Origin of the sequence: Exiguobacterium sp. s34 (assembly GCF_018617435.1) — a bacterium.
GTDB lineage: Bacteria > Bacillota > Bacilli > Exiguobacteriales > Exiguobacteriaceae > Exiguobacterium > Exiguobacterium aestuarii.
The window spans coordinates 227,470-285,140 of sequence record NZ_JACSKE010000003.1 but is presented as its reverse complement, the minus strand read 5'-3'; the positions used below and the strand labels follow the sequence as shown (position 1 = coordinate 285,140).

At 47.2% G+C, this 57,671-nt stretch carries 57 protein-coding genes, 1 other RNA gene and 2 riboswitches (2 of these 60 only partly in view); of the genes, 18 read left to right on the top strand and 40 right to left on the bottom strand.

Features of this window, described 5'->3' with window-relative positions; all coding sequences use genetic code 11:
• The 4 genes from KNO87_RS08400 to KNO87_RS08385 form a co-directional block, all read right to left on the bottom strand.
• Positions 1-715 carry the 5' portion of a DUF58 domain-containing protein gene (locus tag KNO87_RS08400; RefSeq protein ID WP_214794982.1) on the bottom strand. It extends 314 nt beyond the left edge of the window, so only the first 715 of its 1,029 coding nucleotides appear in the window; the start codon lies at positions 713-715; its stop codon lies off the left edge, out of view.
• Between the two features lies 1 nt (position 716).
• Positions 717-1,625 carry an AAA family ATPase gene (locus KNO87_RS08395; RefSeq protein ID WP_214788060.1) on the bottom strand — a complete coding sequence of 303 codons (909 nt, stop codon included), beginning with the start codon at positions 1,623-1,625 and terminating at the stop codon, positions 717-719.
• Positions 1,626-1,758: 133 nt separating this feature from the next.
• Positions 1,759-2,457 carry an amino acid ABC transporter permease gene (locus KNO87_RS08390; RefSeq protein WP_214794980.1) on the bottom strand — a complete coding sequence of 233 codons (699 nt, stop codon included), beginning with the start codon at positions 2,455-2,457 and terminating at the stop codon, positions 1,759-1,761.
• A gap of 9 nt (positions 2,458-2,466) precedes the next feature.
• The gene (locus KNO87_RS08385) at positions 2,467-3,315 is read right to left on the bottom strand and encodes a transporter substrate-binding domain-containing protein (RefSeq protein ID WP_214794978.1); all 849 of its coding nucleotides are present in this window, start codon (positions 3,313-3,315) and stop codon (positions 2,467-2,469) included.
• 260 nt (positions 3,316-3,575) lie between these two features.
• Between KNO87_RS08385 and KNO87_RS08380 the strand changes: the two genes are divergently transcribed.
• Positions 3,576-4,109, top strand: a complete 534-nt coding sequence (locus tag KNO87_RS08380; RefSeq protein WP_214794976.1) for a GNAT family N-acetyltransferase — start codon at positions 3,576-3,578, stop codon at positions 4,107-4,109.
• 131 nt (positions 4,110-4,240) lie between these two features.
• Here KNO87_RS08380 and KNO87_RS08375 read toward each other — a convergent pair whose 3' ends face one another.
• The 3 genes from KNO87_RS08375 to KNO87_RS08365 are packed head-to-tail and all read right to left on the bottom strand — an operon-like array spanning position 4,241 to position 6,052.
• Positions 4,241-4,693, bottom strand: coding sequence for a GNAT family N-acetyltransferase (locus KNO87_RS08375; protein WP_214788048.1), 453 nt, complete (start codon positions 4,691-4,693; stop codon positions 4,241-4,243).
• Positions 4,694-4,708: 15 nt separating this feature from the next.
• Complete coding sequence (locus KNO87_RS08370) at positions 4,709-5,422, bottom strand: MBL fold metallo-hydrolase (protein ID WP_214794974.1); 714 nt, start codon at positions 5,420-5,422, stop codon at positions 4,709-4,711.
• A gap of 12 nt (positions 5,423-5,434) precedes the next feature.
• Complete coding sequence (locus KNO87_RS08365) at positions 5,435-6,052, bottom strand: NUDIX hydrolase (protein WP_214788042.1); 618 nt, start codon at positions 6,050-6,052, stop codon at positions 5,435-5,437.
• A 131-nt stretch (positions 6,053-6,183) separates the two neighbouring features.
• On the opposite strand from KNO87_RS08365, the gene KNO87_RS08360 reads away from it, so the two are divergent.
• Positions 6,184-6,690, top strand: coding sequence for a DinB family protein (locus tag KNO87_RS08360; RefSeq protein WP_214794972.1), 507 nt, complete (start codon positions 6,184-6,186; stop codon positions 6,688-6,690).
• Positions 6,691-6,722: 32 nt separating this feature from the next.
• Here the strand turns inward: KNO87_RS08360 and parC are convergent, their stop codons facing one another.
• The 3 genes from parC to KNO87_RS08345 form a co-directional block, all read right to left on the bottom strand.
• The gene (parC, locus tag KNO87_RS08355) at positions 6,723-9,128 is read right to left on the bottom strand and encodes a DNA topoisomerase IV subunit A (RefSeq protein ID WP_214794970.1); all 2,406 of its coding nucleotides are present in this window, start codon (positions 9,126-9,128) and stop codon (positions 6,723-6,725) included.
• Between the two features lie 2 nt (positions 9,129-9,130).
• Entirely contained in the window at positions 9,131-11,098 is a 1,968-nt protein-coding gene (gene parE, locus KNO87_RS08350; RefSeq protein WP_214788035.1) for a DNA topoisomerase IV subunit B, read from the bottom strand.
• A 126-nt stretch (positions 11,099-11,224) separates the two neighbouring features.
• A complete protein-coding gene (locus tag KNO87_RS08345; RefSeq protein ID WP_211782816.1) occupies positions 11,225-11,629 on the bottom strand; it encodes a CoA-binding protein in 405 nt (134 codons plus the stop codon).
• A 338-nt stretch (positions 11,630-11,967) separates the two neighbouring features.
• Between KNO87_RS08345 and KNO87_RS08340 the strand changes: the two genes are divergently transcribed.
• Together KNO87_RS08340 and KNO87_RS08335 are read left to right on the top strand one after the other, a co-directional pair.
• Complete coding sequence (locus KNO87_RS08340) at positions 11,968-13,020, top strand: GGDEF domain-containing protein (protein WP_214794968.1); 1,053 nt, start codon at positions 11,968-11,970, stop codon at positions 13,018-13,020.
• Positions 13,017-14,030, top strand: coding sequence for a tyrosine-type recombinase/integrase (locus tag KNO87_RS08335; RefSeq protein ID WP_214794966.1), 1,014 nt, complete (start codon positions 13,017-13,019; stop codon positions 14,028-14,030). Before KNO87_RS08340 ends, KNO87_RS08335 begins: the two co-directional genes overlap by 4 nt.
• Positions 14,031-14,092: 62 nt before the next feature.
• Here the strand turns inward: KNO87_RS08335 and KNO87_RS08330 are convergent, their stop codons facing one another.
• From KNO87_RS08330 to KNO87_RS08320, 3 genes are read right to left on the bottom strand one after another with little or no spacing between them, the layout of a single operon-like run.
• Complete coding sequence (locus KNO87_RS08330; protein ID WP_214794964.1) at positions 14,093-15,232, bottom strand: hypothetical protein; 1,140 nt, start codon at positions 15,230-15,232, stop codon at positions 14,093-14,095.
• Complete coding sequence (locus KNO87_RS08325; protein ID WP_214794963.1) at positions 15,229-16,440, bottom strand: hypothetical protein; 1,212 nt, start codon at positions 16,438-16,440, stop codon at positions 15,229-15,231. Before KNO87_RS08325 ends, KNO87_RS08330 begins: the two co-directional genes overlap by 4 nt.
• A 55-nt stretch (positions 16,441-16,495) precedes the next feature.
• Entirely contained in the window at positions 16,496-17,668 is a 1,173-nt protein-coding gene (locus KNO87_RS08320; RefSeq protein ID WP_214794961.1) for a MalY/PatB family protein, read from the bottom strand.
• A gap of 115 nt (positions 17,669-17,783) precedes the next feature.
• On the opposite strand from KNO87_RS08320, the gene KNO87_RS08315 reads away from it, so the two are divergent.
• On the top strand, positions 17,784-18,437 hold the full coding sequence (locus KNO87_RS08315) for a M48 family metallopeptidase (protein ID WP_214794959.1): 654 nt from the start codon (positions 17,784-17,786) through the stop codon (positions 18,435-18,437).
• A 21-nt stretch (positions 18,438-18,458) separates the two neighbouring features.
• Here KNO87_RS08315 and KNO87_RS15510 read toward each other — a convergent pair whose 3' ends face one another.
• The 4 genes from KNO87_RS15510 to KNO87_RS08295 all read right to left on the bottom strand — a co-directional run bounded on the left by KNO87_RS15510 (position 18,459) and on the right by KNO87_RS08295 (position 22,583).
• A complete protein-coding gene (locus KNO87_RS15510) occupies positions 18,459-19,364 on the bottom strand; it encodes a methyl-accepting chemotaxis protein (protein WP_214794957.1) in 906 nt (301 codons plus the stop codon).
• A gap of 157 nt (positions 19,365-19,521) precedes the next feature.
• Positions 19,522-20,808, bottom strand: a complete 1,287-nt coding sequence (locus KNO87_RS08305) for a hypothetical protein (RefSeq protein ID WP_214794955.1) — start codon at positions 20,806-20,808, stop codon at positions 19,522-19,524.
• On the bottom strand, positions 20,805-22,100 hold the full coding sequence (locus tag KNO87_RS08300) for a hypothetical protein (protein ID WP_214794953.1): 1,296 nt from the start codon (positions 22,098-22,100) through the stop codon (positions 20,805-20,807). The genes KNO87_RS08305 and KNO87_RS08300 overlap by 4 nt, the downstream gene beginning before the upstream one ends.
• Positions 22,101-22,199: 99 nt before the next feature.
• Positions 22,200-22,583, bottom strand: coding sequence for a DUF302 domain-containing protein (locus KNO87_RS08295; protein ID WP_214788001.1), 384 nt, complete (start codon positions 22,581-22,583; stop codon positions 22,200-22,202).
• Positions 22,584-22,744: 161 nt separating this feature from the next.
• Between KNO87_RS08295 and KNO87_RS08290 the strand changes: the two genes are divergently transcribed.
• Entirely contained in the window at positions 22,745-23,140 is a 396-nt protein-coding gene (locus tag KNO87_RS08290) for a Spx/MgsR family RNA polymerase-binding regulatory protein (protein ID WP_214692466.1), read from the top strand.
• Positions 23,141-23,170: 30 nt separating this feature from the next.
• Here the strand turns inward: KNO87_RS08290 and KNO87_RS08285 are convergent, their stop codons facing one another.
• From KNO87_RS08285 to KNO87_RS08265, 5 genes are all read right to left on the bottom strand, one after another.
• Complete coding sequence (locus KNO87_RS08285) at positions 23,171-23,833, bottom strand: methionine ABC transporter permease (protein WP_214794951.1); 663 nt, start codon at positions 23,831-23,833, stop codon at positions 23,171-23,173.
• A complete protein-coding gene (locus KNO87_RS08280; RefSeq protein ID WP_214794949.1) occupies positions 23,805-24,839 on the bottom strand; it encodes a methionine ABC transporter ATP-binding protein in 1,035 nt (344 codons plus the stop codon). Before KNO87_RS08280 ends, KNO87_RS08285 begins: the two co-directional genes overlap by 29 nt.
• 11 nt (positions 24,840-24,850) lie before the next feature.
• Positions 24,851-25,672, bottom strand: a complete 822-nt coding sequence (locus KNO87_RS08275; protein WP_214794947.1) for a MetQ/NlpA family ABC transporter substrate-binding protein — start codon at positions 25,670-25,672, stop codon at positions 24,851-24,853.
• 72 nt (positions 25,673-25,744) lie between these two features.
• A riboswitch (SAM riboswitch) is annotated at positions 25,745-25,848 on the bottom strand.
• Positions 25,849-25,889: 41 nt separating this feature from the next.
• Positions 25,890-26,906, bottom strand: coding sequence for an iron-containing alcohol dehydrogenase (locus tag KNO87_RS08270; RefSeq protein WP_214794945.1), 1,017 nt, complete (start codon positions 26,904-26,906; stop codon positions 25,890-25,892).
• Positions 26,903-28,078, bottom strand: coding sequence for an aminotransferase class I/II-fold pyridoxal phosphate-dependent enzyme (locus tag KNO87_RS08265; RefSeq protein ID WP_214794943.1), 1,176 nt, complete (start codon positions 28,076-28,078; stop codon positions 26,903-26,905). Before KNO87_RS08265 ends, KNO87_RS08270 begins: the two co-directional genes overlap by 4 nt.
• A 78-nt stretch (positions 28,079-28,156) precedes the next feature.
• Positions 28,157-28,256: riboswitch (SAM riboswitch) on the bottom strand.
• Positions 28,257-28,414: 158 nt separating this feature from the next.
• Here KNO87_RS08265 and KNO87_RS08260 point away from each other — a divergent pair.
• The 3 genes from KNO87_RS08260 to KNO87_RS08250 all read left to right on the top strand — a co-directional run bounded on the left by KNO87_RS08260 (position 28,415) and on the right by KNO87_RS08250 (position 32,665).
• Positions 28,415-29,515, top strand: a complete 1,101-nt coding sequence (locus tag KNO87_RS08260; RefSeq protein WP_214692476.1) for an AI-2E family transporter — start codon at positions 28,415-28,417, stop codon at positions 29,513-29,515.
• A 268-nt stretch (positions 29,516-29,783) separates the two neighbouring features.
• Positions 29,784-31,028 carry an MDR family MFS transporter gene (locus KNO87_RS08255; protein ID WP_214794942.1) on the top strand — a complete coding sequence of 415 codons (1,245 nt, stop codon included), beginning with the start codon at positions 29,784-29,786 and terminating at the stop codon, positions 31,026-31,028.
• 143 nt (positions 31,029-31,171) lie between these two features.
• Complete coding sequence (locus tag KNO87_RS08250) at positions 31,172-32,665, top strand: peptide MFS transporter (RefSeq protein WP_214794940.1); 1,494 nt, start codon at positions 31,172-31,174, stop codon at positions 32,663-32,665.
• 43 nt (positions 32,666-32,708) lie between these two features.
• On the opposite strand, the gene KNO87_RS08245 is transcribed toward KNO87_RS08250, so the two are convergent.
• Entirely contained in the window at positions 32,709-34,004 is a 1,296-nt protein-coding gene (locus tag KNO87_RS08245) for a glutamine synthetase family protein (protein ID WP_214787979.1), read from the bottom strand.
• A 189-nt stretch (positions 34,005-34,193) separates the two neighbouring features.
• Here KNO87_RS08245 and KNO87_RS08240 point away from each other — a divergent pair, with 189 nt between their 5' ends.
• Entirely contained in the window at positions 34,194-35,234 is a 1,041-nt protein-coding gene (locus tag KNO87_RS08240) for an SDR family oxidoreductase (protein ID WP_214794938.1), read from the top strand.
• Positions 35,235-35,262: 28 nt separating this feature from the next.
• Here the strand turns inward: KNO87_RS08240 and KNO87_RS08235 are convergent, their stop codons facing one another.
• On the bottom strand, positions 35,263-35,583 hold the full coding sequence (locus KNO87_RS08235) for a YflT domain-containing protein (protein ID WP_214692491.1): 321 nt from the start codon (positions 35,581-35,583) through the stop codon (positions 35,263-35,265).
• Between the two features lie 88 nt (positions 35,584-35,671).
• Entirely contained in the window at positions 35,672-35,890 is a 219-nt protein-coding gene (locus tag KNO87_RS08230; protein WP_214794936.1) for a hypothetical protein, read from the bottom strand.
• An 84-nt stretch (positions 35,891-35,974) separates the two neighbouring features.
• On the opposite strand from KNO87_RS08230, the gene KNO87_RS08225 reads away from it, so the two are divergent.
• Both KNO87_RS08225 and KNO87_RS08220 read left to right on the top strand, forming a co-directional pair.
• Complete coding sequence (locus tag KNO87_RS08225) at positions 35,975-37,033, top strand: GTP pyrophosphokinase (protein WP_224861169.1); 1,059 nt, start codon at positions 35,975-35,977, stop codon at positions 37,031-37,033.
• An 88-nt stretch (positions 37,034-37,121) separates the two neighbouring features.
• The gene (locus KNO87_RS08220; protein ID WP_074034413.1) at positions 37,122-37,559 is read left to right on the top strand and encodes a MarR family winged helix-turn-helix transcriptional regulator; all 438 of its coding nucleotides are present in this window, start codon (positions 37,122-37,124) and stop codon (positions 37,557-37,559) included.
• A gap of 91 nt (positions 37,560-37,650) precedes the next feature.
• Here the strand turns inward: KNO87_RS08220 and KNO87_RS08215 are convergent, their stop codons facing one another.
• The 5 genes from KNO87_RS08215 to KNO87_RS08195 form a co-directional block, all read right to left on the bottom strand.
• The gene (locus KNO87_RS08215; protein WP_214794934.1) at positions 37,651-38,169 is read right to left on the bottom strand and encodes a class F sortase; all 519 of its coding nucleotides are present in this window, start codon (positions 38,167-38,169) and stop codon (positions 37,651-37,653) included.
• A 73-nt stretch (positions 38,170-38,242) separates the two neighbouring features.
• On the bottom strand, positions 38,243-39,040 hold the full coding sequence (locus KNO87_RS08210) for a DUF4397 domain-containing protein (RefSeq protein WP_214794932.1): 798 nt from the start codon (positions 39,038-39,040) through the stop codon (positions 38,243-38,245).
• Positions 39,041-39,288: 248 nt separating this feature from the next.
• Complete coding sequence (locus KNO87_RS08205; RefSeq protein ID WP_251126605.1) at positions 39,289-39,969, bottom strand: glycerophosphodiester phosphodiesterase; 681 nt, start codon at positions 39,967-39,969, stop codon at positions 39,289-39,291.
• A 23-nt stretch (positions 39,970-39,992) separates the two neighbouring features.
• Positions 39,993-41,465 carry a carboxypeptidase M32 gene (locus tag KNO87_RS08200; protein ID WP_214794928.1) on the bottom strand — a complete coding sequence of 491 codons (1,473 nt, stop codon included), beginning with the start codon at positions 41,463-41,465 and terminating at the stop codon, positions 39,993-39,995.
• A gap of 74 nt (positions 41,466-41,539) precedes the next feature.
• Positions 41,540-43,072 (bottom strand): FAD-dependent oxidoreductase, encoded by a 1,533-nt coding sequence (locus tag KNO87_RS08195; RefSeq protein ID WP_214794926.1) that lies wholly within the window; start codon positions 43,070-43,072, stop codon positions 41,540-41,542.
• 195 nt (positions 43,073-43,267) lie between these two features.
• Here KNO87_RS08195 and KNO87_RS08190 point away from each other — a divergent pair, with 195 nt between their 5' ends.
• Complete coding sequence (locus KNO87_RS08190) at positions 43,268-44,239, top strand: D-alanyl-D-alanine carboxypeptidase family protein (RefSeq protein ID WP_214794924.1); 972 nt, start codon at positions 43,268-43,270, stop codon at positions 44,237-44,239.
• Positions 44,240-44,577: 338 nt separating this feature from the next.
• The gene (putP, locus tag KNO87_RS08185; protein ID WP_214787963.1) at positions 44,578-46,059 is read left to right on the top strand and encodes a sodium/proline symporter PutP; all 1,482 of its coding nucleotides are present in this window, start codon (positions 44,578-44,580) and stop codon (positions 46,057-46,059) included.
• Between the two features lie 52 nt (positions 46,060-46,111).
• On the opposite strand, the gene KNO87_RS08180 is transcribed toward putP, so the two are convergent.
• The 8 genes from KNO87_RS08180 to rnpB all read right to left on the bottom strand — a co-directional run bounded on the left by KNO87_RS08180 (position 46,112) and on the right by rnpB (position 52,392).
• On the bottom strand, positions 46,112-46,417 hold the full coding sequence (locus tag KNO87_RS08180; RefSeq protein ID WP_251126041.1) for a hypothetical protein: 306 nt from the start codon (positions 46,415-46,417) through the stop codon (positions 46,112-46,114).
• Between the two features lie 15 nt (positions 46,418-46,432).
• Positions 46,433-46,987, bottom strand: a complete 555-nt coding sequence (locus KNO87_RS08175; protein ID WP_214787960.1) for a hypothetical protein — start codon at positions 46,985-46,987, stop codon at positions 46,433-46,435.
• Positions 46,988-47,058: 71 nt separating this feature from the next.
• Complete coding sequence (locus tag KNO87_RS08170; protein WP_214794922.1) at positions 47,059-47,889, bottom strand: YihY/virulence factor BrkB family protein; 831 nt, start codon at positions 47,887-47,889, stop codon at positions 47,059-47,061.
• Between the two features lie 106 nt (positions 47,890-47,995).
• Positions 47,996-49,414, bottom strand: coding sequence for an alanine/glycine:cation symporter family protein (locus tag KNO87_RS08165; protein WP_214787954.1), 1,419 nt, complete (start codon positions 49,412-49,414; stop codon positions 47,996-47,998).
• A gap of 59 nt (positions 49,415-49,473) precedes the next feature.
• Positions 49,474-50,385: a Gfo/Idh/MocA family protein gene (locus tag KNO87_RS08160; RefSeq protein WP_353047459.1), complete on the bottom strand. Its 912-nt coding sequence runs from the start codon at positions 50,383-50,385 to the stop codon at positions 49,474-49,476.
• Between the two features lie 44 nt (positions 50,386-50,429).
• Positions 50,430-50,612 (bottom strand): hypothetical protein, encoded by a 183-nt coding sequence (locus KNO87_RS08155; protein ID WP_074034388.1) that lies wholly within the window; start codon positions 50,610-50,612, stop codon positions 50,430-50,432.
• Positions 50,613-50,735: 123 nt separating this feature from the next.
• Positions 50,736-51,899 (bottom strand): THUMP domain-containing class I SAM-dependent RNA methyltransferase, encoded by a 1,164-nt coding sequence (locus KNO87_RS08150; RefSeq protein WP_214794918.1) that lies wholly within the window; start codon positions 51,897-51,899, stop codon positions 50,736-50,738.
• Positions 51,900-52,024: 125 nt separating this feature from the next.
• Positions 52,025-52,392, bottom strand: an RNA gene (rnpB, locus tag KNO87_RS08145) — RNase P RNA component class B.
• 120 nt (positions 52,393-52,512) lie between these two features.
• Between rnpB and KNO87_RS08140 the strand changes: the two genes are divergently transcribed.
• Positions 52,513-52,917 (top strand): hypothetical protein, encoded by a 405-nt coding sequence (locus tag KNO87_RS08140; protein ID WP_214794916.1) that lies wholly within the window; start codon positions 52,513-52,515, stop codon positions 52,915-52,917.
• Between the two features lie 44 nt (positions 52,918-52,961).
• Here the strand turns inward: KNO87_RS08140 and KNO87_RS08135 are convergent, their stop codons facing one another.
• On the bottom strand, positions 52,962-54,410 hold the full coding sequence (locus KNO87_RS08135; protein WP_214794914.1) for a S8 family peptidase: 1,449 nt from the start codon (positions 54,408-54,410) through the stop codon (positions 52,962-52,964).
• A gap of 94 nt (positions 54,411-54,504) precedes the next feature.
• Positions 54,505-54,912 carry a type III PLP-dependent enzyme domain-containing protein gene (locus KNO87_RS08130; RefSeq protein WP_214787908.1) on the bottom strand — a complete coding sequence of 136 codons (408 nt, stop codon included), beginning with the start codon at positions 54,910-54,912 and terminating at the stop codon, positions 54,505-54,507.
• Positions 54,913-55,081: 169 nt separating this feature from the next.
• Here KNO87_RS08130 and KNO87_RS08125 point away from each other — a divergent pair, with 169 nt between their 5' ends.
• From KNO87_RS08125 to KNO87_RS08115, 3 genes are all read left to right on the top strand, one after another.
• Entirely contained in the window at positions 55,082-55,975 is an 894-nt protein-coding gene (locus KNO87_RS08125) for a hypothetical protein (protein WP_214794906.1), read from the top strand.
• Positions 55,976-56,046: 71 nt separating this feature from the next.
• On the top strand, positions 56,047-56,712 hold the full coding sequence (locus tag KNO87_RS08120; protein ID WP_214794905.1) for a response regulator transcription factor: 666 nt from the start codon (positions 56,047-56,049) through the stop codon (positions 56,710-56,712).
• A protein-coding gene (locus tag KNO87_RS08115; protein ID WP_214794903.1) for a sensor histidine kinase crosses the window boundary here: on the top strand, positions 56,709-57,671 show its 5' portion. Its footprint extends 384 nt past the window's final position; 963 of the gene's 1,347 nt are visible here — the first part of the coding sequence; the start codon lies at positions 56,709-56,711; its stop codon lies beyond the right edge, outside the window. The genes KNO87_RS08120 and KNO87_RS08115 overlap by 4 nt, the downstream gene beginning before the upstream one ends.

The window sequence follows — 57,671 nt, the reverse complement described above, 5'->3', positions numbered from 1 at the left end:
GGACGATGACATATTCATTCGCTTGTACAGGTTGCTCCGTACGGGCGAGCAGTTCACCTGTCTTCGCATAGGCCGACCAATACAGTTGTCGCATCGGCTGTCCGTGATAAGGTGTTACCGACTGGAACGTTTCCGGGTCACGATAGGCGCTATGGCGGACCATCTCCTCCCCAGGAAGGGTAGGCGGCCGTTTCGGGATTGGGTACGGTGAAAACTCAGGGAATACATATCCGATTCGAGGAAGCGCGTCCTCTTTGTATAAAGAGAACATCCGTAACGGGTCACGAATCTCCATCCCGATTGCCTCAAGACGGATCGGGCCGCGTTTCTTCGCATGGAGCGGGATGGTAAAGTCGACGGTTGCATTCGTCTCAACAAAATTCTCTTGTCGCCAAAACGCGTGACCTTCTGACTCTACCGTCGGATGCAGATAACCAGAGAGGCGGACGACTCCAAGTGGTACTTTTGCGGTAGATACGAGTTTTAACACATAGATGGCGTCATCGTTCGGGAACAGTTTTAGCTCCTCGGTGAGGTCGACATGCACTTGTTCTGCCAACCGAAACATGAAAGCGGGCATGACCAAGGCATAAAGACTGAACCCGATCAACAGGCTTGCAATTAAGACATTCCCATATAGCGCCGTGAAGACCCCGACGACAAACAAGAGCCACATGTATCCGGACTCGAGATAGCGTGGGCTGACTAACTGCATCTTACACCTCTGATGGGACCGGGATGGTCTCGAGTACAGATTTGATGAGTTTCGTCGGCTTCGTTTTTAAGGAAGCCTCGACCGTCAAGACGATGCGGTGTCCTAAGATAGGAAGAGCAAGTGCCCGGATGTCTTCTGGAGAAACGAAGTCCCGTCCTTCCATATAGGCATGTGCTCGAGCTGCCATCGTATAGGCAAGTGTCGCCCTTGGACTTGGACCGACCTCGATATCCCGGTGATGTCGGAGCGACTCCATCAAATCGAGGAGATAGTCCTCCATCGCCTCATGGAATCGGACATCCCGTACTTCCTGTTGCATCTTCAACAGCTCATCACGTTGCAACGAGAACGGTTCCGTCGACAGATGCTCGTTTCGAATCAAACGACGTTCTGAATCTCGTGACAGGGGAGCAAGTGTCAATTTGAACAGGAATCGATCCAACTGGGCTTGCGGAAGCGGGAATGTCCCTTGCCCGTCGAACGGGTTTTGTGTGGCAATCATAAAGAAAGGCTCTGGTAACCGAAGTGACACTTCCCCGAGCGTCACTTGCCGCTCCTGCATCGCCTCAAGCAAGGCCGATTGTGTTCGTGGCGTTGTGCGGTTAATCTCATCGACAAGAAGGATGGATGTAAAGATTGGACCCGTCCGACGTTCGAACGCCCCCGTCGTCGGGTTGAACAGTTCCATCCCTAAAATATCACTCGGCAATGTGTCCGGCGTACATTGTACGCGTTGGAACGCCGCTGAAACGGAACTCGCCAGACTACGCGCGAGAGTCGTTTTCCCTGTCCCAGGTCGATCTTCGAGCAAGACGTGCCCCCCTGACAATAATGCGATCGAAGCAAGCTTGATTGCTTTTGATTGCCCGATGACTTGATCATTTAAATGTGAAACCCATGGATGCACCATTCAAAATCCCCCTATATTTTTCTGATAATTAAGAAAATCATAGCATAATCGACGATTGAGATGTGCGGAAAATCATGAATGAGTACATAATGATGAATCGATAAAAAAAGACCAACTGGCGTCAGCCAGTCAGTCATCGTTTTGGAGAATCTAAATATCGTTCAAAATGACGTTCGAGCCATTCTTGGAAGAACGACATGAACGTACAAATCGCCCAGTAAATCAATGCTACGACAATGTAAACCGTCATATAATCAAATTCACGACCTCCGACGATTTTCGCCTTATTGAATATCTCAGGGACGGTGATCATCGCCGCAAGGGAACTTGCTTTGATCAAATCGAGAAAGACGTTCGAGAGCGGGGGGAGGGCAATCCGTGTCGCCTGTGGCAAGATGACTCCTTTGAGCGTCAACCATTTCCCCATCCCGAGCGAGCGGGCCGCCTCGACCTGACCATCATCAACCGCCCGAATCGAGGAGCGGATAATCTCGGCGATATAAGCGGCGGAGTTCAAACTGAATCCGAGAATCGCTGCTGTCAATGCGGCAAATTCGATGCCGATGAAGGGGAACCCCGAATAGAGGATGAACAAGATAATCAGAATGGGCACGCCACGCATGAACGAGATATAAAACGTCGACGGATAGCGAAGGAGGCGCGTTGGAGACAACTTCCCTAACGCTAACAGTAAACCGAGCACAAGACCGAAGAACATGCTCGTGAAAGAAATCCAAAGCGTATTCGGCAATCCTCCTAGCAAATAAGGAAGCGACTCGATAGCTAGGTCTACGTCAAAAATGGCGTCCCATTTGATGTATGAGAACGTCATAGCGACCTCTTAATTCGTTTCGACGATCGTTGCGTCCACATCAGGCTCTACCGAGACGTCTGCACCGTTATAGAATTGCTCAGATAACTCTTTGACTGTACCGTCTTCGAGCATCTCACCTAATACACGGTCGATGTTCTCTTGAAGCTCGTCATTTTCCTTATCCATCAAGAAAGCGACTTCTTGTGGATTATAGGCGATATCCGGGTGAATCGTGATATCAAACTCAGGGAAGAAGGCGAGCGCAAGTGTTTGAAGGTAGTAATCGTTCAAGATGACATCGGTACGTCCTGTCGAGACGTCACGCAAGTACTGGTCGTTCGTTGCGTTATCATAGATGACTTCTTCTGCTCCGTATTCACGTGCGACGTCCATGAAGACCGTTGTCGCTTCACCAGCGGCTTTTTTGCCTTTCAAATCTTCAAGTGATTCGATGCCAGAAAGGTCACTTTTTCGAACGATCGCTGTTCCGTACGTGTACTTATACGGTTTCGAGAAAGCAAATTTCTCTTTACGGTCTTCTGTCACCGAGATGTCATTTGCTGCGACGTCAATCTGCCCGTTTTGAACACTCGTCAACATGTTGTCAAACGCCATTTCTTTGAACTCAACTTCGAGCTCGAGACGCTTCGCAATCTCTTTCATGAGTTCTACGTCAAAACCTGTCAACGTATCACTCTCTTCTTCACGGAAAGAAGCGGGGTAGAGGGTACCGGCTGTCCCGATTGTCAACTTTCCTTCTTCTTGAATTTCTTCCCAACGTGTCGGATCTGCTTGATTCGTGCTATCATCACCACAAGCGGCAAGTGGGATTGCTAAGAATAATGTAGCTGCCAAACCTTTTGTTGTTCGTTTCACTAAAATTCCTCCTTAGATGCTTCATCTGTCTAAAAATAGCATGACTTCAGCGGTCTAGCAACTGTGAAGCATAGATTAAACAGATTCGAGATACATTTGAAACGTTTATTCATAAAGCGCTAACATTCCTTTGAAAGCAAAATTCATTTCATTGATACAGAGAAGCATAATCGATGAAACAGATTGTTATTTATCATAAGAAAAGCAATAAGTGAATTGAATAAATAGATACCACTCTATAGCGAAAAGAGGTGGAGCAGATGAGTCGGATTCAATTAAAAGAACTAGAAGCATCGCTCATCAATCAAGTAAATGACGCAAATAATCCATTTCCCATCATCGGTCGAATGATACCAAGTTATATAAATGGTGAATGGACATATATTGAAGAGCTTGATCATGACGTAAAAGAAATATCATTCCCAGACGACCAAATCAACTGGCATGGCTATATGAGTCAGGACGATCGAATCGTATATGTAGCGATGGATGCAGATGAGTGTGTCGGACAAATTCGGATTGTGAAAGATTGGAATCGATTTGCATATATCGAAAACATCGCGGTAAGAATGACGTACCGTAAGCAAGGAATCGGACGAATGTTGCTTGAGACAGCCGAACGTTGGGCCAAAGAGAAAGAACTGATTGGATTATCTCTTGAAGCGCAGAACGATAATCTCATTGCATGTCGCTTTTATGAAAAGGAAGGGTTTCAACTCGGCGGAGTCGACACCATCAAACAACATGCGAACCCACAGATTGATTTGACCTTATATTGGTACAAGATATTCTAAGAAGGGGACATCCTGATTTAGAGTATTTTTGTACTGTTTTTTTACTAGTTAACATAACATATATTATCAGTAAAAATAAATACTCATCTCATTATCTTAGTATACTTATGATAGTGAGATGAGATAAAAAATTAAGATGAATGTGTATATCGAATTAATGTGACGCCTGGTTCTGGTTCAAATTCAGTGCTCCGCACGAATCCGAGTTTCGTATACAGACGTTTGGCAGGTCCGTTGTGTTTGCCGGTGTGTACGTATACAAGTTGGCCTTTATGAATACTCAACACATGCTCGAGTAACGTCGTTGCCAGTCTCGCCCGAAAATATGTCGGGTCAATACAAAGTTTTGTGATCTCAACCGTCTTCTCGGATGCTTCAACCGTGATAAATCCGATCAACCGCTCCTCGATATACAACCCGTAGCTCGTGCCTGGCAAGTTTTGAATGACATCAATCGTCTCATATCGAGCCGGGATTTCATCAAACCCGAGCAACTCCGCTTCAACGGCATAAGCGTTCCGTTGAATCTCAAGCATCTGCTGCGCCTGTTCGAATTGATGGATCGGGATTTCGTTTAGCTGCATCGTCTCACCCCTCCATTAACGAATAAACTTTCTCGCCTGTTTTCGCTGCGCCCGCTTCAATGCCAAATAAAGTCGATGCGTACCTTTGAGCGGCGGACCATGCCCGACAAACGTCAGGAGTGGAGATAAATCGATTAGCCGCTCCGCACTCTCGACAGCAACGGATCGATTCCACGTTGCAAGACCAGGGAGCGGGAAAAGTGGACGGACGTCCCCTGCCACTGCAGCCCCGCCTTGTGACTGAAAAGCATCCCCAGCGAGTAATACTCGATTCGCTTCATCATAAAATGCGATTGAACCCGGCGTATGTCCACTTGCTGCAAGTACCTGTAACCCAAACAGCCGCTCCCCGGGATCTAATAGCGTGTCCGGAGTAGAATGGATTGTCGGCAAGGAACCACGAATCTTGTTCTGCTCGTCCTCATCTAATGAACGGTCCCCTGACAACAGACGGGCATCACGCCGGGAGATGAACAGTTCTGCGAGTGGGTGCTCGGCTTTGATTGCGTCCACCCCGCCGACATGGTCTCCATGGGCATGCGTCAACAAAATGGCAAGGAGCGGTTTATCAAGTTCTTCAATATACGCCAGGATGTCTGACGCATTCCGTTTTAGCGCTGTATCAATCAAGACGAGCCCAAGCTCATGTTCGATCAACTGGACGTTAATCGGAAGAACAGGAGCATAAAAGGATAATTGATGGATATGTCCGTATCGTCTCACTTTCATCGGTAGAACCTCCTAATCGAATAAAGTGGTCCAGTCATCTTCTTGCCAATGCGCGTCGAAGCACATATGAATCTGTTCGAGCGTATTACGGGCAAGGGAGAGTTCTGGTAAATGATCGCGTTCAAAGAAGCCGACATCACTCGTCTCCATACCGGCAGCCCCCTCCCCATCGCCGATCAAGGCACACTCGATGAAAAGTTTGTAGTAATGCTCAGAAAGTGGCGGGTGTGGATGTTCATGCATATCGAATAAGGCGAGGAGACGCAATGGGATCACGTCCAAGCTAGCCTCTTCCTCCACTTCTTTGATGATATTCGAAGCAGGAGAACGGTTCACTTCACAGAAGCCGCCTGGTAATGTCCACAATCCGTCTGACCGCTCCTTGACGAGTAAAAGCCGGTCTCCTTTGAAGACGACACCCCTTACGTCGAGCTTCGGTGTCGGATAGCCTTGGACATGGACCAATTGTGAGATTGCCTCGTTCGATAAGTCTGAATGCCGTTCAAACATCTCCTTTGCGATTTCTTGGAGCTCTTCATATCGTTCTCGGTCATATTGATCACGTGTGAACGTCAGACCGGCCTGAGACAGCGCCTGAATCCGTTTCGCCCACGTTAGCCATTGAGACATATAGATCCCCCTATCATTTGTCCTACATGTTTCTTTCGTCAAATCCATCCGTTCTTCCTTTTCGCTTTTCATATTCCCCATTGACTCGTATGAGTCACGTATACTGAAAGAAAATGGAGGGGGCATCTAGCATGAATCGTTATGAACTAGACCATTACAAGGAGACACTGGCATATTATTCAGAACCCGACTTACGGTATAAATACACCCCTACTATTTGGTCAATTGGTCAGATGTACGATCATATCATTTTGGTTGCGAATGAGTATTTAGATGAAGTCGACCGTTGTCTTCAAGAAGACGGTCAAATCGGTGGTGAGAAGACGCCATTTGGGGAGAGGTTGTTTCGAGAAGGCGGGTTTCCGCCAATCAAAATCGAGCTCCCACCTGAGATGAATCAACCACCGAATAATACGGATTCACACGACCGGTTACGAGAGCGGTTGCTCACCTTGATTTCACGGATGGAAGCGTTAGAATCTCGTCTAGACGACGCTGGAGATAACCCAAAAACACTTCATGGCGGTTTCGGCTGGTTGAACGCGAGAGAATGGTTCGAGCTTGTCGAGATGCATACACGACATCACCGTCGACAACAACACGAACTAGAAAAATGGCTACAGCAAAAAGACCTGTGATTTGGCATGTTGCCGCTCACAGGTCTTGTTTATTAATCGAGATAGACGTCCTCAATCTCACCGAACGAATCTTCGTCAAAGACGAACGACCCGTTGGCATAGCGATCGAGTAGCGTAAGAGTTTTTGTCTTCACTTGTTTCGCTTTCTCTTTCCCGACGATATGCAATGTCTCATCGCCATGAACCGGGAGCACACGACGGATTTGGTGCGGTTTAGATTTGACCTCACGAATGAGCATTGTCCCACGAAGGTTACGGTTCGTACAGTCGAACTGGTCCTCGAGCTTCATCTTCTTGACCGCTCCGCGTTGCGTCACGAGGACGAATAACGGTGGCGTGAAGAACGAGAAGGCATCGGCGACCACGTCACCATCCTTCAGGTTCATCGCTTTGACACCGGCTGCGCGTTGTCCGACGACTGGAACGTCATCTTCTTTGAACCAGAGACCGTATCCACGCTCTGAGACGAGGAACAATTGTCCTGGACCATCACTGATTCCTGCGAAGACGACCTCATCGTCACCTTTTAGCTTCAAGGCCATGAGCGGTTTTGACTTCCGCTGTGCGTCATAGTCACGTAGCGGTGTACGTTTGACCATTCCATCTTTCGTCACGAAGAGGCAATGGGCATCCGTATCAAACGTCGAGACGACGTCTGCCGAGATGACTTGTTCCCCTTCGATCGGGACGAGGTTGGCGACGTGCTGGCCGGCGTCCTTCCACTTCGATTCTGGGATCTGGTGGATTGGGATGAGGAGATAGCTACCCTTGTTCGTCCAGACGAGCAAGTGGTCCGTCGTCATTGCCTGTGTCGTGAGGAGTGGGCGGTCTTTCTCTTTCATCTCGGGTAAGACGTCACTTGACGCACCGTATGAACGCATTGAGGCACGTTTGACGTATCCGTCTCGGCTGACGAAGACCATTGTTTCCTCGACAGCAATCATGACTTCCGTCTTCAGTTTCAATTCCTCGACTTCCGACTCGATGATCGAGCGACGGTCGTCCCCGAACTCGTCACGCAATGCCGTGAGTTCTTTCACGATCAATTTCCGTTTCGTCGCGTCCACGTCGAGGATATTCGAGAGGCGGGCGATCTCTTTTTGGAGCGCCTTTGCTTCTTTTTGCAATTCGACGATGTCCGTGTTGGTGAGTCGATACAATTGGAGCATGACGACCGCTTCGGCCTGGCGTTCCGTGAACGAGAACCGCTGCATCAGTTTGTTCTTCGCGTCCGCCTTGTCTTTTGCAGAACGAATCAATTCGAGCGTCTCGTCAAGGACAGAGATAGCTTGCTCTAAGGCATCGACAATTTCGGCACGCTTTTTCGCTTGCTCGAGTTCGAACGTCGTGCGGCGTGTGACTACTTCCTCGACGTGCTTCAAATAAGCATCGATGATTGGGAGAATCCCCATCTGTTTCGGAGTCCGATTCACGATCGAAACCATATTGTAGTTATAGGCGAGCTGCAAGTCCGTATGCTTCAAGAAGAAATGGAGGACACCTTCTGCGTCCGCTTCTTTCTTCAATTCGATGACGACGCGAAGGCCGGTCCGGTCTGTCTCATCACGGACTTCCGCGACACCTTCAACCTTTTTATCAAGTCGAAGCTCTTCCATCTTTTTGACAAGGTTCGCCTTGTTCACTTCATATGGCAGTTCCGTGATGGTGATTTGTTCACGACCACCTTTTAACTGCTCGATCTCTGACTTCGCACGGATGATGACCTTCCCTTTACCGGTCTCAAACGCCTTTAAGATGCCGTCTTTCCCCATGACCGTTCCTCCGGTCGGAAAATCAGGACCTGTGACATATGCGAGGGCGTCTGTCGCCGAATCGACCTGACCTTTCAGACGCGCGATAGCCAGGTTGAGCACTTCCGTCAAGTTATGTGGCGGGATCTCCGTCGCATAACCTGCAGAGATTCCTGTCGTCCCATTCATGAGTAGGTTCGGGAGGAGTGACGGTAAGACGAGCGGTTCTTCCGTCGAATCGTCAAAGTTCGGTGTATAGTCGACCGTATTCTTCGCGATCGACGTCAGCATGACACCGGCGATCTTCGAGAGACGCGCTTCCGTATAACGCATGGCCGCTGCCGGGTCACCGTCCATCGATCCGTTGTTCCCATGCATGTCGATGAGTGGATAACGTAATTTCCAGTCTTGTGAGAGACGTACCATCGCCTCATAGACGGACGAGTCACCGTGCGGGTGATAGTTCCCGATGACGTTCCCGACCGTCTTCGCAGACTTCCTGTACGGCTTGTCGTTCGTGTTCCCTTCATGGTGCATCGCATATAGAATCCGACGCTGTACAGGCTTGAGCCCGTCTCGCGCATCCGGCAAGGCTCGGTCTTGAATGATATATTTCGAATATCGCCCGAACCGGTCACCAACGACCTGTTCGAGAGATAAGTTTAAAATGTGTTGAATCGTCGACATCGTTACATCACTTCCTCAATCGCTTTAGTCACATGTTCATTGGCGATGATCGAATCATCTTCCTGGAGTCCGAAGGCGACGTTCTCCTCGATCCACTCACGACGATGCGTGACGTTGTCGCCCATCAAGACCGAGACACGTTTGTCCGCGACAGCCGCATCATCAACCGTGACACGGATGAGCGTACGCGTATCCGGGTTCATCGTCGTCTCCCATAACTGATCCGCGTTCATCTCACCGAGACCTTTGTAACGCTGGAGGATATAGCCTTTCTTATACACCTTGACCAACTTCTCGAGTGCCTCTTCGTCCCAGGCGTAGTCGAACTGTTCGGACTTCCCTTTTCCTTTTGAGATACGGTAGAGCGGTGGCAAGGCGACGAACACGCGGCCTGCCTCGACGAGCGGACGCATATAACGGAAGAAGAATGTGAGCAGGAGCACTTGGATATGCGCACCGTCCGTGTCGGCATCCGTCATGATGATGACCTTGTCGAAGTTACAGTCGTCCAAGTCGAAATCGTGGCCGACCCCCGCGCCGATTGCATGGATGATCGTGTTGATTTCTTCGTTTTTCATGATGTCCTGGAGCTTTGATTTCTCCGAGTTGATGACCTTCCCGCGTAATGGAAGGATTGCTTGGAACGTCCGATCACGTCCTTGTTTGGCTGAACCGCCGGCCGAGTCACCCTCGACGAGGAACAGTTCGTTCTTCGCTGCATTCTTCGATGTCGCTGGCGTCAATTTCCCGTTCAAGATGCTTGAACGTTTCTTTTTCTTGCCGTTCCGCGCCTCTTCACGTGCTTTTCGTGCCGCCTCGCGTGCCTGAGCCGCGCGAATCGCTTTTTTGATGAGCATCGTGGCCATCTGTGGGTTCTCTTCTAAGAAGATCGTCAACTGTTTCGCCATGACGCTATCGGCACTCGCACGCGCCTCTGGTGAGCCGAGTTTCGACTTCGTCTGTCCTTCGAACTGAAGGAATTCCTCTGGGATCCGGACCGACACGATGAGCGTGAGTCCCTCACGGACGTCGCCACCGTCTAGGTTCTTATCCTTCTCTTTAAGCAATCCGTTCTTGCGCGCATATTCGTTCATGATGCGGGTCATTGCCGTCTTGGCACCGACCTCATGCGTCCCGCCGTCGCGCGTCCGGACGTTGTTGACGAAAGAGAGGACGTTCTCGGAATAGGCGTCCGTGAACTGGAACGCGAGTTCGATCTCAATCTCGTTCTCTGTGCCTTCGAAATAGACGATCGGATGGAGCGTTGCCTTGTCATCGTTCAAATATTGAACGAACTCGGCGATTCCTTCTTCATAATGGAACGTCTCTTGTTTATCTGTGCGCTCATCCGTGAGGGTGATCGTCAATCCTTTTAAGAGGAATGCCGATTCACGTAATCGTTCGGCGAGCGTGTCATAGTTATATGTTGTCGTCGAGAAGATGCTTGCATCCGGTTTGAAATAGACACTCGTCCCGGTCTGACGCGTCTTGCCCGTCTCGAGGAGTGTCGTCTGTGGCACACCGCCGTCCGCGAATGTCTGCTCGAACACTTTTCCGTCGCGATGGATCGTCACGACGACCTTGCTCGAGAGCGCGTTGACGACCGAGGCACCGACGCCGTGGAGACCACCCGACGTCTTGTATCCGCCTTGTCCGAACTTCCCACCTGCGTGGAGGACGGTGAAGATGACTTCAGGTGTCGGTTTTCCTGAGGCGTGCATCCCTGTCGGCATTCCGCGTCCGTGGTCACGAACCGTGATCGCATCATTTTTGTGAATCGTCACATCGATTTGACCACCGAACCCGGCGAGCGCCTCATCGATCGCATTGTCGACAATCTCATAGACGAGATGGTGAAGTCCGCGATGGTCGGTTGACCCGATGTACATCCCCGGTCGTTTTCGTACGGCCGTGAGTCCTTCGAGCACCTGGATGGCGTCTTCATTGTAATTAAATAGATCTGTTGACATAGCAGTCACCTCAATTTCGAACACACGTTCGTTTTTCTTTCCTATTGTATAGCTGTTCATCCATTCTGGCAAGCCTCCCTTGTCAGCCATTGCTGAAAAAAAGGAGACCTACCAAGGAGGTAGGTCTTATCCGAGCAGACGAGCATGCTCCACGTACAAGCAGCGGTTCTCGATGTAATCGAGTCCGGCGTCACGAACGATTTGCTCCGCCTCAGGACTTGAGAGACCGAGCTGATTGAAGACGAGCCCGACATCCCCATGTCGTACCGCATCTTCTGCGACACCTGCTAAAAATTCGCTGCGACGGAACACGTCGACGATATCGATTCTACCCGGGATGCTCTCGACGGACGGATATGCCTTGCGACCGTTCCACTCCTCGAGCATCGGGTTGACAGGGATGACGGTATACCCGACGCGTAGCAAATACTCTGCAATCTGGTTGGCCGTCTTGTTCGGGTTGTCGGATACACCGACGACCGCGATGGTCTTCGCTTCAGACAAAAGCTGCTTCAAACGCTGATCATCCATCCAAAATCCCCCTTTGGTTTACGTTTACAGTGTAACGTTACCTTAGTTGCCGTTTCAAGTCCTATTTTCATCATAAGGTATAATGGTTCAACATTACAATTTCAAGACAAACCAATATGGTTTACATAACAAATTATTGTCTACCGTTTATTTTGCGATAAAACTTATTGACCGATAACCAATCGACTCTAGAGCAATTACGTAACTCATAAACATTGCGTGAAATATCTATTTCACGCAACGATAAATACGTTTTATAAGCGTTTTTTGAATGGTTTTGATGACTTTTATATAAAAACGATTCCTTTTTCGCTATACTGAATGAGAGGAGGTGTGAGATGGGAACAACGTATGATGCCCGTCGTGGGACGTTATATAATGAGCGCATCACTTTTTTCGGAAATGTCATCGCCTGGCTTGTTCATCTTTTGTTTTGTCTATTGTTTTGGCAATTGGATGTGACCTCACTGTTCATCTCGAACGGTGTGAGCGTCTTATATTACACGATTTCGTTCTATTTTGTACATAAACAATGGTATGGGATTTTCTTCACCGGACTCTTTATCGAGGTCGTATATAACGCCATCATCTCGACGATCATTCTAGGCTGGGATGTCAACATGCATTACTTCATTCTCATGATGGCGTATGGTGTCTTTTTCATGCCGAGCGTGACAGAGAGACAACGGATTTTGACGACCACTCTCGCAATGCTGATCTACAGTATTCTCTTTATCTATGTGTCAGACGGGATTGTGGCATTGCCGCAACACATTGAACAGACGCTCGGACTTTTTTGCATCCTTTCGACGGTCATGATGATTGCCGGTCTCTCGTTTATCTTTGAGAAAGCCGTCGTCGAGGTGACGGATGAACTCGAGCTGTCAAATGAGCGATTACAACGCCTTGCTTCTACGGACGGATTGACCGGGCTATTGAATCGGAAAGCCGGGCACGAGCGCGTCTCCGAAGCGATTGAACAAGCGGGGCGTGATGGTGACCCTTACGCTTTAGTGCTCTGTGATATCGACCGATTCAAATCGTTCAACGAGACGTACGGTCATGATTGCGGAGACCGCGTCATCCAACAAGTAGCGGCTACCCTATCTTCCATCGATGGCATTGTAGTCCGCTGGGGCGGCGAAGAGTTTTTACTCTTTATCTCTGAACAATCCGAAGATGTTTACGCGTCGGTCGAACAATTACGGCGTCAAATCGATGCAACGTATCTGGAATATGAGGGTGAGCGTCTCCGTGTTACGATGACGTTCGGTCTCGCGGTCCGCATGCAAGAGGACGCGTTAGAAGAGATTGTAAAAGAGGCGGATCATTATTTACGCGAAGGAAAACGAAATGGGAAGAACCAAGTCAGAACAGGAGGGGTTCGATGAGTATTTTCCGCCAACTCGGTCATCGACCGACAACTGCGACGACAAAACGATTCGAGTTGAATGGGTTGCATCGATTACCGGAATTTATCCAACATTTTTTCCATCACTTAGCCGCCAAACACTACTCGAAGCAGACGGCTCAACGATATGTCTATGATGTGTTGGACTTCTTCCGGTGGGTCGAACATGTAAGTGGGACCGAACTCGATCCTGAAACGATTGAGTTGGTCGCATTTACAGAAATTGACCATGCGGGTGCAGAAGCGTATGCGACCTATCTTGCGCTCGAGCTCGAGAATGCGCCGAGCGTTATCAATCGAAAACTCTCGACGCTGCAGTCACTTTTCAACTACTTGATTGAGACGAATCAGGCAACGGTCAATCCGTTCCAAACCGTGGAGCGTCCGAAACGGGGAAAACGGAACCCTGTCTATTTGACAGAGTCGGAATGGCTCGATTTCTCGACGCTTGTACGAAGCAATGTCGGGATGACAAATCGTGAGGCGAGCTGGTATGAGGCAAATCGCGAACGCGACTTTCTAATCATCCAACTGCTCGGGCTAACCGGTATGCGCGTATCAGAACTCGTCGGGCTCAACTGGTCTGATATCAACTTTGAGACCGAGACAATCCGTGTCATCGGTAAAGGGAACAAAGAGCGCCTCATCCCGATTGCAGGTCCACTACAGCCCCTTCTCATCGAATATCGCCAAAAGTCGAGTGAGGGAGCATTGTTTCAGAACGAGAAAGGAAAAAGAATCGCTGTCCGCACGGTTCAACACATGTTAAAAAGTCATATCGATCGGTTGAAATCGTTTCTCCCTTTCTTGACTTATAAACAAGTGACACCACATAAGCTTCGCCATACGTTCGCTTCTCGACTGGCGATGAGCGGAATCGATGTGTTGACGATTCAACAGCTGCTCGGTCATGAATCTGTGGCAACAACACAAGTGTATGCCCATATCGGTGATGAACGAAAAAAACACGCTATATCAGGTTTACAGTAATATGTTATGTAAACTATATATCCAAATATAAACACCACCTAATTAATGGGTGGTGTTTATATTTATGTGCTAGACATTGACAAGATTAAAACGGCATCATCGATGACCATATAATAGGCGTTGTCATATGCGAAGCGTTCCTCTGTCTCTAAGTCGAAAATGACGACACCACTCGTAAGACCTTCCGTGAATTCGTGGACGAGATAGCGCCGACCAATGACACGTTCAAACGGTTCCACATCGATATAGCGCGCTCCAGTCGCCATATCAATGACTTCGGTGTGCATGTCGCTCTCATCGACTTTTATGAAAATTGTCGAACTGACATCATCATATGTGAAGTCGAGCGGTTCATAGGCACCCCAGTCGACCACTGCTACTTCGTGTAACACGTCAGGCGCAGTCAAATCATAGATCACTTCTTCATTCAACGAGTCGACAAACGCCGAAAATCGGAGAACGCTTTCCTTTTCACCCAAATATTGAACCGTGTCCCCTTCTCCATGTAATCGAAGAATGTCATCGAACGGTAATTCCTCTCGTTGATTAAAGACCGCCTCGACCGCCTCCTCGAGTGGACAGATGAGGAGCGCCTCCGAATGATCAATCGGATCGTCTGGGGAAATTCGCCCATTGTCGAGGGCATCGTAGTAGTCGAATTCATCGAGTCTGGCGTTACAGACAATGTAGGAGATGCCTTCAAATGTGGTCGTGAACAAGTAAAGCTCCCGGAACCGCTCCGTCTTCCCGACTAGACGCTCGTCTCGAATGCGCTCCTGCTGACCGGTCACGCGATCATACAACCATGCTTCGTCAGACGATTCAAACGCCGTCAAAAAGAGGAAGTAACGCTGATCGAGTACCCAGAACAGTGTACTGTTTCCTCGTTTTTCAAACGTCGTCACGACCTCCTCTTTCCCTGATTTATAAGAGAAAGAAATCAACTCTGTCTTGATCACGCCATCGTCACTTGGGATCTCGTTCAAGAAGTACACGACGTCCCCATCTACGAAGAGTTTCGAATATCCGTAGTCTTCATAAGGTCGTCGGTTCAACTGGGTAATCATCCCGTCCTCTTCATCAAAGCGATACAGGGAAAAAGTCGTCTGGTCTTTCTTTTCTCGATAGTAGACCGAAGACGAAGTGACTGCAATCAAGTCTTCATGATCGATCGGCATGGCACGTGCGTCAACAATTCTCATAAGGCACCTCTTTCATGTCCGGATTCGGCAGGTTCGACAGTGACAAGGCCAGGTGGTCGTTTCGGGAACGTGATGCGAAGATGGGCATACTCAATCACATTCTGGTGCGGGTGATTTTTGTCAATCCAGCGAATACGTTGCTGATTCGCTAAAGCATGACCAATCTTCTCTTCCATCTGGAATTTCGAGATATCCCGATATGCGACTTCTTGGATGTAGGTTTCTTCATCGGTCTCAAACTGTTGCCAAATCCCCATGACCAGTTGACCGAGTGCCGACACGCGGCGTTCCGGTAGCGTGATCGTCCCCAATGTTCGGCTCACTTCCTTCAGACACTCATTCGGGTCATCCGATACGGCAAACAGTCGATTCGCCGTATTGTTCATGACGCGATAGCGACGCTTGCCGCTCTCGAGCCTGAGGACTTGAGCGTATGGCTCGACCGGTACACCGTGAAAGAATGTCTCTGTCCCGCCCCAAGCAAATCCGAAGGAAGGGTCGAACTTTCGAATCGTCTGCATGAACGACATCATAAAGTCTTCAACCTCTCTCCGCTCGAGACGAAGCCACTCCGCAAGGGCGAGTGTCCCTTTGTCTTTGGAGATACGGTCGACCGGGAAGAAGAGTTCTCCGTCTGCCAAACGATGGGATTTCAATTCAACGCCATCTGCCCGATAATCAGTCGACGGTCTCCCGCCCCTACCCGCGTAAATGACCCATTCCTCGTCTGTGCTCTCGATAGCATACGCCTGATGGGCCCATGGTGGGGTCACATACAGCGCTGGATATTCTTCGAACGTGTCAAGATGGATGTAAGACCGGTCATTCCACAAGTGGGCGACGAGTCGAACAACTTCTCCCGTCTCTGAATCTTTTGGGGTGATATAGTTCCCGGTATCGCCGATGAACGTCAGTATATGAAATCCATAACCATTGTACAAATGACGCACAATCCGTTCGAACACGGCTGTTACCATTCGCTCGAATAGAGGATGGTCCTCATTTCGGTCAAGCGTCGGCGAATCGACCGTGCACATGAGCCAACCCATCCGCTCATACAATCGGACACGCAGCGGATAAGAAATCAACGGAGAAGAACTCGTATGAATCTCAGTCAAGCGAATATTGGACATATTTTCGACTTGCAAGGTGAATCCACTTCGCCTTAACTGTTCCTCCATCTTTTTCTTCCAATTGATTGTCTCCATCTCATCCACTCACTTTCTCTCATCGTCTCACTGTGAATTTTTCCCGATTCTCGTTTTACACAAACGCCTTTCGTTCCATTTGAGCGCTCAGACGATGAATCGCCTCCTCCAACAATTCTCGACGTGTCCCGATATTCATCCGTTCAAACGACTCACCTTGAGGACCGAACGGGCTTCCAGGGGATAGGAAGATTCGAACGTCTTGATGAAGCCAAGACTTCCGCTCTTCGGCAGACATCGGGAGCTTAGAAAAGTCGATCCACAATAAATAGCTCGCCTCAGGACGCGCCGTACGGAGCATTGGCAGATTCGATTCGATTGAATCGATGACCTCGTTCATTTGTTGTTCAAGTTCTTCGCGTAACTGATCGAGCCATTGTTCCGCACGTTTATCGGTATAGGCCGCAACGATGGCCGTATTCGCAAAAGGTGTCGGAAGAACGTGATGTTTATTCTGTACTTTCGTGATCTGCTTCCGCCAATCGTCGACCGGACAAATGATATATGAGGCAAATAGCCCAGCGATGTTAAACGCTTTTGAAGGTGCGCTAACTGTGATCACCCGAGGGTCAAGTGAACCGATTGCGGTATGCTTTTGGGATGGGAATGTCAAATCCGCATGAATCTCATCTGCGACGACAACCACATCATATCGATTTGCGAGTTCCACGACTCTCTCGAGTTCTGTTCTCGTCCAGACACGTCCGACAGGGTTATGTGGGGAACAGAGTAAGAAGAGTGAGGCTTGCTTCATCGCTTCTTCTAGAGCGACAAAGTCCATCTCGTACCGTCCATCGTTTTCTTTCAACGGTGCATCGAATACCTGACGTTTCGAGCCGACGACGAGTTCATGGAACGGTGGGTAAACAGGTGACTGAATGACAACACCATCCCCGACTTCAGTCAGTGCCTCAACGATATGCGTCAACGCAGGAACAACCCCACTTGAAAACAAGACATGTTTCGGGTCGACAACTAAATCGTGACGTCGCCCGTACCAAGAGCGGACCGCTTCCTGCGCTTCAGGCGCGAACAACGTGTATCCAAATTCTCCTTGAGCGGCTTTTTTGGCGAGTGCCTCCGAAATAGACGGTGCAGTACGGATATCAATATCGGCCACCCAGAGTGGCAATACATCTTCAGATAGATGGAACCAACGATCCAACCCATCCCACTTCACCGAATTCGTTCCTGTACGTTCAAGTTGTTGTTGTAAAATTGATTTCATGTTCATCCCTCCTTCCCTTACTGTATCAAAGTTGGTTCGGCTGCGTGCCAAAAAAGCATGGCGGTTTCTTCCCGACTTCGATATACTCAATCGAGATATGGAGAGGAGGTTACGGATGAACGTCAACATCGTCAGACAGAAACGAAGGAAAAAAGCTGCATTTTATGTCACACCTAATGGCATCGAGCTACGCATCCCAGCGCGTTTGTCAAAACGAGTCGTCGATTGGATTTTAGAAGAACACGCAACATGGATTCGCCATACATGTCATAACCTTCCGAAACAGACGTCTGTACTCAATGAGGGGCTCGTCTTTCATGGGAAAAATTATCCGACCCAAAAAGATGATGGGACGACACTCCGATATGACGGTTCCTCTTTTTTCGTCCCGAGGGATTGGGACGAGATCACCTTAATAAGATCCTACGAAGCGTGGTTACGTGAACGAGCACGTGAATATGTGATTGAACGTGCACCGATTTACGAACAGTCTTTAGGAGTTAAAGCAAAAAAGATTCGCATCGGTCACCAAAAGACACGCTGGGGATCCTGTAGTTCAACTGGGACTATCTCCATCAATGTCCGCCTCATGCTGGCACCGAAAGAGATGATGGATTACGTCATCGCTCACGAATGGACACATCTCGTCCATTTCGATCACTCAGCCTCATTTTGGGATACGTTACGAACCGTTTATCCTAAAACGGATGATGCGAAGGCGTGGTTGAAGCAAAACGGACATACGTTGCAACTCAAAAAAACCGACTGACCCGTCAAAGGGTCAATCGGTTCATAAGTTGGAAGTGAACGTGTCAGCCGTATCATGTAACTCGGCTGCCGCTTGCTCGAACGTATGGAAACGCTCCATCGTCTGTTCCATCGTCTTTGCGCTCAACTGGATCTCTTGATTGGATGCGGTGACCCCTTCTACAATCTTACGTAGCTCGACGTTCATCCCTTCCGTGTTCGAGTTGACGTCGATGACCGCTCGTTCGACCATACGGGACAAGTTACGTACTTCCGTCGCCACGACATTGAATCCTAGCCCATGTTCACCAGCACGGGCCGCTTCAATGGCGGCATTTAAAGACAATAGATTCGTTTGTGCTGCGATCTCTTTGATGGACAAGGCGATTTTAGCGATGTCATCAGCTTGACGACGCAAGTTCTGAAGGGCGTGAAGGTTTTCCGCTGCATCTTTGGCAAGACGTTCAATCGTCTCATTCAATACTTTTGTATCTTGCATGCCTGTCTTCGCTCGTTCGTCGAGCACATCGGTCATCGATTTGAAACGATATGCATAATCCTCAATGACTTGTTGACGCTCTGTGATATCCGATGCAATTTTGACGACACCGATTACGTCATCCCCTTCAAAGATTGGCATATACGTTGCCTCGAGCCAAATCGTCTCTCCTTTTGCGTTTTCGCGCTCCACTTTATCCGAGAAACTGAATCCGCTCCATAATTTCTCCCAAAACGCCGTGTACTCCGGGCTATTCACAAAAGAGGAAGGACAGAACAAATGGTGTTGCATGCCAATCATCTCTTCACGTCTATATTTCATCGCTTTTGCGAACGTATCGTTCACATCGACGACCCGGCGTTGCCGATCAAATCGAATCATCGCCATATTCGTCTCGATGGAACGAAATACATCATCTGAATGAATTACTGTCTGGTTCAATGTACTCATCAACTATAGCAACCTTTCTTCTTCGTAGGATATTCGTACTAAATCGTGAATCTCAGTGTAACGTATTGAGCTATTTGTCATTGCCTACTTTTTGTATAGAAGGTCAATATCTTGATTTTGAAGTATTTACCAAATGAAAAGACGCCAACTGGCGCCTTTACTCTTTTAAGTCTGGAAAGTAGCTGAAGAACGTTTCTGCACCTGCGCTCGTCAATTTAAACGTCTGATTCTGCTTGGCATCGGTTAAGTACACATCCACTTTTTTTGAGCGCTTCTTAAAGCTTAATTGAAACTCCTGACCGACCCATCCGTCGATGATGGTAAGAAGTGAATACTCTTCTACATCTCCTGAGCGCTTGACCGGTTCTGCCCCATCGATGGCGTCCATCAAATCAGACATGTCAATCCCTGCAGCGCGCAACACGTTCGGATAATCAATCGTTGCCTTTCCGTTTAAAGGGGTCTTATGGACGAAAACGAATGGACCACTTGGTACGGCAGGATTCGATTCGATGTCTGCTTCAATCGATTTAGCCGTCGCAAATTCGCGTTCCGTGTAGGTGAGACGGACGTCTTTCGTCACACGTTTTCCGTTCTCCACAAAAGAGAACGTGTAGAGCGGTGTCTCGACTCCGGGTTCGAGCGAGTCTGCTTGCAATACCCGCTCGACCTGTAACCCTTCAAATTGCTTTGGTTGAAAATAATCGGTTTCGGTCATCGTGACAACCGGATCGTAGGAAAGTAACCCACTTTCGGACTCTGCGAAAAAATAAGCCTTTTGGGATTGCTCGTCGTAGCCGAGTGCGATCGTCACAACTCCCATTTGCGCGTTGTAAGGTTCAATGATGGAGAGCGGAAAGATGCCTTCGTCTTCTCCGATGGTTAATGTAATACTTCCATTCAAGGAAGGGGTCACTTGAATCATCGTTCCGTCAACTAAATTGACAGGGACTTCGAATATATCGGAATAATCGCTCCCCTTGACACTCTCCTCTTGCTCCCTCGTTGCAATCCCGATAGTCGGGACGATTGGGATGGTGACGCCTTTTGATGCTTGAACAAACGAAGGGAGTTCCTCAATCAGTCCGACTCTCATCTTTGGAGAAAAACCATCCTGACAAATGGCATAGTTCTGCTCTCCTTTTACATACGTCACTAACTTATAGGCATGTGCATCGTAGTCCGAAATCATGGCTTTTCGGTTCAATGCATACGAATGATAGACCGTGACGTCTTCATTGATTTGGGGAATCGGGTCATCGGTACATGCATGGAGTAAATCGCTCGCCCACGTCTCCGGCCCGATATCAAAGCTGTTCGAGTTCATGTCTCGTACAACCCATTGCGCTGGCATATGCTCAAGTTTGACGACACTTACTTCTTCCCCACCACAACCCGATAAAATTCCAACTGCACATAACGTGAATAGCATTCGTTTCATCATGACTCTTTGTACTCCGGGAAAATATCCAAGAACACTTCCGCTCCTTTGCTCGATAGTTTAAACGTCTGATCGCGAAGCGGATCTGTCAGATAGATATCAAGTTTTTTTGACCGCTGTTTATAGCTAATTTCAAATTCTTGCCCTTTCCATCCTTCCGTCAACGTCAAGTATCGATAGTCTGCAGGCTCACCTTTACGGCCGACCGGTTCTGCCTCCTTTAATACTTCCATGACTTGTTCAGATTCTTCCGTCGAGATTTCGATAAAATCAGGATAAGTGAGTGCATTCTCGTCAAACGGTTTACGGTGCGCAACGACTCTCGGTCCTTTTTCTGAATCATGCATCCATTCCTCATAAATAGAGGCAGGTTCTTCGCCTTCCTTTAGTAAAGTTCCAGAAATATAGCGCATCGTCATTGTTTCAGTCACGGGTTCGCCATCTTTTATGTAGTGGAATGAATATAAGGGAACCGCTTCTCCTTCCTTTAATTCTCCGGGTTCGACAATGGTATCCACGCTTAACTCCTCAAATCCTTGATTTTCCATCGACTCGTAATCATCCATATCTGCAAATTTGAAAGAGCGTTGCATGAAATATTGACGATCAAATGAGTAAAGGGTATATGGCTGAAGCGTTTTCTCATCATATCCGATGGCGAACTGCGGAGTAGGCATCTCGATTCCTCTCGGTTCAAATTGAACGATTGGATGTCTGGTCGTCTTGTCGCCAAGTTCTATTTCGAGTTCTCCAAAAAGAGCTGGTTGAATTTCAAGTAATGTATGTAAGAATGGCGTGATTCTATTTCCATCAATCTCCGCAAAATCCGCCTTCAGTAAGTTATTCTGTTCCATCGTAGCCGCCTGTTCGACTCTTGGTAAATGTTGAACTTCAATTCCTTCGTTCGTATTCACGAAAGTTGGGAATGAATCAATCTTTTGCGCTACGAACTGATTTGTGTAGCTTTCGCGACAAACCGCATATCGTTCATCCCCCTCTAAATAGGTAACCACCTTCATCGAGTACGGATCCATGTATGGAACGACTCCCTTTCGCCCAGCAAACACTGTCTGATACACAGTGATATCTCCCTTTAGTTCAGTCGTACGTTCACCCTCACACGCCTTGAGTACTTCTTTCGTTTCGTTGATTTGAACGATTTCTCCTTCTTCCGTATAACTATCGACATTCCATTGATTTTCTATGTAATCCAGTTGAATCACTTCTATATCAGATGCTCCACATGCGCTTAACAAGGACGCGCCAAGTAAGATTGTCATACCACGTTTGAACATACAATCCCTCCACTTTTGATCATATTCCAATTTTACCATTATCTAACTGTCCTATACGAAAAAAATCCGCCCAAGTTTCATGAGCGGATGGTACTTCAGTTATTTACAGTGGTCGATCGCACGTTGCAGTCTAGATTCGACGTCTGCCGCGATGGCCTGTAACGATTCATCGTCAATGAGACGAATCAATGTGGTCGGTTTAGGCATGCCAATATGTGTATGATTGTCTTTTTCAAACACGGCGATTTTACATGGAAGGAAGTAACCTCCTTCTAGATGTTGCGACAGCACTTCTTTCGCCGCCTTCGGGTTGCATACTTCTAGGATGCGATACTTCCCATCGATTGCTTGACCCTTTTTCTCTAACGTTTCACTCAAATCAAAATCCCATAGCACGCCAAACGATTCTTCTTTCAACGTTTCACCTAGACGGTCGATGACGTCATCCACGGTACGGTCAGACTGTACAGTATAGTCAAACATCTTCATTCCTCCTTATGTGGTTGCTCTTGAAACCTGTACCCGTCCGAAGTCGTCTTCAATCAAAAAGAAACTGTATGTGATTTGAAACATAATCACGGTTCGTACCGTATAAAGAGAGATAATAGTTAGAACCAAACTGATGTAAAGGAGAAGTGGTTGTCGTGACGGTCACGGTATTCACGCATACGAGCTGCAGTTCTTCCAGAAAAACGATTGATTGGTTGCGGGAACAAAAGATTCCCTTCATCGAAAAGAAATTGACAGACCAAGGCCTATCCTTTGGTGAATTTAAAGAAATGTTGAGTCTGACTGAGAATGGGACGACCGACTTGTTGTCGGTACAAAAGAGTGTGTATAAGCAAGCGGCAGAGAAACTCGATGAGATGTCGATTCGTGAACTATATAGTTTTGTCGCATCAAACCCTCAAATTTTGAAAAGCCCTATCGTCTTTGACCATCATCGCATCCAAGTAGGTTTCAGTGAAAAGGAGATTCGGACGTTTATTCCTCGAAATGACCGCATCGCTGAATTAAAACGCTTGCTCCACAACGCATAAATCGTGTCGCTAAAGCGACACGATTCTTTTTTAGGCTCGTTTTAGTTTGGCTGCCAATCGGTTTCCGAATGACTGGATCGATTGAACGAGAAGGATCAGGACAAAAATCGTCACATACATGACTTCTGGTTCGAAACGAAGGTGCCCGTATTGATACGCGATATCTCCAAGCCCACCGGCTCCGACGAGACCGGCCATGGCCGTCGCGCCAATCAGACCGATCGTTGCGATCGTCAATCCGAGAACGATGGAAGAGCGTGCCTCTCGAATGAGGACGTACCAGATAATCTTTCTCGTCGAGATCCCCATCGCCTCATATGCCTCGATGACCCCGCGATCGACTTCAAGAAGAGCAGACTCCATGAGACGAGCGATATACGGCGCGGTGAAGACGATGAGTGGTAGCAGCACACCTTGTACCCCGATGGTCGTGCCCATGATGAACCGTGTGAACGGTAAGATGAAAAACAATAGAATGATGAATGGAATCGAGCGGATGACGTTGATGACGCTCGACAATCCACCATAAACGAATCGGTTCGCAAGACGCCCGTTCGGTCTCGTCAGTACGAGCAACGTCCCGAGCGGAAGTCCGATCAAGGTCGAGATAAGGAGCGCGATACTTGTCATCGTCAACGTTTGAATCGTCCCCGTCCAAATCAGGTCACCCCAGTCTGTCCAGAACTGTTGCATGGTTCGACACCTCCCTTACGTTTACGCCGCTCGTCTTCAAATAACGGACAGCAAGTTCTGTTTGATCGTGATCCCCATCAAGGTGAACGAGCAGATTTCCGACAAGACCCGCTTTTAATTTCTTGATCCCGCCTCCGATGATGTTCGGTAGGATGCCGAATCGTTTCGTCAATTGGGCGAGCACAGCCTGTTCCGTCTGACTGCCGATGAACGATAGATGGACGAGTGTGCCACGCGTCTGTAATTCCGACACGACTTCTTCCGGGACGTCGAGGTTCGTCTTCAAGAACCGTTGCGTCGTTTCGTGTCTTGGATTTGAGAAGACATCCAACACATTCCCTTGCTCGATGATTTCGCCGTGATCGATCACCGCAACCCTGTCACAAATTCGCTCAATCACTTCCATCTCATGCGTGATGAGAAAAATCGTCAAACCGAGCTTTCGGTTGATCTCGAGCAATAGCTCTAAAATAGATTCCGTCGTCTCAGGGTCAAGCGCGCTCGTCGACTCGTCACTGAGGAGGATGTCCGGTTCATGTGCGAGCGCACGAGCAATGGCGACGCGCTGTTTTTGTCCGCCTGATAATTGTTCTGGGTAATGGTTCCGATGTTCGGATAGACCGACGATGTCGAGGTAGCGGTCGACCCGTTCACGGATGACTCCTTTCCCGAGTCCTTCGAGGCGGAGCGGGATGGCGACATTTTCTTCAACGGTCGCAGTCTTCAATAAGTTGTAATGTTGAAAGATCATCCCGATTCGCTGACGTAGCGAAGAGAGTTCTTTTTTCTTTAATTGTGTAATGTCTTGTCCCTCAATCTCAACGACACCTGTCGTCGGTCGTTCCAATAGATTGATCATCCGGATGAGCGTACTCTTACCGGCACCGCTTCGACCGATGATGCCGAAAATCTCCCCTTTTTCGATTGTGAGGGAGACGTCGTCGAGCGCGGTAATCGTATCTCCATTGACGTGAAATTGCTTTGTGATGTGTTTCAGTTCAATCATCGAATCCCTCCTTAGAACGCTGGTACGACAGAACCATTGAATTCTTCTTCGATGAAAGTACGTACTTCATCCGAATGGTAGTATGACTTCAACGTCTCGACAACTTCATCTTCTTTATTGGCTGAACGGACAACGACATAGTTCGGGTACGGGTTATCGACCGTGTCTTCGTGGAAAAGCGCGTCTTCGTTGATCGAAAGGCCAGCTCCCATCGCGAAGTTCGTATTGATTGCTGCAAGCGCCACTTCCGGAAGCTGTGTCGGGAGCTGTGAGGCTTCAAGTTCGATAAATTCAAGGTTGAGTGGATTCTCGGCGATGTCACGCTTCGTCGCCTTATCCGTCAGACCTTCTTTCAATGTGATGAGACCAGCCGTCTCGTATAGACGGAGCGCTCGAAGTTCGTTCGCCGGGTCATTCGGTACCGCCACTTTATCCCCTTCTTTTAAATCCTTGATATCCTTCAACTTCTCAGAATACAGCCCCATCGGGAAGGCGACCGTTTTGAATACGTCGTCAATCTTGTAGCCTTTATCTGATTTTTGAAGTTCTAAGAACGAGAGCGTCTGATAACTGTTCACGTCGAGACTGCCTTCGTCGAGAGCAGTGTTCGGTGTGTTGTAATCATTGAATACTTTAATGTCGATTTCAAGCCCGTCCTCTTTCGCGAGTTCTTGCACTTTCTCTGCAATCTGCTCGTGTGGGCCACCGGTCACTCCGATCGTCAGTTCTTCCGTGCTGAGCGTCTCGCTCGCCTCGGATTGTCCACACGCGGAAAGTGCGATTGCTGCAAGAAATGATGTACCTGCCAAAAGTGTTTTTTGTTTGATGTTCATGAATATTTCCTCCTCCAAATGAAAGCCCGCTACTCACGAAGAGCGGCGGGCACGACAAGTGAAAGTCGGACACGCTCATCTCCCAGACGTCTCGACTGTTGGAATTAGCACCATGATCATACTGATCTGGTTGCCGGGTTTCATCGGGCCAGTCCCTCCACCACTCTTGATAAGCAATCGGTTCTATTATTTTGTTATTATATTACTGATAAAAGCATTATTTGTAAACCATTTCTTGAAGATTTATGAGAATTTCTTTTAACCGTTCTAAATCATCGAAATCACGAAATCCTTGAATCTTGATTTCTTCACGAATCAATGTGACCAATTCATCGATTTGATCAAAACGAATACCAAGTTGCGCAAGTGAAGTTGGTGCACCGATGGATTGAAGCCAGTTCTCGAGAATTACGGTGTCCTCAGATGCTACCAGTCGCTCTTGAACCACCAATCCGAACCCCACCTTATCCCCGTGTAGCCAATGATGAGTCGAGTCAAAGCGACTGAGCGCATTATGAACGGCGTGCGCGACAGCAACACGTGTGCCGGCATCTCCAAACCCACCGACCGCACCACCGATTGCGAGGACGTGATCGACGATATATCGGATGTCCGTGCCGTAGCGACGGAAATCCTGTTCGCGGATCGACAGGTCCATCAACTTGCCACACTGTGCCGCGAGCGATAGCCCTGACTGAATGCCTGCATCCCTTGATGTCGTTCCGCTAATATATCGGGCCTCGTACCACTTTGCGACCGTATCGATCACGCCAGCCTTGAAATAGTCGTAAGGTGAATCACGTAACAGTCGTTCATCCGCGATGACGCGCTCGATGACGACCGAAAATGTGTCGTAACGGATATATGACCCTTCCTCAGTGTAGATGACGCTAAGCGGTGTGAAGGCGGCACAGTTTGACACGAGTGTTGGGACGACAATGAGCGGTACGCTCTGAGAAGCCGCGATTCGTTTTGCTGTATCAATCAATTTGCCGCCACCAACGGCAATCCATACGTCAGGTCGATAACCGTTCAACCGTTCAACTTCCTCGTCTGAACATTCTCCGGTAAATCGTACGCTCGGGAGATCCGCGAGGCGAGGCGACACGCGCACCGCCTTGCTATACCCGCTCTCCCCTCTCAAGACAAGCGCCTCCCGATTCCCGATACGCGCGGGAAGATTCTCAAGTGCGTCTTTCGAATGATCGTACTCAAGTACCGCCTGACGAATCATAGATGAACCTCCTCATAAGCCGCGAACAATTTCTCGATCCGTTCTACCGCTTCATCAATCTTCTGTTCAGACGATACGAGACCGAAGCGGATGTGGCGCTCCCCCTCTGTTCCGAAGAAATAGCCTGGTGTGACGGCGACGCCCGCCTCGTGGAGTAACTTTGTCGAGAAAGATTTTGCATCTCCCTCAGGCACTTTCGCCCATACAAAGAAGGAACCCTTCGGCGCCTCAATGTCCCACCCGGCACGGCGTAATCCGTCAATCAGTCGGTTTCGTCTTGTTTCATAAAGCGACGCGAGGTCGTCACGGAGTTCGCGAGGTGACTCGAGCGCCACGATGGCCGCCTCTTGAATGGCCGAGAAGACAGATACATGGACGTGGTCTTGATAGGTGTTGATTGCCTCGATAATGTCAGCATTCCCGACCGCGAACGCGACACGCCATCCTGACATATTGAATGCTTTCGACATTGTATAGACTTCGATTCCAATTTCTTTCGCCCCTTCGGCTTGAAGGAAACTCGGAGGAACGTGACTATCGAACCCGATGCTTCCATATGCAAAGTCATGGACGACCATCACATCATGTTGTTTGGCGAATGCGACGGTGTCCTCAAAAAATGCCGGTGTTGCGACAGCACCCGTCGGATTGCTCGGATAGTTCAAATACATGAGTCGAGCGTGAAGCGGATCGAGTGTCGAATAGTCCGGAAGGAAGCCGTTTTCTTCTTTTAACGTCAAATCGATGATCTCGGCACCGGCAAGACGTGCCCCCGAGATATAGTCCGGATACCCTGGGTTCGGCAGTAGGATGCCGTCACCCGGTTCGAGAAGGCATTGTGGGAGTGTGATCAGACCTGATTTACTGCCGATCAAGATAGCGACTTCCCGTTCCGGGTCGAGTTCGACACCATATTCCCGAGAATAAAATGATGCGACCGCTTCTTTTAAGCGCGCTTGTCCGCGAAACGGACCGTATTGGTGTGTCGACGGGTCCGTGATGGCACGTTCGAGCGCCTCACAGATTGGAGCGGGAGTCGGTAAGTCGGGCGTCCCTTGTCCGAGCCGGATAACGGTCTTTCCACTAGCTTCTACCGCCGCGACCTCTTCTGCTAATCCGACGAAGTGTTGGGTTGGTAAAGATTTTAATAATTGTGAACGTCTGTCTGCCATGATTCTTCCTCCTGATACGAAAAAACACCCCTTTCTGAGGAAAGGGGTGCTCAATACAGACGTATGTAGTCAACCACCTTCCCATCTCTCAAGGTCACCTTGCTGGAATTAGCACAGTATTTTGCAATCTGTTGCTGAAGCTTCATCGGGCCAGTCCCTCCGCTTCTCTTGATAGAAAGTGTTATTCGCTATGTAATTTTAGTATGTCCCTAAGTTAACCAGACATTTCCAACGGTGTCAAACATTTTTTTCAAGGTGAACATCTATTGAATCCTTTTCAAAAAACATTCATAGTAAAAGGGTAGAAAAATTATATTTGTATGAGGGGATAGAGCATTGGAGCTTAATCGTCAACTTATTTGGAAACTCAGTGTGATCGGTCTGATTTTACTCGTCTTATGGCGTGTCATCAGTGAACCGGATACCATCTCACGTGTTTTGCAGTACACGTTTCAGTTACTGACCCCAATTATCATGGGGATTGCCATCGCTTTACTACTCAACACCGTACTCTCTTATATAGAGGAACGGTTCCATTTGAAACGGTATCAAGGTCTGCTCATCGTCTATATCACGTTTATCGGGATTTTAGCGATCTCGGTCGTCACCTTGTTCCCACGGATTTACTCGAGTCTTTCATCACTTATCGAAGAGTTACCGGTCTATATCCGTCAAATCGATGCGTTTCTTGGTGATGTAAACAATTACTTGAAAGACTATAACGCTACCATCGCCCAGGCGATTGATTTTGCGCGCTTCGAGGACCGCTACTCGGGATGGGTCGAAACAGCCGTCCTCTCGTCTGTCGGTTATGTCTCAAGTTTTACGATGACATTGATTAACTTCTTGATTGGGATTGTCATCTCAATTTATCTTTTGAAAGACAAAGAAGTCTTCGCTCGTATGTTCAAGCGCCTTCTCTACGCGCTGTTACCAGTTGGTACTGCAAAGACGACGATCGATATCTTTCAAGAGATGGATTATATTTTTAAACGATACATCATCGGAAAGTCACTCGATTGTCTGATCATCGGTGTCCTGGCTGTCATCGGACTTTTGATCATCGGGGCGCCATATGCGCTACTCCTTGGTGTTATCGTCGGCGTCCTCAACTTCATCCCGTATGTCGGTCCACTACTTGGGATGATCCCGGCGTTCATCATCACATACTTCTATGACCCGTTCACCGCCGTATTGGTGCTCTTGTTCATCTTCTTGTTGCAACAATTCGATGGATTGTGGCTCGGTCCGAAAATTCTTGGTGACAGTGTCGGGATCACGCCATTTTGGGTCATCACGTCCATCATTATCGGGGGCAGCCTGTTCGGTCTCGTCGGCATGTTCGTGAGTGTCCCTATCACTGCGATGATTCAAGTCGTCTTGTCTAGACTCATTGACTATCGTTTGAATCGTAAAAATTTGAATGAGTTACTTTAAATCTCTTCATGAATCTGTTGACATATTCATGAAATGTGTCATACAGTTGAAGAGAAGAACACAATTAACAGAAAGGAGAGGTTCCCATGTCAGTAGTATCTTCGAAACCATTCACTCAAGTTCATACTGATTGGCAGGCACCTCTTCGATTGAAACAGATCTAAGACGCCTGCCTATCGAGGCATGCATAAACAACGTGGGACGTCGTATGCCTTTATGCATATGACGTCCCTTTTGTGTCTAAAATTAAATAAAGCAGGTGACCTGTATGTTTCAATCACTCAAACGGCTTGACCGCAATATTTGGATTCGTTTCTTAGGGGAGACGATTACGGGAATCATGATGTTCATGATCGCCCCATTCTTAGTCCTTTATTATAGCGACCAGTTAGATAGCTACCTTCAAGTCGGAATCATTATGGCGACTGGACCAATCATGGCGCTCCTCGGCTCGATGATTGGCGGCCGACTCGCCGATCTCTATGGGCGAAAACCGATCATGATGATTGCCATCATCGGTGACGCGCTTGCCCTCATCGGTTTTGCGTTCGCGGATTCGTTTTGGCCATTATTGTTACTAAATGCGATGCTCGGTTTGACTAACTCACTATTCCATCCCGCTGCTAGTGCGATGGTTGCTGACGTCACAGAACCCGAGCATATGAACGAAGCATTCGGCCTATTACGGATGGGGCATAACATCGGTGCTGCGTTTGGACCTCTCCTCGGGAGTGCGGTACTGTTCATCGACCGCGAGCTGATTTTCTTTGCAGCGGCGTTCATCTTCGGTCTTTATGCCCTCGCACTCGGCTACTTCATTCGCGAATCATTGCCGGAGTTCACAGAAGATGAGACCCCGAGCAACCGGGAAGTGTTGCGCGTATTTTATAATGACCGCGTGTTTCTGATCTTCATCTTTGCGGGTATATTCATATCAATGGGATTCTCGGTCGTCGAGAGCATGTTACCGCTCTTTTTGAAAGAGTCGCTCCCGACATACACCGCACAACAGAACCCATTCCCATACCTGTTGGCACTTAATGGAATCATGGTCGTCCTCTTCCAGTTTCCAATCGCTTCGAAGCTCGGGAATAAACCGTTTGGGAAAGTCATGCTTGCCGGAGCGACCGTCTTCGGAATCGGGATGATTTTACTCGCCGTCGTCCCTAGAGCTTTGTACGCAATTGATGTTCCTTACCTTCCACTCGTTGGAATCTTACTCGCCGTCTATGCATTTTACACGCTTGGCGAGATGTTTATGTCGCCTGTTCAACAGACGTTCATCGCCTTGATTGCGCCAGAGAATATGCGCGGTGCCTATAATGGGGCTGCAAGTGTTCAATGGCTAATTGGCGGTGTGACGGCACCAATCATCGCAAGTGTCTTTTTCGACAATCGTGCCGGACATATTGCATTGATTCTGATCGGCGGCGCAAGTTGCCTATCTGGCATCATTTACTGGCAACTCGGACGTTATGTCCAGGCAACGGAAGCAAAACAAAAGACAGCGTAATCACTCATCGACCACACTCTCTGCTCATGGAAGTGTGGTCTTTTCATTCTTTGCATCTTTATTAAAATTTGAAATTATCATTCAATTCACTTTACAATCATAATAATCCTTTTTATGATAAAACGGTTAAGGAGGGATCTTTCATGGAAAGGATCGATAAACAGACAATCGTGGACAGTGTTCCACAAAAAGGCTTCTTCGGACAACCGAAAGGGTTGTTCACCTTATTCTTCACTGAATTTTGGGAACGTTTCTCGTACTATGGCATGCGGGCCATCCTCGTATTCTATATGTACTATGAGGTTTCTGAAGGTGGACTCGGGCTCGACCGTAACGTCGCGCTCTCGATTATGTCCGTCTACGGTGCACTCGTTTATATGTCAGGGGTCATTGGGGGATGGCTTGCGGACAGAGTATTCGGGACGTCACGGGCGGTCTTCTACGGTGGTGTGTTCATCATGCTCGGACACATCGTCCTCTCGATTCCAGGTAGCGTCGTCTTCTTATTCATCTCGATGGCGTTGATTGTTATTGGTACGGGTTTATTGAAACCAAACGTATCAAGTATAGTCGGAGATATGTATAGTGAAACGGATCGCCGTCGTGACGCTGGATTCAGTATCTTCTACATGGGTATCAACTTGGGCGCGTTCATTTCACCGCTCATCGTTGGACAAGTTCAAAAAGATTACGGCTTCCATTGGGGCTTCGCCCTTGCTGCCATCGGGATGTTCGTTGGACTCGTCGTCTTCGTATTGACGCGTAAAACGAACCTTGGCCTTGCTGGCTCATACGTACCGAACCCGTTATCTCCTGATGAGAAAAAGAATACGATTCGAATCGTCAGCCTTGTCACAATCGGAATCGCCATCTTACTTGCGATTTTGATCCCACTCGGCTGGTTCACGATTAACACATTCATCTCGCTCGTCGGGGTGTTCGGAATCGCAATTCCAACAGTTTACTTCATCATCATGTATCGCAGTCCAAAAACGACAGAGGTTGAGCGTTCACGCATCATTGCCTATATCCCGCTCTTCATCGCCTCCGTCATGTTCTGGGCGATTCAAGAGCAAGGGGCAACAATCCTTGCGAGTTATGCGGATACACGGACTGACCTTGAATTCTTCGGATTCACGTTGTCTCCAGCTTGGTTCCAATCGTTGAACCCGCTTTTCATCATTCTACTTGCACCGGTCTTTGCTTGGCTTTGGGTACGCCTTGGAGACCGTGAGCCAAGCATCCCGACGAAATTCGCTTTCGGGATCTTGTTTGCCGGAATCAGTTTCTTGGTCATCCTACTTCCTGCTTACTTCAGCGGTCCGGATGCCCTTGTCAACCCGCTTTGGCTCGTCTTGAGTTACTTCATCGTTGTCTTGGGAGAACTAAGTTTATCGCCGGTCGGTTTGTCGGCTACGACAAAACTTGCACCAGCAGCATTCTCCGCTCAAACGATGTCACTCTGGTTCTTGTCGAACGCTGCCGCACAAGGAATCAACGCACAGCTCGTCAAGTTCTACTCACCTGAGAACGAGATGCTCTATTTCGGGGTAATCGGTGGTGTTGCCATCGTTTTAAGCTTGATTCTGTTCGCACTCGCACCAAAAATCAAAGTATATATGCGCGGAATCCATTAATCTTTAAAAAACGCCAGCCGATTGAATCGGCTGGCGTCATTTTTTATTTGCGTACTTGAATGAGTGACAAGTAACGATCGATCATATTGTGGTTAAAGTAATCATGGAAGTTGTCTTGTTTCAGCGATTGAATCGATTCATGGAACGTCGCAGGGAGCGAAGCGATTCCTTGGCTCTCAATTTGTTTAGCTGAATACTCAAACAAGTCGTCTTCGTTCGGCTTAGATGGTTCAAGCTTCTGCTCAATCCCTTCTAAACCAGCGTAGATGAGGGCGGCAAGTGCCAAATACGGGTTAGCACTCGGGTCAGGGTTTCGAACCTCGACACGCGTCGCGCTTCCACGGGAAGCTGGAATTCGAATCATCGAACTGCGGTTCGACGGACTCCAGCAAATATTAACCGGTGCCTCGAATCCAGGAACGAGACGCTCATATGACTCAGGCAGTGGGTTTGTAAAGATAGCCGTCGCACGGGCATGCTTTAAAATCCCTTCGATGAAGTGACGTGCTGTTTGAGAAAGTCCATAATCCGCGTCGGCCTCATCAAACGCATTGTTCGTCGCTTTCCCGTCTTCGTCATTTTTCCATACCGAGATGTTCAAGTGCATCCCAGAACCGTTCACGTCACGTAACGGCTTCGGTAAGAATGAGACAGATGCCCCTTTTTCTTTTGCCGCGATTTTGACGATTTCTTTGAAGAATTGAATGTTGTCCGCCGTATGGAGCGCATCGTCGTACTTGATACCAATCTCATGTTGCGCAGGAGCAACTTCATGGTGAACCGCTTCAATATTGAATCCGACATTGCTCAATCGGTTTGCGATATGTTGACGTACTTCATAACCTTTGTCTTCTGAACGCGTCGAGAAGTAACCTGCTTCGTCATAAAACTCTCCATTTTCATCAAAGATGAAGAATTCAGGTTCTGCGCCGACGAATACCGAGTAGCCGTCTCGTGCAGCTCGTTCAAGTGCATCTTTCAACACATTCCGTGGATCATATTCATATCGTTCACCTTCTGGTGTACACACATCGCAGAAGAACGCCAAAATACTCTCATCACCATCTTGCTCATAACGTGGACGATCTAAATCCGGTCTCAAGAATAAGTCGGAGTTTTTGATGGAAGAGAATCCGTTGATTGAAGAACCATCAAACATTGTTTTTCCTTCAAAAACCTCAGGCAACAATTTTGCCGAAAGCGTCAAGAGTTTTAAATCACCGAGTACATCTGAGAAATAAAGATGGATTTGGGTAATATTTTTTTCTTGAACCGTTTTCTCAATGTCTTGTTGCTTCTTTGCTACGTCATCCTTGTCTGTTCCGAATAGATTTGCCATGATTCTAAAAAACCTCACTTCAATGGATTTGACAGGCAAGCTGTCTTTACGCACCGTTCGTACGCTTCTCTATAGTTCTTAACCGACTTCGATTTTTTTTAAACATGAATTTTTAAAAGACGCAAAGTGGCTACATCTGACGAGACTTGATATGATGGATGCAGAATGTCACAGAGAGGGAGAACGCGATTGTATATTTTTATGACTGGTGGAACAGGATTTTTAGGGGGACGACTCGCTAAAGAGTTGATCGAACGAGGGCATCGAATCTGTATGCTCGCCCGAACACCGGAGAAAGTAAACGCCCAGTTCACGGCGGAAGAAAGAAAATCAATCGATGTGTTGCCTGGCGATTTGACGGCGCGCGCACTCGGTGCCGATGAACGATTCATCGATTCACACAAGGGAAAAGTGGACTTATTCCTACACATGGCAGCACTCGTCAAATTTGACGAAGAATTAAGAGAAGAATTGTTCGAAACGAATCTAACCGGTACGAGAGAGGCCCTTCGATTGGCCAAGTTGATTGATGCACCTCGATTTTTCCATGTGAGCACCGCTTATACACTCGGGGCAAAAGAAATCGGTGGCGAGACGTTATATGATGTGTCGCAATCGTTTTTAAATCCATACGAAGAAAGCAAAGCACATGCCGAACAGGCGGTCTGGCAATCACGAGATGAGCTCGACGTCTCGATCTTTCGTCCGGCAATCATCGTCGGTGACTCTAAAACCGGAGAAGCGGATTCGAAATTCACGATGTATGGGTATATGCGTGCACTTGAATTGTTCAAACGTAAACTGGAACGGCGTGGTCATAGCGTTGAGTCAATCCGTTTAATCGGGTCAGCCACTGGTACCTCGAACCTTGTTCCGGTCGATTATGTCGCGGACGTGCTTTTAGCCGCGATCGAGCATGCAAAAGCAGATACGATTTATAACGTCACGAATGACTCGCCACCACGCAATGAGATGATGCTCGATTATATGAAAGAGTCACTCTCGTTCCCACACTTGACGATTACGGAGACACCGACAGACACACTCAGCTCTGTCGAACAGTCATTTAACGACATGGTGAAGGTATTCAATCCATACTTGAACCGGAATATCACGTTCCATGACGAGAACACAAAACAATTGTTAAAAGATGCAGGCTTTTCAAAGCTTCGTCTCGACCAGCAATCGTTGCGCCGAATCGTCAATGCCTATTATCAAACGAAGCACTAAAAAAATGGACCGGGCTACCGGTCCATTGTCATTTATCGCAGACTAATACAATTTTACCATCCTTGATTTCACGCTCGAGTGAGTCGACCATCTCTTTCGTGAGACCTAAGCTTTCCATCTGTTCCATCCGATCTTCCGAATTGCTCGTGAATTTTGAGAGCAACGACTCGAACATCCCCTTTTCCGGGATACGGTACGGTTGGACACCTGCTTCTGCCGCCAATCGAATCGTCAATTCTTCGTCTTTGGCAAATAAATAGATGTGTTCGTTTACACATCCTCCCGAAACCATCTCGTTCACTTCATGGTCTACCGTCGTCATATCATTTACTACCCTTGTTTCTAACATGCCCCATCCTCCTAAACGTTCACAGTCATATATTTCACTGTTTTTGTTATTCCCGAAAAATGAGGGTATAAACATGAATCATCACCGTTTATTCGTGGAGTGTCCACTCTTCCACATCGAAATGTTGCACGATTCCTTCGATACGTTCACGTTCACCTTCGATTGTAGCCCGCCCCACCAAGCGCGCGGTCACGACATATTGATTCCCGTCTTCTCGGATGCGGGATATCCGATAATCGGCCTGTTGTAGTAAACCTGCGATGATTTCTAGTTTTTCTCTCTCGGATGACCGGAATGTATGGTTCATCTTCATTCCCCCTCTGTACATATGCTACCATATCGTTTCGTAATGGAGATGATATACTAAAGACAGAGAAAAGGAGTGAGTTCCGTGCCGAAACAAGACTTGAACACGATCATGCTTGAATACTTGAATGAAAAAGAAGATTACGAAGCATTTGCCACTAAACTGAAGGCACTCCTCAGTGAATTATTGACGGAAGCCGGAATCCAGTTTCATTCAATAGTTGCCCGTGCTAAAGAGGCGGATAGTCTCTATGCCAAATTATCTCGTAAACCTTATCAATATCGATCGTTACGTGATGTCCAAGACCTTGCCGGGATCCGTATCGTCACATACTTTCATGATGATGTGCGAACTGTCGCACAAATATTAGAGGACGAGTTCACCATTGACCGAGAACAGTCAATTGATAAATCAACTTTGCTTGATTCCAACGAGTTCGGTTATTTGTCTGTACATTATGTCGTGGAGTTGAGTGAGAAACGACTCGCTCTCGGTGAATACCGTCGCTTTGCAGAAAAAGAAGCGGAAATTCAAGTCCGCTCGATTCTACAGCATGCTTGGGCCGAAATTGAGCATGACCTCGGATACAAAAATCCAAATGCCGTCCCACCTGAAATCAAACGAAGTTTCAGTCGTGTCGCCGGACTGCTAGAGATTGCTGATTCTGAGTTTGTGAATATCCGGAAACAATTGCGGACATTCGAACAAGAAACGGTTGAACAAATTCTTGATTCTCCGGAGAAAGTGGCAATTACTCGAGACAATTTGAACTATTATATCGCCAACGACCAGACCGTTGAAAAACTAGACAATGCCATCTTCCAAAGTGAATGGTTGCTTGAGACCGATCTCTCGGCAATCGTTGAATTGACTCGGATGTTCCATTATGCAGACATCCGAACGTTCAAAGATTTGAACGACACGCTTTCGACTTACTATACGCAAGCCGTACAATGTGCGACACTACTCCCCTCCTCCCTCTTACCGAGACAAGGAATGGGTGTCGTATACGCTGTCCTGGCTAAACTGTTGGCAGAAGGTGATGACCCGCAAATCGAATTCTTCTTTAGACGATTTTATCCTGACTTGAAACATTATGAGGACATCATTCAACAAATCCGTGCGAAAGACGAGCCTTTATAACTTTACAGACAACATGTTTTTAATGTAGAATGTTTCTATGTTCTGAAGTATATATGAATAATATTATCACTAGGAGGTAGTTTCGAGGATGACAACACCTGTACCAACTGCTTCACGCCGTCAGCTCGTCGCTGATGCTGAACGTGGAATCCGGATGAACTATCGTGGAGTGAAAAAAAATCTCCGTTCGATGTTCTCACAATATTTGACTCGTAATGAATTCTTCATTCTACGTTCTCTTTGTCAACAGAGTCCTCAAATCGCCTCTGCTTTGTCGAATGAGTTTCAATTTTCAGCTTCGATGATCACAGCACTCGCTGATGAGTTGACGAAAAAAGGATTGATTTCTCGCGAACGCAGCGAGCGGGATCGCCGTGTCGTCGAACTTCAAGCGACAGATGAAGGTCGTGAGTTGTTCGAAACGTTAGAAAGCATGAAGATCGAATATTTGATGGATGTATTCACTGATTTCTCTGATGAAGAACTCATTTTACTCTCAAAATTATTAGACCGCATGGACGCTTAATCCATGAACAGACCTCAACCACATTGGTTGGGGTCTATTTTTATGAGACATGAAAAAGGAGATGCAACATGTAAGTTTGCATCTCCTGCTTTTATTTCGTTTCAATTAAATGTGCCGTGACGACGATACGGTCACGATACCCTAGTTTCTCATCGTATGGCCCTGCACACGTGATCAGTTGAATCCGCTTTGCTTGAGTCGCCGCAAAGATTGATGCGAGCGGGACTTGATCAAGGCGATATTGTTTCACACTAGCGACTTCATACGTTGCGACTTGGTCATCCTGTTGGAGCGTCACCAATTCTCCGATTGGTAGCTGACCTAGGTTCGCAAAGATGGCTGGACCGTTCAAGTCATCGAGATGACCTGACAAGACGACGTTTCCTGTCGCGCCTGCTTTCGCCCCATATTGATACCAACCGACCTGGTTCACGTTAGAAGGCGTATCCATCCTTCCAGCCTCGTCCTTCCCGACCGCTTCAATCGATGTATCGACATCGATTGAAGGAATGACGAGTCGGGATGGGACGAAACTGTTCGAATGAAACGATTGCCGATCGACTTGTTTAGAAGTCAACACGAGTGGTTCAGCGAATTCAGCCTTTGGCATGATGAACGATTTTTCTGGGGCTTCCGCTTGCGCGCTCCATACGAGAAATCCGATGGTTCCTAAGAATACAAGTTTAAGCGTCTTGCTTCTGACGACGAAAGACGTAGAATCCAGCCGCTGCCACTCCAACTACTGCTGCTGCGAGCAACCAGTTCATTGAAGCTGTTTGAGCAAGACCACCTTGTCCTGTTTCAGGCGCCATTGCCATTTCTCCGCCATCAGCAGCAAGGAGTACTTCAAACGCTGGTTCTCCTTCAAGGAGACCGATTGCGAATGCAGTATAGTTTTTACCACCTTCGAGTGCCACACCATCAAGTGCTTTCACAACATCCGTCGCACCTGCCGGACGAACTTCAAGGTCATACGTACCAGCATCAAGTGTGCCATAATCACTCACAGCTTTGAACTCAAGGTTCGAGAAGAGTGGGTCTCCACCTTTAGGTGCGACATCCACTGCTGGTGCATCTGGTGCAAAGTGTGCGACACGAACTTTAGATTTTCCATCTTCAAAGTTCGCATCATCTTCCATTGCAGCGATTTCGATGTTTTCAAGTTGACCGATCGCAGCGGCTGTGTAGAATTTGCCTGCTTCAATTGAAAGGTCAGCTGCAACGACGACTGTTTCTGCGTCACCTGCTGGCTTGATTTCAACGTTGTAATCTCCTGCAGGAAGTGTCAAGTAATCAGTGAGGTCTTTAAACTCTGCTCCCTCGACCGCGACTTCCCCATCCACATACACGTCAACTGCCGGTGCATCAGGTGAAGCATGTAGCACACGGACCATTGCATTTTCATGTCCATCGGCGCTAACCGGTAGGATGAAAGCGAAGGCTAGTGCTAGTGTACCTAGTAAAGACATCAACTTCTTCATGTGAAATTTCCTCCTTTTGTCTACGGTAACCTACGACTTGCATACAACAAGTGTGATGCAGTGCTACATGGTGTGCTACATCTGATTGCTATGTAGCTCGGTGACATCTTAAACTTAAGACAATCCGACAGTGACGTAAAGGGGACATTATGTCCTGAATGTGCTCCGATATGCTAACGAATGAAAGCGCAACCTTTACATAAATTGTAGTTCCCTCACATCGAATTATAAAACCCCTTAGTCTGCGACTAAGGGGTTTTACTTGCCCATTCAACATCATTGACGAATATAGCGTCGACTTGTAACGCTCGGCAGCGCTCGAGTTGAGCCTTCGTCTTGATTGTATAGGGTCTGACAACAATATCATGTTGTTGCAACCATCGCACTTCTTCGTCCGTGATGCGATCGATATGCGGATGGACTGAATCGGCACCTACGGATTCGAGATATCCGAGAACGTCATACAGCGGTTGAGCAAGTAAGATTGCCGCCTCGATATCTGGACGCATCTTTTTCAATCGATGAATCGTCTCATGATTGAACGATGAGAAGAGGATACGAGATGGGGCTATGCCCGAAGTCTCGATTATGTCGAGTATTCGGGACTCAATTCCAGCATATCGAAGCACATCGGTTTTCACCTCAAGATTTAATCGGATTGATTCATCCCGAACCAGTTCGAGGAGTTCTTGTAGTGTCGGGATTACTTCTTTTTGAGAATATCGTACACCGGCGTTAAATGCTCTCAGTTCGTCAAGTGTATATGAAGATACCAAACCGTATCCGTCAGTCGTTCGCTCCAACGTTTCATCATGGATGAGAACGAGCTCACCATCTTTGGACAAATGAACATCGGTCTCGATCCCTTCTGCCCCCGCAGAAAGCGCGAGTCTGAATGCCGACATCGTGTTCTCAGGTTGTAATGCCATCACACCTCGATGCGCGAATCGTTTCATTTGGCTACGGACTGATACTTGTCAGTCAGATAACGGACGAGTGGTTGAACCGAGATTTCTTGTCCCGTCACTTGTTGGATGAGTTCATTCGGTGTCAGGCGTTTTCCGTATTGATGGACGTTTTCCTGTAGCCACGCTTTGATTGGTTCAATCTCACCGTCTTGAATCAATGTTTCAAACTGAGGAAGGTCTTTTTTCAAAGACTCCGTCAATTGAGCGGCATAAATCAACCCGAGCGCATAGCTTGGGAAGTAGCCGAACGAACCACCAGCCCAATGTACATCTTGGAGCACACCTTTAGCATTCGATGGCACGTCGAGACCGAGATACTCTTTATATTTCTCATTCCATGCAGCCGGGAGCTCATCGACGGATAACGTTCCTTGAATGAGCGCTTTCTCGAGCTCATAGCGGATAATGATGTGGAGACTATACGTCAACTCGTCCGCCTCGATCCGGATGAGAGAAGGTTTCGCTTCATTCACTCCACGATAGAACGTATCAAAGTCGATTTCTCCGTATGCTGGGTAAAGCTCTTGGAGTTTCGGATACACGCGACGTAAGAAGGCTTCGCTCCGACCAATAAAGTTCTCAAAGAAAAGTGACTGCGATTCATGGATTCCCATTGATGCTCCCCCGCCTAGACCGAGTTCGTCAAGCATCGGATCGATTTGTTGCTCGTACGTAGCATGTCCCGCCTCATGCATCGTTCCGAACAAGGCGTTCCGAAAATCAGTTTCATCATATTTTGTCGTGATTCGTACGTCACGACGATTGATGGTGATTTCGAACGGGTGGACGGTCGCATCGAGACGCCCGCGTGATAAATCGTATGCGACGACATTCATCCAATCGTGACAAATCTTTTCCTGTACGTCTGCCGGCATTGACCAGTCCATTGAAAGTGATTCTTTTGGAAGTTGCTGAATCAGTGGTACAAGCTCATCCCGGAGCGAAGCGAATAGTTGATCGAGAAGTTCGACTGTCATCCCTGGCTCAAAATCATAAAGAAGGGCATCGTATGGATGTTTCTCATAGCCGAAATATTCCGCAAATTTCTGCTGGAATCCGATAATTTTCTTTAAATAAGGAGCGAACATGTCCCAATCGTTTTGGTCTTTTGCTTTCTCCCATACGGTTTCTGCTTCAGATACTAGCGTCACGTATGCTTGATACTCATCGTGAGGAATCTTCGCATTTCGTTCATATTGAGTTTTTGCGACTTCAAGCGAACGCGCTTCGACATCAGATAGACCCTCTTCCTCAGTCATTCGTCCTAGTAAAGATGCGAACGATTCACTCGTTTGTCGTTTAAATGCCTCGGTCGACAAATAACCGATTGTTTCCGCCCGAAGCGGTGCCGACTGTTCCGGCATCTGTGTACGCATATCCCAATATAAGAGAGAGATTGCTTCATCGAAAGCACGTAGTTGCTTAAAATGTTCACGCCATTCTTTTGTCAGTTCCATCTGTCATTCACCCCTGTAAGTTTGTCTATTCTCTTTCTACTTTATTATAGCTGTCAACCTTTGCCTATACTAGTTTACAAATCTTCTCGCTTCTTGTAGGGAAGTGGTTTTGTCGCAGGACCCTCCAGCACAGCCCCTTTTGCATCAAAACGTGACCCGTGACAAGGACAGTCCCATGTCCGTTCCGCATTATTCCATTTCACTGTACAACCGAGGTGTGTGCATGTCAGATTGACTACGTGACAATGGTTATCGAGGTCTCGATATACACCTTTCGTCTGGTTGTCCACTTGTACGATACCACCTTCGTCTAGTTGAAGGTCCTCGACGTCCCGACGTTCGAGGACGCGATCCACGGCACCTTTCGCAAATTGTGTTGCCGTATCAAGATTGGTTTTGACAAATGGACCAACACCAGATGGTTTGACGGTTTTCCGAAGCGGAGACACCAATTCTAAAAAACGATTTGGACGACCGGTGAGCTGGTCTGCGAGTAAATTTCCCGCTGCAATCCCATTAGTCATCCCCCATTTCTGAAATCCTGTCGCTAGTAAGATGTCTGGTTCCCGTTTGAACATTTGCCCAACATACGGTAGCGAGTCCAAAGTGATGAGATCTTGAGAAGACCAACGATACGTCGAACGCATCGTTTTAAAATGGTGTTGCGCATCGCTCTCTAGACGATCGTACCGACTTCGGGTGTCTGTCACCTGTCCCGCTGTATGACCCTCTCCCCCGACCAACAGAAAAGTTCTTCCGTTGTCTTCATATGTCCGATACGAGCGACTGTCGCGGTCGACACTCAAATACATTCCTTTTAGCGGTATTGCGTCCGTCTCGCAAGCGACGATATAAGATCGTTCCACTAAGAATTTTGATACGTATAAGCCTCGTAAGTCATTAAATGGATAGTGTGTTGTAATCACGACCTGATTTGCCTGCACTCTTCTTCCTGTTGAAGTCGTGACAATTGGTCGAGGACCTTGACTTACCTCGAACGCTCTCGTTTGTTCATAAATCTTTCCGCCGAGACCGACAAATCGATTTGCCAATTCACGTAAGTATTTGACCGGATGGAACTGTGCTTGATTTCGAATCACAAGCGCTTGCTCTATTTGAAAGGGAAGTGCGTCACCGACTTCGTTGGTCGCCTCCCCACCATCCAGTTTTAAACGACGATAAGCATCGAGCTCTTTAGATAGTTCCTCATTTGGTTCTGTAGAATATAAATAAGAGTCTTCAACCGAATAATCACAATCAAATCCCTCGTCTATTTGATTTTTTAAATAGACGAGTGCCTCTGAGTTAAATTCGTAGTATAGTCGGGCAGTCGTTTCATCGAAGTGTCTAATCAGTTTCTGATAAATCGTCCCATGTTGGACAGAGCACTTGGCCGTCGTGTGTCCTGTCGTCCCATGACCAATCTCTAATGCTTCAAGAAGCGTGACTTGCTTCCCTCGCTTTTGAAGTTCATACGCACAGACCAGACCAGCGATACCTGCCCCAATAACGACGATTTCAGATGACTCTGAAGCGGTTAATGGTGGATATAATGTCCCGGTATCATGTTGCCGCCAGATGGAGCTCGTGAACGGATATCGATGCATGATACATTCCCCTTTCCTTTTGTGAGCATCTTTATCTCTATACCCGAAACGCATTTCTTTCATCTTGAATCATTGACCTAGTTATTTATTTTATGAGCGCAAAACATCTACAATTTCTATTATGTTTATAGAGTAACGATGAAAGGAGGGACTTTTTTGACCCGTAGAAGGAGACACCGAAGAAGAACGTACATCATGCGAAGAATGATTGCAGCAATAGTATTGCTCGGAATTGTCGCACTGATCCCGACGTTAGTCGGATTCAAACAGGATAAAGAATCGCCAGAGCCTGCAGAAGCCGCCACATTAAAAGTCGAACCGATGAAACAAGGCCCAGTGTTTCCTGAAATCGAGATGGGTACTTGGAATCCTAGTGATACGATGTTGATTGCAAACGAGGATATCCTTGTTGGCGCGATGACTTTCGTAAATGTAGACAAACAACAAATCTTGATCGATAAAAATGCTGACGATCGTGTTTTTCCGGCCAGTACGACAAAATTGATGACGGCTCTACTCGCCTACGAAAAAGCATCGGCAGCGAACGAACTCGATCAGCCGCTCATTTCAATTCAGTCTTCGACACTCGATATCCCTTGGGATAGCCACATTGCCCACCTTGCGATTGGAGATACGTTGACGGTACGTCAAGCGCTCTATGCGACTCTTCTCGAATCAGGTAATGATGCCGCAAACAGTTTGGCAGAATACACGAGCGGGTCGACTGAGGCATTCGTTCAATTGATGAACGAACGTGCAAACGTGTTGGAATTAACAGGTACTCATTTTGTTAATGCTCACGGCTATTCGGATCCGAACCATTATACGACGGCAAACGATATGGCCAAGATTGCCTACGCATTTAGTACATATCCCGAACTCGTTGAAATTGCCGGTACATATGAATTTAAGGCAGAATTCAATGATAAAGACGGAAATGGTAAACGACGCTGGTGGTATCACCTCGGTTCATCCGTCAATGAACGAAGTATCAACTACTCGAAGTATGTGACCGCTACGAAAACGGGCTATACTGATGAGTCGGGTTATACGATGGTGTTTATCATGCAACACAAAAATGAGACATATATTTTGGTTACAATGCAGGCGAAATCGGGGCAAACTTTCCCGACGATGCGTCTTGTCGAAGAGAAAGCTTTTCAATAATCAGGGAAGGAGCATGTGAATCATGCTCTTTCTTTTTCGTTTTTTCTGAAAAAATCAGGTCTAATATTACAGAAATGTTACACAGGGAAGTCCTCAACATTTCAAATATTCAGAATATTTAAACTTTTCAACACCTCATTTTCACTCTCATCCGTTGATACGACGGGCTTTAGAGCCATTTTTATGAAAAGGTGTCAGTTTGCAATCATTTAAATCGTTCGGTAAGGTAAGACACAAGTTCGCCTTTTCAACTTTTGCTTTTGACTGTGTGATGTCTTCACACAATCGCGAACGAGTTTGATGAAATAGATTTTCTTAACTTAATAGGAGGTAATTCAATGCTATGGCAAGAATGGGTATCAATCGCGCTTTATCTCGTGATGATGCTTCTTATCGGATACGTTGCGTATAAGCGAACGACCGATTCATCAGATTATATGTTAGGTGGCCGTAAAATGGGGCCAGGAGTTACAGCCATGTCAGCCGGAGCTTCGGATATGAGTGGTTGGATGTTAATGGGACTACCGGGTGCAATGTATGCAACTGGACTATCAGCAATTTGGTTAGCCGTTGGATTGGTCATCGGAGCTTACTTGAACTACTTGTTAGTTGCTCCACGACTTCGCGTCTTCACAGAGATGGCGAACGATTCGATTACGATTCCAGACTTCTTAGAGAATCGGTTCCGAGATCACTCGAACTGGCTACGGATCCTATCTGCATCCGTCATCATCATCTTCTTCACGTTCTATACGTCAGCCGGACTTGTTTCTGGTGGGAAGTTGTTTGAAAGCTCATTTGGATTAAACTATCAGACAGGTGTCATCGTCACAATTAGTGTCGTCATCTTGTATACCCTCTTCGGCGGGTTCACGGCAGTTAGTTGGACGGACTTCGCACAAGGTGTCATCATGTTCTTGGCACTCGTGCTCGTTCCATTTGTTGCTTTAACGGATCTCGGTGGAGTGGACACTGCTGTCAACTCTGCAACAACTATTAATGCCGACTTGTTCGATCTCTTCAAAGGGACAACGACACTCGGGATTATCGGTCTCCTTGCTTGGGGACTTGGCTACTTCGGTCAGCCGCACATCATCGTTCGCTTTATGGCAATCCGTGATGTGAAATCATTGAAAACAGCTCGCCGCATCGGAATGAGCTGGATGACAGTATCAATCATCGGTGCAGTCATGACTGGTTTCGTCGGAATCGCATACTTCCGTGGACAAGGGAATCCGCTCGGTGACCCGGAAACAGTCTTCATTCGATTCTCTGAAGTCTTGTTCCACCCGTTCATCACTGGATTCTTGTTAGCTGCGATTCTTGCAGCGGTTATGTCGACTGTATCGTCACAATTGCTCGTTACGTCGTCTGCTTTGACAGAAGACTTCTATCGCAAGTTCTTTAATAAAGAAGCAAGTGAAAAAACAATGGTACGCGCTGGTCGTATCGGTGTCTTACTCGTCGGATTTGTAGCGACGCTTATGTCACTCAACCCTTCTAGTACAATCTTGACACTCGTTGGTTATGCTTGGGCCGGTTTCGGTTCTGCATTCGGACCAGCAATCCTATTGTCACTTTATTGGAACAAGATGACACGCCAAGGTGCCCTTGCTGGTATTCTTGTAGGTGCTATCACAGTTATTCTTTGGATCGTCACTGGACTCTCAACTGTCCTTTACGAAATGGTTCCTGGCTTCTTCTTAAGTATGTTGGCAATCGTACTTGTCAGTAACTTTACTAGCCAGAAAGAACAAAAACGCATCAACCGTGAATTCGGTGAAATGGAAGCCGAATTGGCAGCTGCGAAAAAAGAATAATTAAAGTTCAAAACAAAAACTCGGTTCCCTTCAAAGGGACCGAGTTTTTGTTTTACATCGTTGCTGCGATTAACCAGACACGAATCACAAATGGAACGAGCACTAATACGAGCATAGCGTTACGCATCCATTTATTTCGATTCCAATAATACGCCATCAATACGAACGGATGGAGTGCCATCAATTCATATGGGTTAAACCAGAACCATGTGATGATCATCGCGATTAGATAGTATAATACTGATTTTTCTTTCGTCGTTCGATATTCACGCCACATATCATACGCTCCTTTGAAGAACGCAATGAATGTCGCAATCCAGAACAAAATGACAATGATATTGTCGAATCCACTAAACAACGGAGTAACCACCTTTTAGGAAGCATTTTCTACATAAAAACCGCCCCAATAAATATGACGGTACGTAAACTCTTTTCCACTCTCTACAGTAATCACTATTTCATCTTCCGTCAATACGAGGACATGAACAGGTACCTCTCCTTGGCGCAACATCGGACTAAACAATTGAAATTGCTTATTCAGCCATTTTCGTTCAGAGAAATTTTGATAATGATGTAATGCAAGCATCGGATGGCTTAAATATGCGGCGCCAATGATGGCTATGGCGACCGGTGGTGCACCGATTTCCATCAAAAATGAAAAGACGAGAACGAGTGATAAAACTGAATAGCCGAACTCGACCAATTCCATGAAAGAAGCACGACTGGCGATGACGTATTGTATCACCCGAAACATAAGATACAGGATGATACTAACGATCAGAAACTCAGAGAATGGCGAATGTCGAAACGATACGTCGAGGTAGAATAAGACAGGTAACAGAAGAACCCATTTCCACAGATGTAAGGCGAGGTAAAACAATGATTGATCGATGAAACGACGATTGTGTACGAGCCGTTGCATATCCATGTTTCCCACCTCCGCTTAGATGATGTGACCTTACGTTACCATTCCCTATTCTTTTAAATGATAACTAGCAATTACACGTCTAATGAAGTTTTTTCTTTCCTTTCGATTAATGTCGCATTCAAGAGTCCGCCGAGCAAAATGACGGAAGCTGCAAGGTAAAACCAAATTAATAAGACAATGAACGCCCCAAGTTGACCGTAGAACTGTTCATAGTTTGCAAATTGCGAGTAGTAACTGAATACGTTTGATACGATTAAAATTCCCACAGTCGCAAATGCAGCACCGGCCCAGCTATTCTTAAATGTACCTGATATACTTGGCAACCATTTATAGACGAAGATGAATACCGTAAAGAGTAGACCCGTCCCAACAATCCATCTGAAGTAAAACCAGATTTGAGCATAGGTTGTGACAATTTCATCGATGAACAAGATGTAAGAAGACACTTCTCGAAGTGCCGTCTCGATTACCGGTACGAGTAATGAAAACGGCAGTACGAACATAAGTGCCAATGTAATCGCAATATCTTGTAAGACCCCTCTCCAAAATGCTTTATTTCGGACTGCTCGGTAAGCATCATTCAAAGCACGGACCAATGACTGTACGGCGATTGAAGAGATCCAAAGAGCGGGCAAAATGCTGAATGATGCCAATTTCAGTTTGGAGTTATCGAAAATCGCCTCAATATTTCCTTCTAAAAGTCGATAGCTAGCTTCAGGCATGATGAGCGATAACGCTTGAATCACATCCCCGCTCGTGAATGGTAATAAGCCAACAATCCCTAGAACGAATAATAAGAACGGGAACGTGGATAGAATGAAATAATAGGCCAACATAGCTGCTTGATCAAAAAAGCGTTCTGTAAAGAAACGCTTGACGATTGTCATCAAAACTTGTTTCATAATTACTCTCTTCTTTCATGAAATATAATTAAAATGCGGTATTTGAAATAAATAAATTGAAAAGACAGAGAGGCTTCCCTTTTCGGAAGCACTCTCGTATCTCGATTTAACTGATTTCTTCTTTTTTCGCTTCCCATGCTTCGATGTGCTCTTTTCCGGGAAGGTCGACCCCTTCTTTGAAGAATTCCGGGTCTCGCCCTTCTTTCTTTTGAGCCATATAGTCATCGAGTAACGTCTTCGCGACTTTACTTAATCGGAAGATCGCATACATGTTGACGAGCGCCATGAGGCCCATAAAGATATCAGCGATGGACCAGACTAATCCAGCCGACCGAACTGAACCAAACATGACCATTCCAATTACTGCAATTCGATAGATTATCAGATAGCGTTTCTTTTCCGAGATGAATTCAATATTTGTTTCTCCGTAATAGTAGTTTGCCAAAATGGAACTGAAGGCGAAGAGGAGAATCGCGATTGTCATAAGCGTCGTCGCAATCGGACCGATTTCAACGAGAAGTGCCTCTTGGGCAAGCTCAATCCCTTGGAACGACTCAGACCCTTCTACGCCTGAGATCAAAACAATCATCGCCGTTGCCGTACAGATGAACAACGTGTCCACAAATACGCTGAGCGATTGAATCAATCCTTGTTTGACCGGATGACTCACTTCAGCCGTAGCTGCCGCGTTTGGCGCAGATCCCATCCCAGCCTCGTTCGAGAACAGCCCTCGTCGAATCCCTTGAAGGACTGCCGCTCCGACCGCTCCACCGAACAATTGTTGGAAACCGAGTACGCCTTCAGAGAAGATCGCCGAAAAGACTTGAGGTACGACATCGAGATTTGTCAGCACGACCCAGATGGCGAGCAGAATATATCCCCCAGCCATGACCGGGACGATGATTCCTGATAACGTTGAAATCGAACGAATCCCACCAAAGATGACGATAGCGGTGACAACCGACAAAATCAACCCGACCCATACCGTGTCGATCTCAAACACATTATTGACCGAAAGGGCGATCGTGTTTGCCTGTACCGAATTGAACGCGAAACCGAACGCAAACGTAATCAAAATCGCAAATACAATCCCAAGCCAGCGTTCTCCGAGCGCTCGTTCGATGTAGTAGGCCGGTCCACCGCGCCACGCCTTGCCGTCGTGCACTTTATATACTTGGGCGAGCGTACTTTCAACAAACGCCGATGCCGCTCCAATCAGGGCAATTAGCCACATCCAGAACACGGCACCAGGACCTCCTAGTGCGATTGCGGTCGATACACCGGCTATGTTTCCCGTACCGACACGTGCCGCCGTTCCAATGGCGAACGCCTGGAAAGAAGAGACCTGACCTTTCTCGTGTTTAAGACCTTTCACAAATAGTAACTTGAACATCTCAGGTAGCATCCGAAACTGGACGAACCCCATCCGAATCGTAAAATAAAGTCCTCCTGCTATCAATACGAAGATGAGAAGGTACGACCATAAATAGTCATTGATTTGCATAATCAGTTCACGGATATCCAACGAAATCGCCTCCTTTTATCGGGTTTTTACCCGCTCTGAATCTGCGAGAAACAGCCCGTTCATTGCACGGCCTCAAGAATCTCTTCACATAGTCGATGCGTCTCTAGACTATCTTCAGCAACAACCGACCTGTTCGGTTCCCCTTTTAACAGTTTCACAAAATCTTCAATCAAGTCGATGAAACCTCGACGCTTCAAATTTGACTCCCAAGGGTCTAGCGACCATTCCTTCATCCCATCGACCCCGTATTCCATAATCCGTTCGACGTCACGCGTGACTCGTTTCACTGACGGAGACATGATCTCCATCACTTCTTCGGTGCAGCCGTTATCTCGGTTCATCCAACCGATTGCTTCGATTCCACCTGCAGTGAAGTGAATCATGACTTGTTTCAATACGTCCCCGTCGTAACGTGGAGTGACACGCAACCGTTCGACAGGTTGAAGGTCCGTTAAATAACGTAATGTATCGACGACATGTACAAAATCCTCGATGACGAATTCTCGCAGTGTGGCCGGTTTATACGTTCTATTTTTTTGAATGAACACCATATTCTTTTGCTCGACTTGTTTCAACGCCTGAGTGGCTGTCGCGAATCGACGATTGAAGCCCGTGACGAGATGGACTCCTTTCTCTTTCGCCAATGCGACAAGTCGCTCTGTCTCTTCAAGTGTGAACGTGATCGGTTTGTCGATGAAGACATGCTTACCTTGCTCTAGACAATACTTGGCTTGCTCGTAATGAACCGCTGTTGTCGAATGAATCATGACAGCATCAATTTGAGTCATCGAAACGTCCTGAAGGTCCGTATATCCTCCTTCGAAACGATACGTCGATACGATGTCGTTCAACTTCTCTTCACTCCTTGACACGAGATACACACCAATACCTTTCAAGCCGGCATACACAGGGAGATACGCCTTTTTAGCCACATCACCAAGTCCTACTACTAAAATATTCAATCTGTCCACTCCTTTAAGTCATATGTAGAAAGCCCGAAGCAATTGCCCCGGGCTCATGTAATGGATACAATCTCAAAACTTGTAATCGGTTCCCGAATGGCGTCCGAAACGATTTGGTAGGCAGCGTTTAATTCTTCTTGGTTATTCAAGTCTGGCACCCGATCCATCTCTACTTCGACCGTTCGGGTATTCTGCTCTTTAGCATGTAACTGGTATTCGACCGTATACTTTTGCATCCTATGTCCCCCTCTTATTATACATATGATATGTATAACCTGTTCGCCCAATGATGAAACAACTGAGTTGGTTTTAGGGGAACGAGAAAAAATGACCGCCCACTAGAACGGTCATTCGATCTCTTATTCAGGTTTTGATGACGTGTCACGATCTGGTCGTGGACGACGTTTCCCAAAGAATTGGTAGTATTGGGTCTCGATATTCCCGTTGTACAACTTACGACGTTTCGTCGCCGGACGACCGTACGCCTTCTCAAAGTCTTCGTAACTCGTCAACATGTAGACGCTGTAACCAGGATATTTCGCATATTGCGCTCCAATCCGCTCATACAAGTCGATGATTTCTTCTTCTGACTGCAGTCGCTCGCCGTATGGCGGGTTACCGATGATGACACCGTACTCTTCTTTCGGCTTCAAGGCAGCCGCATCGCTATGCACGAACGTGATCGCATCACGTACGTCAGCGAGTTCAGCGTTATCTTTCGCGAGTTTCACCATGCGCGGGTCGAGGTCGATCCCGTAGATTTTAAGCGGTTTATCCCATTCCGCCTTCTCATTCGCTTCATTAATCGCAGCATACCACGCTTTTTTCGGGATACATGTCCAGTCCTGTGCGAAGTATTCACGGTTGATCCCCGGAGCGATGTTCCGGCCAATCATCGCCGCCTCGATCGCAAGTGTCCCTGATCCCGTAAATACATCATAAAACGGCATATCCGGGCGCCAGTTCGTCAGTTGAATCATCGCTGCCGCCATCGTCTCTTTCAACGGTGCCTGTGAATGAAGCTCACGGTACCCACGACGGTGAAGCGGGCCTGACGTATCGATTGTGATTGTCGCTACGTCTTTCAACAATGCGACTTCGATTGGGAATTTCGCACCTGATTTCGGCAACCATTCCCCTTCCTTATGATAGCCGCGTTGCATCGCTTCAACGATCGCTTTCTCCGTGATCTTTTGACAGTCTCGGATCGAGAACAATTTCGATTTGACCGAGCGACCGTCAACCGTGAACGCAGCATCCCACGGCATGAGGTCTGTCCATGGCAAAGCCACGACCCCGTCAAAAAGTTCTGTGAACGTTGTCGCCTTGAATTCCGCTACGACGAGTTTGACCCGGTCTGCCGTACGCAACCACATATTCAGACGTGGGATGTCCTCCATCTCTGCATCGATATACACTCGACCGTTCTCCACTTCACATGTATATCCTAAATCTCTCACTTCTTTTGCAACGAGCGCCTCGATTCCCATCGCTGCCGTCGCAATCAGTTTACGTTTTGCCATCTGCAATCGCCTTCTTTCTACATTAAATTCTCTCATTGATTCTGTAAGTTGTAAAAAAATCATGAAAAAAGGAGCTCAAGTATATGTGCTTGAACTCCTTGTCATTGTCAGTTGAGACTATGTTGTCCTGTAAGCCATGTTCTGTACTCCGGTGCTCATAGCGGTTTCCCTGGCACGATGGAGTGACAATCATCTATCTGCGCACATCGGCGCCCTCCGTCCCGTTCGGTTCCGGTCTGGAAGTTCCCCTACCATAGTTTGGGTTTCTCGCTCGTGGGGTTTACCTCGTTCCACTCTGAACGTTTCCGATCAGACTCCGTCACTGTGGCACTTTCAAGAAGCGTATACCATATCCGTAGACTTAGGTATTTCTTCTGCCGTCAACTTGCGTTGCCTACACTTATCTTTTCGTGTAGCACGATCACTACAGCCATCACAGGCTGTGCGAGCATGGACTTTCCTCAAGATTTGCATCCCGCGATTGTCCAGACCTCATAGTCACTTCAACCATTGTAGCGGAAATTTCAATGATTGACAACTTAAATTCGAAACTTGATTTTACGTTCAGTCAGCGCTAAAATAAGGCGTGTTCATTGAATAAGGAGGGATTTTGATGCATCAAGATGCAAAAAACGGTTGGATTCAACGTCTAACCTATGTAATAGAAATCGATGACATTAAAGTGCTCCACCCGAACAACGGCGTGTTCGCCTTCTACCGAAATAATCGTCTCGTCCGAGGGTTTGAACCGTTCGATATTAAAGCACCGAACGAACTCTCAAAGCGACCTTATCATTTTGACCATCATAATTTAGCACACCTAGAAGAGCGTTTCCCAGACGCGATTCCGGTGTACGATGAATCCCATGAAACACGTCGCGCTTGGAGCGATCGGGTTCGAGTCGGATTATGCGAGATTATCCGCGATGGTAAACTCAGTTTTGAGCATATTGACGACCAAGGAAATGTACTAGAAGCGAGTATCCGTTGGTGTGGAGAAGCCATCACCAAGAGTTAAATAAAATCAGCCGCCTCTCCTTTCGGAGGAGACGGCTTTTTTATTTACAGTGACTCGGCAACTGGTGGCTCTTCCTCAATCACAGGAGGTTCGTAAGTTGACGTCACTACTTTTTCACGCACATCTGTCGGCTTCAGAATCACTGTTAACGGTTTCGTCGTATCTCCCCTTACCGGGAACGTTCCGGCGATATGAAGGGCTTCATACATGGTGTTCCCTTCAGAATCGAGGACAGTGACAACCCCTTTCCGAGTCGTCTGTAAAGAGAACGTCTGAGCATCTGTGGCATTGACAGAGACCGCTGTTTTAACCGTATTGATATATTCAATCGTCTTACTCGTAGAACGTTTGTATTTTCCATCCGTCATTTGGGCGACAAGTCGATATTGACCGCTCGGTAACCAATCCCCGTAAGCAAACATCGTGAAATTCGAGTTTGGACTTAACGTCTTAATTTTTTTACTGCCCATATACAATCCGTAAGTCGTTTTGATCGTCGGACGTTGCATGACATCTAGTTTCACATCCGTAATATATCGTTGTTTCCATAAAGAATCTGCAGAAAGTGATAGAGGACGTGGCGTCGCCTCAAGTAACTTCAACGTATTCAACTCCGTATAAACCTTTCCTTGAGAACGTGGCATTTTTGCGATTAAGGCATCCACTTCATCCGGAGTTAAATATGGGTTGATCGATTTGACAAGCGCGAGACTTGCGCTGACCATCGGGGCGGCCATAGAGGTACCGTCCATATAGATGAAACGATTATTGACCCCGAGCGAGAGGATGTTCACGCCTGGGGCGACGATTTTCACATTTCCATCCATATTGCTAAAGTCAGCGACACGATGACGCGAATCAATCGCACCAACAGCAATCACTTCTTTCATGTTTGCCGGAAATGATGTTTGGTTCGCCCCATCATTCCCTGAGGACGCGACGACGATGACACCTTTTGCTCTCGCTCGTTTGATGGAAGCAGCTAACCGACTATCATAGTCATCTCCACCTAAAGAGAGATTAATGATTGTCGCGCCTTTCGCTACCGCCGTATCAACTGCTTTTGCAACCGTCCATGAGTCTGTATATTCTGAGTTTCTTCCATAAAACACATTATAAAAATGGTAACGTACGTTTGGAGCAAGTCCTGCAATCCCAAACCGGTTATGTTTCCCTGCCATGATTCCGGCAGTATGAGTCCCGTGTGTATCCGCACTGTAGGGACCCTTCATCGAATTGACGACACGAGGCACATTCTTTAAATCTGTATGGTTACGATCCGCGGATGAATCGATGAGAGCCACGACAATATCTGATGCACCTCTCGTTTTACTCCAAGCCAAATCGGTTCCAATTTGATGAACGTAATATTGATTCGTGATCCGTGGCTCTGAGACCACGTATCCATGCTTTTCTAGCACGACAGGTTTCGCTGCGTCCACTCCTGCAGGTAGTAAAAGCGCAATCGCTGTCAAAAGGGCAATCTTTTTCATTCCTTCCGCTCCATTCCAAACTGATAAAGTGATTTCATTATCTCAAACTTTGGATTAGATTTCCCTTTTTTTGAATAAAAAGTTGTCGGAAAGTTTACCAATAGCTCGGTTCATCAGGATGTAACATCTCATATTCGACAATCCGTCCAATAGTCAAGTACGTATAGTACCGTGCTAGTTCGACTCGACTCGGGTCAGGTCGGAATCCTTCCAAATCTTCTCCGAGCGGTGAGCCCTCGATTGTCTCGAACTGTTGACAAAAAAAAGACTCCGTTTCCGCATCCCAGACGATACGATCTCCAATATACCCACTTCCAAAGCGAATATAGTCGATGATGGACGGTACGATGACTTCAGCTGGTAGCCGTTCACTCATCCGTCCGACTAATTCGTATCTGATTCGGTCTGCCTGATCCGCTTCTTCGAGTGAGACACATTTTAAGACTTCTTTATTGATTTCAATCAAGACAACATAATCACCTGGTTCGATGGAGAGTTTCATCGCCTCACCTCACTTTTCATTCCTTCATCCGATTCTCTACAAGTTACTATTCGTGATGCGTTGTGGGAATCCTGTCCATTCCTCATGATTTTCCAAATCTCGGTCGAATTCGCACCGATTGCATTGTTTTTGTTATACTAATCGTATGAATCTAGAGAGGAAGTGCACCATGGCCAAACGACCGTTGACCCCTCGCGAAAGTGAATTGATTGCGACTGCTTTATACGTTGTCGAAACGATTCCATACGCCGGATATATCGATCGTCTCGAATCCCTCACGTTACGCGACATCGCTGATGACTATTTGAATGGAACGCTCGCTTCCGCAGACGCGATTGATGCGCTCGATCAATACATTTTTGTACGACGCCATCGCTTCAAGAATGTGACCCCTCACAATCTTTGGACATTGGATGATCGAACCGAGCAAGAAGCATTGCGTCATATTTCAAAACGACCTGAGTTGAAAAAAGGACAGACTTTGAATAAGCGAAATCAACCGTTTCAAGTGGGACAAGACATTGAATTCAAAGTGGATAAACATGTCGATCGGGGGCAGTTCCGAATCTACATCGGAAAACAACAGGGTTATACGTGTAAAGCACAGTCAAAGGAACGGGACAAGTTGAAAGTCATCACCGGATGGGTCACCCATATCGACCCGAAAGACCGCCTGGTGTTTGTGAATGTCACAGATTTCGGACGTTTGCCGATGGAACAATCAATGAAGCAGGATCTCGAATCGATGAGTGCCTCGCTACTTGGTTGGTTCGCAACGGCAACACTCCCTTCCGAAGAAGAGGCACTTCTTGCAAAACAAATGATTGCCACTCTGCAACGACGTGACCAACCGTATTGGTTCACGCTGACAACCGCCCTCAATCACCCAAGACCAGAACACGTCAAGCGTTGGGGAACAGTCGTGAATCTGCTCGTAAAAGCAACGACAGGTGATCAAAAAGCGGTACAAACACTAGAAACCCAAGAGGATAAATACTTCAAAGACGCTTTCATCCGTGCGCTTCGCGCCTTGCATCAAGAGATGACGAAGCAATTGAACTAAATGGACTCGAGGTGGCTCTTAAAGGGTCACCTCGTTTCGCGTACGGAGTCCGAAGGAAAGGATTGATCAACATGCGTTTACTCATCGTGGAAGACGACTCTTCCATTTTACGACTCGTGAAAGAGACGTTTGAAGAAGCCGGGCATGATGTCTTGATTGCGACCGACGGCAAGACAGGAGAGGAACTATACATGAGCCAGCCAATCGATGCGGCAATCATTGATATCATGCTCCCTGGCATAGATGGTCGAGAGTTGTGTCGCCGTCTAAAAAGCGCATTCGATATTCCAGTCATCTTACTGACCGCGCTCGGCGAATGGGAGGATAAGCGTCAAGGTTTTGAACACGGGGCAGATGACTACATGACAAAACCGTTCATCCCGGAGGAGTTATTATTTCGACTGCAAGCCGTATCCCGGCGCTATGAACGTTCGTCCGCTTCGCGCATTCAGGCAGGCCCGCTTCAGTTGGATTTAAAAGAGTATGAGGTGAAACTGGAAGGCAAAATGTTCTATCTTCCAAAAAAGGAATTCGAGTTATTGTTTCAGTTGGCTTCATTTCCAGGAAGAGTATATCGCCGTGAGGAATTGATTGAACTTGTCTGGGGTTATGACTTTGAAGGCGACGAACGAACCGTCGATGTGCACATCAAACGACTTCGACACAGATTCGATCATCCTGCACTCTCTATTCGAACGGTTCGTGGCGTCGGCTATTCGTTCGAGGTAGTGAAATGAAGACGCTCTATACTCGAATCATCCTCACCATGTTTTTCATTTTACTTGTCTCTGGCGCAATCTCTCTCCTCATCAGTAATGTCGCATATTATACGTGGTGGCAACCCTCATATAGTGAGAAGACCGAATCGGTTGCAAACGAGGCATCGACTTATTTTGCTGAACATACAGATGCGGATGAAGAGGCTTTTTATACGTTTTTAGCTGCAACGGGCTACCAATTGGTCGTGATTGATTCAACCAATATGCGCTCTCGCTACGGTGGGGAATTTCGAGATGAGTCGATTCCTGAAGAAGTGATTGCAGCCGTCCGTGAAGGTAGCGCTTATCAAGGAATGCGTGATTTTCCGTTTCACTTGTTCTTATTAGGCCTTTTCGATAACGAGTTGACAAATACGTACGGAATGACCCTCGAAAACGGGGACGTCGTTTTCATTCGTCCGGATTTAAGTGCCCAGATCCGAGAGCTTCACCTTTTTGTCGGCATGTTCTTCGCGCTCGTAACAATCCTTGCGTTCGGCTTGATTGCGATTTCGACACGTTCACTCGTCCGGCCTTTAAAAACGCTCACTACAGCGACAACGGACGTGGCGATGCGACAGGAGCCGAAACATCTGCCTATCGAGCGAAAAGATGAAATCGGAACGTTAGCGAGACAGTTTCAAGAGATGACAACTGTCATCAATCAGACTGAGGCACGCCAACGTCGGTTCGTGTCGAACGTCTCTCATGAATTTCAATCGCCTTTGACATCACTCGTCGGTTATGCCGAGAAACTGGCAGAACGTACCGATGGTGTCTCGAATGAATACGCTCGCGTCATTGAACAGGAAACGAGACGTTTATCTCAATTGACCAAACAACTCTTACTCTTATCACGTTTAGACGAACAGCCGCCTTCCCTTGATTCAGATGTGAACGTCCTTCAATCCATCTCAGAGGTCATACAAATGAATGCT

Bases quoted from the DNA above. Each gene is read 5' to 3' on its own strand.
- KNO87_RS08395 (WP_214788060.1), bottom strand. From the start codon at position 1,625: ATGGTGCATCCATGGGTTTCACATTTAAATGATCAAGTCATCGGGCAA.
- KNO87_RS08390 (WP_214794980.1), bottom strand. From the start codon at position 2,457: ATGACGTTCTCATACATCAAATGGGACGCCATTTTTGACGTAGACCTA.
- KNO87_RS08380 (WP_214794976.1), top strand. From the start codon at position 3,576: ATGAGTCGGATTCAATTAAAAGAACTAGAAGCATCGCTCATCAATCAA.
- KNO87_RS08375 (WP_214788048.1), bottom strand. From the start codon at position 4,693: ATGCAGCTAAACGAAATCCCGATCCATCAATTCGAACAGGCGCAGCAG.
- KNO87_RS08370 (WP_214794974.1), bottom strand. From the start codon at position 5,422: ATGAAAGTGAGACGATACGGACATATCCATCAATTATCCTTTTATGCT.
- KNO87_RS08365 (WP_214788042.1), bottom strand. From the start codon at position 6,052: ATGTCTCAATGGCTAACGTGGGCGAAACGGATTCAGGCGCTGTCTCAG.
- KNO87_RS08360 (WP_214794972.1), top strand. From the start codon at position 6,184: ATGAATCGTTATGAACTAGACCATTACAAGGAGACACTGGCATATTAT.
- parC (WP_214794970.1), bottom strand. From the start codon at position 9,128: ATGTCGACGATTCAACACATTTTAAACTTATCTCTCGAACAGGTCGTT.
- parE (WP_214788035.1), bottom strand. From the start codon at position 11,098: ATGTCAACAGATCTATTTAATTACAATGAAGACGCCATCCAGGTGCTC.
- KNO87_RS08345 (WP_211782816.1), bottom strand. From the start codon at position 11,629: ATGGATGATCAGCGTTTGAAGCAGCTTTTGTCTGAAGCGAAGACCATC.
- KNO87_RS08340 (WP_214794968.1), top strand. From the start codon at position 11,968: ATGGGAACAACGTATGATGCCCGTCGTGGGACGTTATATAATGAGCGC.
- KNO87_RS08335 (WP_214794966.1), top strand. From the start codon at position 13,017: ATGAGTATTTTCCGCCAACTCGGTCATCGACCGACAACTGCGACGACA.
- KNO87_RS08330 (WP_214794964.1), bottom strand. From the start codon at position 15,232: ATGAGAATTGTTGACGCACGTGCCATGCCGATCGATCATGAAGACTTG.
- KNO87_RS08325 (WP_214794963.1), bottom strand. From the start codon at position 16,440: ATGGAGACAATCAATTGGAAGAAAAAGATGGAGGAACAGTTAAGGCGA.
- KNO87_RS08320 (WP_214794961.1), bottom strand. From the start codon at position 17,668: ATGAAATCAATTTTACAACAACAACTTGAACGTACAGGAACGAATTCG.
- KNO87_RS08315 (WP_214794959.1), top strand. From the start codon at position 17,784: ATGAACGTCAACATCGTCAGACAGAAACGAAGGAAAAAAGCTGCATTT.
- KNO87_RS15510 (WP_214794957.1), bottom strand. From the start codon at position 19,364: ATGAGTACATTGAACCAGACAGTAATTCATTCAGATGATGTATTTCGT.
- KNO87_RS08305 (WP_214794955.1), bottom strand. From the start codon at position 20,808: ATGATGAAACGAATGCTATTCACGTTATGTGCAGTTGGAATTTTATCG.
- KNO87_RS08300 (WP_214794953.1), bottom strand. From the start codon at position 22,100: ATGTTCAAACGTGGTATGACAATCTTACTTGGCGCGTCCTTGTTAAGC.
- KNO87_RS08295 (WP_214788001.1), bottom strand. From the start codon at position 22,583: ATGTTTGACTATACTGTACAGTCTGACCGTACCGTGGATGACGTCATC.
- KNO87_RS08285 (WP_214794951.1), bottom strand. From the start codon at position 23,833: ATGCAACAGTTCTGGACAGACTGGGGTGACCTGATTTGGACGGGGACG.
- KNO87_RS08280 (WP_214794949.1), bottom strand. From the start codon at position 24,839: ATGATTGAACTGAAACACATCACAAAGCAATTTCACGTCAATGGAGAT.
- KNO87_RS08275 (WP_214794947.1), bottom strand. From the start codon at position 25,672: ATGAACATCAAACAAAAAACACTTTTGGCAGGTACATCATTTCTTGCA.
- KNO87_RS08270 (WP_214794945.1), bottom strand. From the start codon at position 26,906: ATGATTCGTCAGGCGGTACTTGAGTACGATCATTCGAAAGACGCACTT.
- KNO87_RS08265 (WP_214794943.1), bottom strand. From the start codon at position 28,078: ATGGCAGACAGACGTTCACAATTATTAAAATCTTTACCAACCCAACAC.
- KNO87_RS08255 (WP_214794942.1), top strand. From the start codon at position 29,784: ATGTTTCAATCACTCAAACGGCTTGACCGCAATATTTGGATTCGTTTC.
- KNO87_RS08250 (WP_214794940.1), top strand. From the start codon at position 31,172: ATGGAAAGGATCGATAAACAGACAATCGTGGACAGTGTTCCACAAAAA.
- KNO87_RS08245 (WP_214787979.1), bottom strand. From the start codon at position 34,004: ATGGCAAATCTATTCGGAACAGACAAGGATGACGTAGCAAAGAAGCAA.
- KNO87_RS08235 (WP_214692491.1), bottom strand. From the start codon at position 35,583: ATGTTAGAAACAAGGGTAGTAAATGATATGACGACGGTAGACCATGAA.
- KNO87_RS08230 (WP_214794936.1), bottom strand. From the start codon at position 35,890: ATGAACCATACATTCCGGTCATCCGAGAGAGAAAAACTAGAAATCATC.
- KNO87_RS08220 (WP_074034413.1), top strand. From the start codon at position 37,122: ATGACAACACCTGTACCAACTGCTTCACGCCGTCAGCTCGTCGCTGAT.
- KNO87_RS08215 (WP_214794934.1), bottom strand. From the start codon at position 38,169: ATGCCAAAGGCTGAATTCGCTGAACCACTCGTGTTGACTTCTAAACAA.
- KNO87_RS08210 (WP_214794932.1), bottom strand. From the start codon at position 39,040: ATGAAGAAGTTGATGTCTTTACTAGGTACACTAGCACTAGCCTTCGCT.
- KNO87_RS08205 (WP_251126605.1), bottom strand. From the start codon at position 39,969: ATGGCATTACAACCTGAGAACACGATGTCGGCATTCAGACTCGCGCTT.
- KNO87_RS08200 (WP_214794928.1), bottom strand. From the start codon at position 41,465: ATGGAACTGACAAAAGAATGGCGTGAACATTTTAAGCAACTACGTGCT.
- KNO87_RS08195 (WP_214794926.1), bottom strand. From the start codon at position 43,072: ATGCATCGATATCCGTTCACGAGCTCCATCTGGCGGCAACATGATACC.
- KNO87_RS08190 (WP_214794924.1), top strand. From the start codon at position 43,268: ATGCGAAGAATGATTGCAGCAATAGTATTGCTCGGAATTGTCGCACTG.
- putP (WP_214787963.1), top strand. From the start codon at position 44,578: ATGCTATGGCAAGAATGGGTATCAATCGCGCTTTATCTCGTGATGATG.
- KNO87_RS08175 (WP_214787960.1), bottom strand. From the start codon at position 46,987: ATGGATATGCAACGGCTCGTACACAATCGTCGTTTCATCGATCAATCA.
- KNO87_RS08170 (WP_214794922.1), bottom strand. From the start codon at position 47,889: ATGAAACAAGTTTTGATGACAATCGTCAAGCGTTTCTTTACAGAACGC.
- KNO87_RS08155 (WP_074034388.1), bottom strand. From the start codon at position 50,612: ATGCAAAAGTATACGGTCGAATACCAGTTACATGCTAAAGAGCAGAAT.
- KNO87_RS08150 (WP_214794918.1), bottom strand. From the start codon at position 51,899: ATGGCAAAACGTAAACTGATTGCGACGGCAGCGATGGGAATCGAGGCG.
- KNO87_RS08140 (WP_214794916.1), top strand. From the start codon at position 52,513: ATGCATCAAGATGCAAAAAACGGTTGGATTCAACGTCTAACCTATGTA.
- KNO87_RS08135 (WP_214794914.1), bottom strand. From the start codon at position 54,410: ATGAAAAAGATTGCCCTTTTGACAGCGATTGCGCTTTTACTACCTGCA.
- KNO87_RS08130 (WP_214787908.1), bottom strand. From the start codon at position 54,912: ATGAAACTCTCCATCGAACCAGGTGATTATGTTGTCTTGATTGAAATC.
- KNO87_RS08125 (WP_214794906.1), top strand. From the start codon at position 55,082: ATGGCCAAACGACCGTTGACCCCTCGCGAAAGTGAATTGATTGCGACT.
- KNO87_RS08120 (WP_214794905.1), top strand. From the start codon at position 56,047: ATGCGTTTACTCATCGTGGAAGACGACTCTTCCATTTTACGACTCGTG.